Origin of the sequence: Ekhidna sp. (genome assembly GCF_040223195.1) — a bacterium.
Taxonomy (GTDB): Bacteria; Bacteroidota; Bacteroidia; order Cytophagales; family Cyclobacteriaceae; genus Ekhidna.
In genome coordinates this window covers 1-57,671 of the sequence record NZ_JAVKDX010000008.1, presented here as the reverse complement: position 1 = coordinate 57,671, position 57,671 = coordinate 1, and the positions used below count along the sequence as shown (strand labels likewise).

The 57,671-nt window shown below is 44.6% G+C and carries 39 protein-coding genes (1 of these 39 running past the window's edge); 26 read left to right on the top strand and 13 right to left on the bottom strand.

Features of this window, described 5'->3' with window-relative positions; all coding sequences use genetic code 11:
* From RLN88_RS03760 to RLN88_RS03735, 6 genes are all read left to right on the top strand, one after another.
* Positions 1–439 carry the 3' portion of a class I SAM-dependent methyltransferase gene (locus tag RLN88_RS03760; protein WP_350220044.1) on the top strand. Its footprint begins 332 nt before the window's first position, so 439 of the gene's 771 nt are visible here — the last part of the coding sequence; its start codon lies beyond the left edge, outside the window; its stop codon occupies positions 437–439.
* Positions 440–482: 43 nt separating this feature from the next.
* Entirely contained in the window at positions 483–1,415 is a 933-nt protein-coding gene (locus RLN88_RS03755; RefSeq protein ID WP_350220043.1) for a DUF8428 domain-containing protein, read from the top strand.
* 200 nt (positions 1,416–1,615) lie between these two features.
* On the top strand, positions 1,616–1,981 hold the full coding sequence (gene rpsF / locus RLN88_RS03750; RefSeq protein ID WP_350220042.1) for a 30S ribosomal protein S6: 366 nt from the start codon (positions 1,616–1,618) through the stop codon (positions 1,979–1,981).
* On the top strand, positions 1,978–2,229 hold the full coding sequence (rpsR, locus tag RLN88_RS03745) for a 30S ribosomal protein S18 (protein WP_350220041.1): 252 nt from the start codon (positions 1,978–1,980) through the stop codon (positions 2,227–2,229). Before rpsF ends, rpsR begins: the two co-directional genes overlap by 4 nt.
* An 8-nt stretch (positions 2,230–2,237) precedes the next feature.
* Entirely contained in the window at positions 2,238–2,681 is a 444-nt protein-coding gene (rplI, locus tag RLN88_RS03740; RefSeq protein WP_350220040.1) for a 50S ribosomal protein L9, read from the top strand.
* A 92-nt stretch (positions 2,682–2,773) separates the two neighbouring features.
* Complete coding sequence (locus tag RLN88_RS03735) at positions 2,774–4,249, top strand: hypothetical protein (protein ID WP_350220039.1); 1,476 nt, start codon at positions 2,774–2,776, stop codon at positions 4,247–4,249.
* A gap of 56 nt (positions 4,250–4,305) precedes the next feature.
* On the opposite strand, the gene RLN88_RS03730 is transcribed toward RLN88_RS03735, so the two are convergent.
* A complete protein-coding gene (locus RLN88_RS03730) occupies positions 4,306–13,011 on the bottom strand; it encodes a lamin tail domain-containing protein (protein ID WP_350220038.1) in 8,706 nt (2,901 codons plus the stop codon).
* A gap of 370 nt (positions 13,012–13,381) precedes the next feature.
* Here RLN88_RS03730 and RLN88_RS03725 point away from each other — a divergent pair, with 370 nt between their 5' ends.
* The 8 genes from RLN88_RS03725 (at position 13,382) to RLN88_RS03690 (ending at position 23,739) form a co-directional block, all read left to right on the top strand.
* Positions 13,382–14,377 (top strand): endonuclease/exonuclease/phosphatase family protein, encoded by a 996-nt coding sequence (locus RLN88_RS03725; protein ID WP_350220037.1) that lies wholly within the window; start codon positions 13,382–13,384, stop codon positions 14,375–14,377.
* A gap of 4 nt (positions 14,378–14,381) precedes the next feature.
* Positions 14,382–15,659, top strand: a complete 1,278-nt coding sequence (locus RLN88_RS03720; RefSeq protein ID WP_350220036.1) for an endonuclease/exonuclease/phosphatase family protein — start codon at positions 14,382–14,384, stop codon at positions 15,657–15,659.
* A 27-nt stretch (positions 15,660–15,686) separates the two neighbouring features.
* Positions 15,687–16,631 carry a GSCFA domain-containing protein gene (locus tag RLN88_RS03715; protein WP_350220035.1) on the top strand — a complete coding sequence of 315 codons (945 nt, stop codon included), beginning with the start codon at positions 15,687–15,689 and terminating at the stop codon, positions 16,629–16,631.
* Complete coding sequence (locus RLN88_RS03710) at positions 16,628–18,703, top strand: thioredoxin domain-containing protein (protein WP_350220034.1); 2,076 nt, start codon at positions 16,628–16,630, stop codon at positions 18,701–18,703. The genes RLN88_RS03715 and RLN88_RS03710 overlap by 4 nt, the downstream gene beginning before the upstream one ends.
* A gap of 30 nt (positions 18,704–18,733) precedes the next feature.
* Positions 18,734–21,208: a replication restart helicase PriA gene (gene priA, locus RLN88_RS03705; RefSeq protein ID WP_350220033.1), complete on the top strand. Its 2,475-nt coding sequence runs from the start codon at positions 18,734–18,736 to the stop codon at positions 21,206–21,208.
* Positions 21,209–21,219: 11 nt separating this feature from the next.
* On the top strand, positions 21,220–21,921 hold the full coding sequence (locus RLN88_RS03700) for a hypothetical protein (protein WP_350220032.1): 702 nt from the start codon (positions 21,220–21,222) through the stop codon (positions 21,919–21,921).
* Positions 21,890–22,546, top strand: coding sequence for a DUF6048 family protein (locus tag RLN88_RS03695; RefSeq protein ID WP_350220031.1), 657 nt, complete (start codon positions 21,890–21,892; stop codon positions 22,544–22,546). Before RLN88_RS03700 ends, RLN88_RS03695 begins: the two co-directional genes overlap by 32 nt.
* A 182-nt stretch (positions 22,547–22,728) precedes the next feature.
* Positions 22,729–23,739, top strand: a complete 1,011-nt coding sequence (locus tag RLN88_RS03690) for a hypothetical protein (RefSeq protein ID WP_350220030.1) — start codon at positions 22,729–22,731, stop codon at positions 23,737–23,739.
* A gap of 125 nt (positions 23,740–23,864) precedes the next feature.
* Here RLN88_RS03690 and RLN88_RS03685 read toward each other — a convergent pair whose 3' ends face one another.
* Positions 23,865–24,854 (bottom strand): zinc-binding dehydrogenase, encoded by a 990-nt coding sequence (locus RLN88_RS03685; protein ID WP_350220029.1) that lies wholly within the window; start codon positions 24,852–24,854, stop codon positions 23,865–23,867.
* 85 nt (positions 24,855–24,939) lie between these two features.
* Positions 24,940–25,683, bottom strand: coding sequence for a LytR/AlgR family response regulator transcription factor (locus tag RLN88_RS03680; protein ID WP_350220028.1), 744 nt, complete (start codon positions 25,681–25,683; stop codon positions 24,940–24,942).
* 111 nt (positions 25,684–25,794) lie between these two features.
* On the opposite strand from RLN88_RS03680, the gene RLN88_RS03675 reads away from it, so the two are divergent.
* Entirely contained in the window at positions 25,795–27,099 is a 1,305-nt protein-coding gene (locus tag RLN88_RS03675; protein WP_350220027.1) for a serine aminopeptidase domain-containing protein, read from the top strand.
* Positions 27,100–27,128: 29 nt separating this feature from the next.
* Here RLN88_RS03675 and metG read toward each other — a convergent pair whose 3' ends face one another.
* Positions 27,129–29,183 (bottom strand): methionine--tRNA ligase, encoded by a 2,055-nt coding sequence (metG, locus tag RLN88_RS03670; RefSeq protein ID WP_350220026.1) that lies wholly within the window; start codon positions 29,181–29,183, stop codon positions 27,129–27,131.
* A 98-nt stretch (positions 29,184–29,281) separates the two neighbouring features.
* Here metG and typA point away from each other — a divergent pair, with 98 nt between their 5' ends.
* Positions 29,282–31,096, top strand: coding sequence for a translational GTPase TypA (gene typA, locus RLN88_RS03665; RefSeq protein ID WP_350220025.1), 1,815 nt, complete (start codon positions 29,282–29,284; stop codon positions 31,094–31,096).
* Here the strand turns inward: typA and RLN88_RS03660 are convergent.
* Positions 31,086–31,925 carry a formylglycine-generating enzyme family protein gene (locus tag RLN88_RS03660; RefSeq protein WP_350220024.1) on the bottom strand — a complete coding sequence of 280 codons (840 nt, stop codon included), beginning with the start codon at positions 31,923–31,925 and terminating at the stop codon, positions 31,086–31,088. The genes typA and RLN88_RS03660 overlap by 11 nt on opposite strands.
* 122 nt (positions 31,926–32,047) lie before the next feature.
* On the opposite strand from RLN88_RS03660, the gene RLN88_RS03655 reads away from it, so the two are divergent.
* From RLN88_RS03655 to RLN88_RS03640, 4 genes are read left to right on the top strand one after another with little or no spacing between them, the layout of a single operon-like run.
* The gene (locus RLN88_RS03655) at positions 32,048–33,892 is read left to right on the top strand and encodes a M61 family metallopeptidase (protein ID WP_350220023.1); all 1,845 of its coding nucleotides are present in this window, start codon (positions 32,048–32,050) and stop codon (positions 33,890–33,892) included.
* A 41-nt stretch (positions 33,893–33,933) separates the two neighbouring features.
* Positions 33,934–35,277, top strand: a complete 1,344-nt coding sequence (locus RLN88_RS03650; protein ID WP_350220022.1) for an efflux RND transporter periplasmic adaptor subunit — start codon at positions 33,934–33,936, stop codon at positions 35,275–35,277.
* A 2-nt stretch (positions 35,278–35,279) separates the two neighbouring features.
* Positions 35,280–36,650 carry an ABC transporter permease gene (locus tag RLN88_RS03645; protein ID WP_350220021.1) on the top strand — a complete coding sequence of 457 codons (1,371 nt, stop codon included), beginning with the start codon at positions 35,280–35,282 and terminating at the stop codon, positions 36,648–36,650.
* A complete protein-coding gene (locus RLN88_RS03640; protein WP_350220020.1) occupies positions 36,643–38,091 on the top strand; it encodes a TolC family protein in 1,449 nt (482 codons plus the stop codon). The genes RLN88_RS03645 and RLN88_RS03640 overlap by 8 nt, the downstream gene beginning before the upstream one ends.
* Before the next feature lie 2 nt (positions 38,092–38,093).
* Here RLN88_RS03640 and RLN88_RS03635 read toward each other — a convergent pair whose 3' ends face one another.
* Positions 38,094–39,020 (bottom strand): SDR family oxidoreductase, encoded by a 927-nt coding sequence (locus RLN88_RS03635; RefSeq protein ID WP_350220019.1) that lies wholly within the window; start codon positions 39,018–39,020, stop codon positions 38,094–38,096.
* A 166-nt stretch (positions 39,021–39,186) separates the two neighbouring features.
* Complete coding sequence (locus RLN88_RS03630; protein ID WP_350220018.1) at positions 39,187–40,941, bottom strand: sodium:solute symporter family protein; 1,755 nt, start codon at positions 40,939–40,941, stop codon at positions 39,187–39,189.
* A 133-nt stretch (positions 40,942–41,074) separates the two neighbouring features.
* On the opposite strand from RLN88_RS03630, the gene RLN88_RS03625 reads away from it, so the two are divergent.
* Entirely contained in the window at positions 41,075–43,444 is a 2,370-nt protein-coding gene (locus tag RLN88_RS03625; protein WP_350220017.1) for an ABC transporter permease, read from the top strand.
* 94 nt (positions 43,445–43,538) lie between these two features.
* On the opposite strand, the gene RLN88_RS03620 is transcribed toward RLN88_RS03625, so the two are convergent.
* Positions 43,539–44,900 carry an NAD-dependent succinate-semialdehyde dehydrogenase gene (locus RLN88_RS03620; protein ID WP_350220016.1) on the bottom strand — a complete coding sequence of 454 codons (1,362 nt, stop codon included), beginning with the start codon at positions 44,898–44,900 and terminating at the stop codon, positions 43,539–43,541.
* A gap of 141 nt (positions 44,901–45,041) precedes the next feature.
* Here RLN88_RS03620 and hppD point away from each other — a divergent pair, with 141 nt between their 5' ends.
* Entirely contained in the window at positions 45,042–46,169 is a 1,128-nt protein-coding gene (gene hppD / locus RLN88_RS03615) for a 4-hydroxyphenylpyruvate dioxygenase (protein ID WP_350220015.1), read from the top strand.
* 289 nt (positions 46,170–46,458) lie between these two features.
* Complete coding sequence (locus RLN88_RS03610; RefSeq protein ID WP_350220014.1) at positions 46,459–46,755, top strand: cupin domain-containing protein; 297 nt, start codon at positions 46,459–46,461, stop codon at positions 46,753–46,755.
* A gap of 66 nt (positions 46,756–46,821) precedes the next feature.
* Here the strand turns inward: RLN88_RS03610 and RLN88_RS03605 are convergent, their stop codons facing one another.
* A complete protein-coding gene (locus RLN88_RS03605; protein WP_350220013.1) occupies positions 46,822–47,256 on the bottom strand; it encodes a MarR family winged helix-turn-helix transcriptional regulator in 435 nt (144 codons plus the stop codon).
* A gap of 206 nt (positions 47,257–47,462) precedes the next feature.
* On the opposite strand from RLN88_RS03605, the gene RLN88_RS03600 reads away from it, so the two are divergent.
* Positions 47,463–50,153 (top strand): DUF3352 domain-containing protein, encoded by a 2,691-nt coding sequence (locus RLN88_RS03600; protein WP_350220012.1) that lies wholly within the window; start codon positions 47,463–47,465, stop codon positions 50,151–50,153.
* A gap of 7 nt (positions 50,154–50,160) precedes the next feature.
* On the opposite strand, the gene RLN88_RS03595 is transcribed toward RLN88_RS03600, so the two are convergent.
* Positions 50,161–51,567 carry an MATE family efflux transporter gene (locus tag RLN88_RS03595; protein ID WP_350220011.1) on the bottom strand — a complete coding sequence of 469 codons (1,407 nt, stop codon included), beginning with the start codon at positions 51,565–51,567 and terminating at the stop codon, positions 50,161–50,163.
* Positions 51,568–52,005: 438 nt separating this feature from the next.
* Between RLN88_RS03595 and RLN88_RS03590 the strand changes: the two genes are divergently transcribed.
* Positions 52,006–53,010 carry a nucleotidyltransferase-like protein gene (locus RLN88_RS03590; RefSeq protein ID WP_350220010.1) on the top strand — a complete coding sequence of 335 codons (1,005 nt, stop codon included), beginning with the start codon at positions 52,006–52,008 and terminating at the stop codon, positions 53,008–53,010.
* Here the strand turns inward: RLN88_RS03590 and RLN88_RS03585 are convergent.
* Complete coding sequence (locus RLN88_RS03585) at positions 53,007–55,049, bottom strand: M3 family metallopeptidase (RefSeq protein ID WP_350220009.1); 2,043 nt, start codon at positions 55,047–55,049, stop codon at positions 53,007–53,009. The genes RLN88_RS03590 and RLN88_RS03585 overlap by 4 nt on opposite strands.
* Positions 55,050–55,128: 79 nt before the next feature.
* Here RLN88_RS03585 and RLN88_RS03580 point away from each other — a divergent pair, with 79 nt between their 5' ends.
* Complete coding sequence (locus RLN88_RS03580) at positions 55,129–56,724, top strand: mechanosensitive ion channel family protein (protein ID WP_350220008.1); 1,596 nt, start codon at positions 55,129–55,131, stop codon at positions 56,722–56,724.
* Positions 56,725–56,889: 165 nt separating this feature from the next.
* On the opposite strand, the gene RLN88_RS03575 is transcribed toward RLN88_RS03580, so the two are convergent.
* Together RLN88_RS03575 and RLN88_RS03570 are read right to left on the bottom strand one after the other, a co-directional pair.
* Positions 56,890–57,138, bottom strand: coding sequence for a hypothetical protein (locus tag RLN88_RS03575; protein WP_350220007.1), 249 nt, complete (start codon positions 57,136–57,138; stop codon positions 56,890–56,892).
* A 100-nt stretch (positions 57,139–57,238) separates the two neighbouring features.
* Positions 57,239–57,671, bottom strand: a 433-nt coding sequence (locus RLN88_RS03570; protein ID WP_350220006.1) for a hypothetical protein, incomplete at its 5' end; no start/stop codon positions are given.

Sequence of the window (57,671 nt, the reverse complement as noted above, 5' to 3'; positions counted from 1 at the left end):
ATCACTTGGTATCAACTCACTTTATTTGGCAGGGCCGGACAATGTAAGAAAAGTAGCCACTTTGGAAGCCTCATCCGTTATCGCTTCGATTGCAAAAAAACAATTCAACAAACTACTCCAGCACAAGATTGAAATCAAAGTAGGTACTTTGCAGGATGAATTAGAGTCACTTCTTGTCAAAGAACAACCAGACCTATGCTTTATTGATGCTGATCATCGGTCGGAAGCGGTTCTCAAATGTGTGAACCTGATCATGACCCATTGCCCAAACATCGAGTGCATAGTCATTCATGATATCTATTGGTCAGCCGATATGCTCGCTGGATGGGATACAGTAGTTTCAGATGCCCGATTTCCATTAACTATCGACATCTTTGAGGCCGGGATTATTTTTCCACAGAAGAAGATGGAAAAGCAGCATTTCACGTTACGTTTTTAAAGAGAAGTCATTTTTCTACTTTTGCCAACACAATTCAACAAGGATGGAAGAAAACAAATCAGCAGCAGAGCAACCGGATTACATCAAGCCAAAAAAGAATCGAGCCCCGATTTTTATTGTTACCATATTCCTACTCCTGGTGGCTGTAGTCTTTTTCTATTATCAGAATCAGCAGCTAGAGGGCGAAAAGCAAAGACAATTTCAGGAGATTCTGGCAACTCAGGCGAAGCTAGATTCTATCAGCGATGAGCTCGATATTCGGATTCAAACGATAAGAGAGCTGGGCGGTGATATTGATACGCTAGAGGCCATCAAAGCACAGCTGGAAGCAGATAAGAAACAACTCCTGGTAGATGCACAATACCAGCGGGGCAGGATCGCAAAACTCAATAACAGAGTAGATGGATATAAAGAATTGCTCTTACTCAAGGATGAGGAAATCAAGCAACTTCAGATACTCAATGAGCAACTGAGTGAGGAGAATACCACACTAAAAGTAGAGAAGAACCAGCTCAACCAGACGGTGAAGCAGCTCGAAGAAAACAAGAAAGAGCTGGCCAGCAAGGTAGCCTATGCCTCACGCCTACAACTTGAGGGGATGAAAATCATTGCCATCAATGATAAAGGAAAAGAGCGAGAGGATGGCGAGTACAGAAACCGGCACATTGAGCAATTGAAAATTCAGTTCACCGTGGTGGAAAATGAAATCGCACCAATTGAAGGGAAAGAACTGCTCCTACGTGTGATCGCCCCCGATGGAAATGTGCTTTTTGATGTTACCAGAGGCTCAGGATCCTTCACCTTCGAAAATCGCGAAATGTTCTACACCGCAAAGCAGGAGATTCTCTATGACCGAAACAGTCAGCTCGTGTCCTTCCTATATACCAAGGGAAGCGAGTATGCCATTGGTCAGCATAAGGTAGAAGTTTACACGGATGATTACCTCATGGGCAAGGGATCGTTTATGGTGAAATAGGCTAGCAAGCTTGATCTAAATTCGACAGTCACCCTCAATTTATTTCAGGGTTTGCTAGATGCCGAAACAAGTTCAGCATTACCAATCCTTTTTAGGACGTGAGCATTTATATACTTTCCAGAAATGGATTGCCTTTTCTAGATAATTTCTTAATTTTGCACCTCATTTTAAAACAATAGTTCTTAAAACTTTTTACAATTATGAAGAATTACGAGACGGTATTCATTTTGACTCCCGTTTTGTCTGAAGCTCAGATGAAGGATACTGTCGGAAAATTCAAGCAAGTTCTCAAAGATGGTGGCGCAGAAATGGTCAACGAAGAGAACTGGGGGTTGCGCAAGCTTGCCTACCCCATTCAGCATAAAACCACAGGGTTTTACCAGCTGTTTGAATTCCGAGCAGAGCCTACTTTAATTTCTAAGCTAGAGACAGAATACAGGAGAGACGAGGCAGTGATGAGATTTCTTACCACTACCCTGGACAAGCACGCAGTTGTTTACAACGAGCGTAGAAAGAAAGGCGAATTCAATAAGAAGAAAGAAACTAAGAAGGAGGCAGCCCAATGACACTACAGAACGAACCCATAAACAGAGAGCAGAAGAAGGATAAGTACTGCCGATTCAAGAAGAACGGTATCAAGTACATCGATTACAAAGATCCTGACTTCTTGCTAAAGTTTGTAAACGAGCAGGGTAAGATCCTTCCTCGAAGACTGACAGGCACGAGCCTGAAATATCAAAGAAAAGTAGCTCAGGCAATCAAAAGGTCCAGACACCTTGCCTTGATGCCATATGTTGGAGATTCCCTTAAATAAGTACTGACATGGAAGTAATACTAAGAGAAGATATACAAGGACTTGGCTACAAGAACGATACCGTTTCTGTAAAGCCAGGCTATGGCAGAAACTACCTGATCCCAAGAGGAATGGCAATCATCGCTAGTGACTCTAACAAAAAGATGATCAGCGAAAACATTCGTCAGGCTGCACACAAAGCTGAGAAAGCCAAAAAGGATGCAGAGGAGATGGCCAAGAATATAGGAGAAGTGACGCTTGAGATCAAAACAAAGGCTGGAGAAAAAGGAAAGATCTTCGGAGCTATCACTCCTATTCAGGTTGCTGAAGCACTTGCTGCGAAAGGACACGAGGTTGACAGAAAGCGAATTTCCTTTGAGCAAAAGATCAAAGAGGTGGGTGAATACACTGCCCTGCTGGATCTTCACAAGGAAGTACACCATCCAATCACTATCAAGGTGGTGGCTGAATAAGCAACTAGACCAACAGATATTTAAAAACCCCGAATCAAAAGATTCGGGGTTTTTTGTTTTCTTTAGCGTCCGTTAAAGAAATCTGAAGGGAAATGGATCTAATCCGGGAAATGGCACATGTGATTGAGCAGGATCGTCCGAAATCCTTTGGCCTCCTCATTCCCAAAGATTCGAAGCTAAAAAAGCTTTACGACCTGGCCCTGAATCCCCTCCTCTCTGAAAGAGACATTGAATATAAAATTTATAAAAGCAAGACCGGGGACAAGCGATTCCTCATGCTCAAGGGAAACCTTATCAACAAGCTTTCGGAGCTGATCCTGATTGGTGAGCATTCGGACATAAATAAGCACAACTACATCAAAGTGCAGTTTGAATGCGAAAAGCAGCTGACTATTGCCAAAAAACTCCTCTTTGTGAACGTCTATCACAATGCCGAAAAGATCATCAAGAAAGTCATTAAACAGGCGATTCGCCATCACCTGGCAAACGTGGAAGCTGAGAGCTACCAGCTGATGCGTAAAATCAACTACCTCAAGGGATTCCCCGAGCAAACCGAAGAATACAAGGAGCTGGCCGCAAAACGTTTGCAGGTAAGCTCCAAGGTTGATGAAGCGAAAGGAAGCACCGAACTGTTTCTTGCCGAGATCAAATTTCTGAGGTCACAATCGAAAAACATTGCCGAACGGTGCAGCAAGTATATCCTGCCACTGGTGGCATATGATAAAGACTCACCCTTTATCGAACTGGCCATCCTGCGATTGCGACTGATCAAAGCACATCAGGAAAATGACCTGGAAGAGTGGAGCCACACGCTGACAGAGCTGGAAGGTTTTTTGAGGACCTACCCTCACCTCCTTACCGAACATTTAACGCTGGAATTGAACGTTTCCAAAGTGAAATACTATCTGGCTGTAAGAGATCATGCAAAAGCAGACAATACGCTGAGCTCTCTGCTCAAATTTACCACGTTTGAGGCTTTCAACAGGTATGAAGTACTGGCAGAGCAGTTTACCCTCAGGTGCCATCAGGAAAAATTGCCACAAGCAAAAAGGATAATAGAAAAAGCCTATTCAAGTATCCAATTTGAAATGCTCGATGGCATGGATAAAGCTGCCTGGTCTATACGAACTGCTTACTTGCATTTCGCATCCTATGCCCAGGGCTTAAAACTGGATCTGAAATGGTTTCCTGAGAAAAACCTGACGACCTTCTTCAATGCTTCAAGGCCCATTTCAAAAGATAAGACCGGCTATCATTTCCAGTTTGTCATTATTCGGATTCTACTCCTGCATATTAGAAAATCAATTGACTATGCCAGTGAGCACAATAGTCTGAAGGTCTACCAGACCAGGCATCTGAAAAGCAATCTACCTATCCGAAGCACCATATTTTACAGCTTCCTCATCAAGCTGACCAAAGCGCATTTCAGCCAGGCGGAGTATCAATCGCTGACCAGGGGCTTTCTGGAGAAGCTCCATGAGCACCCTGTCCACATCGAACATTGTGAAATCTTCACTTACGAAAACCTATGGAGAATGATTGGCGAGACTACCATAAAAAAAGGGTGACACCTGGTGCCACCCCACGCAAAAGCCTTGGCTCCTGCTTCCTTAGTTAACTTAAATTATTCTTTGATGATCTGCTGACGCAGCTCGTTTTCCCCATCGCGAACCACAATCACATACACACCGCTATTCAGCGATGAGATATCATACAGATTTCCCTTTTTGCTCACCTGCATTTTAGCCCCATCCAGCGCGAAAATTTCTACAGAGAGTTCTGCGTTCTTCGTATTGCTGATTTCGAATACATCAGCTATTGGGTTTGGATAGATCACCACATTTGCATCATTCAGGCCAAGTGCTGGCTCCTCGTCATCCACTCCTACTCCCGAAACGCTCAATGTGATATTATCAAAGCCTGAGGTTGATACAACCACATTTCCATTAAATGTACCCTCGGCTGCCGGAGCAAACCTTACAAAGACCTGCTGATCAATTGATCCATCGGTTACTGTTATGGTCAGCGGAGAACTGCTTGTTCCCTTCGATGCGAAGTTGCTGGTGGTAGAAACTTCAAACTGAGCCGGTGGGGTTACTTCCACATTCTCAGTCAGCCCAAATCCTTCTACGATAAATGAAGTAGATGGAGATGTGGTTCCTACATCCTGCGTCTGAAAGTCATTCTGGAAGCCATCATCATCCACAGAGAAGAATGGTTGTGTTTCATAAATAAGGAAATTATCTATTCTATATTCTACGGCTCCATTTGCATCGTCTTCTGATACATATTTGAAAGCAATGTGAACAGTACCTCCAGCAGTAAGTCTCACATCTCCAGAGCTAATAAACACTCCATCATTTTCGGTTTCTGAATCATACAAATCAAGTGTTGCGTCCAATTCAGTCCATGTTGCAGTAGTTACATCGCCCGAATAATCGGAAGACACTTGAACGGTCAAAGTTCCCGTACCATCAAATGCTACATCAGTATCAAAGGAAAGATCAGCGCCATCGACTGAGCTCAGATCAATGGCTGGAGAAACTATCCAGTCTTCATTGGCTACACCCGAAAAGGATCCAAAATTGAAACCGCTCATAGCTATTCCATCACCTGTTTCTCCATTTGATGTGCATGTCCATGCTTCGGTACCCGCTACAGACTGAGCTGTAAACCCACTCAAGTCATCACAACTTCCAAATCCATTAAAGTAAATCGTGTTTTCATCAATCCCAGCTCCAGAAACATCAATATCAAGACTTGGAGCATTGGTACTCGTATGTAAAATTGCTCCATCAGACGAACCAAATGCACCTGGGGAGAACTTCACCGAAATAGTCGTTTCGGAAACACTTCCTCCACTTTGAGTGAGGGTAAGTGACCCTGAGAAATCAGTTCCATTGCTAGATATCAGGTAGTCTGCTGATGCCGTAATGGAGATGTCTGCCTCAAGATTAGAACCGGAAACTGTATAGGTTCTAACTGCACTTTCAGAGGAAATAAGAATATTTCCAAATGCTGCATCAAACGCATCTGATACAATTGAAATTGATGGTGCATTCGGATCAATTGTAGGAGCTCCAAAACTAGCAAACCCAGCACCTTGAATGCTATTGTGGAGAACAATGTTCAAATCACCAGCAGGTTCTCGAACCAGTGATAGTCCATCTGTATCATTCCCCCAATCTTCAATAATTGAGACTAATGATGCACTGGGGAGATCAGAAGAAAAATCGGCATCTGCATCACCATTGTACTTCATTTGAATATATTCATTTGCGTTAGGGTTATGAAGTGCTATGTTTTCCCCTCCATTAGAAAAGTTTCCAAAAGAAGAACCAAGAGCATCAAATACTAAGTTATTTCCACTAGGTGTTGGCAAAGCACCACCATCCTGAACTGCAGTAATTACACCAACATAAGCCCCAGGCTGAACAATGGTCGAAGCAGGAAAAGTGAAGTAAAGACCGCCCTCTTCCCAAATTTCCCATCCGCTAATATCAACAGCGGACTCGCTCATATTGTATAGTTCAATGAATTCGTCCTCATTATTTGCAGTTCCATTACCATCTGTATCGTAATTGAATTCCCCGCTGCTATTTGCGTCGGTAAGGATTTCATTGAAAACAATGCCACTAAGATTAGGTGCTGTATCAAAAACACCTTCTACTCCTGATACTGAAATCGTCTTGGAGTCTGCTCCGATACTCTCATGACTGATATCTCCACTGTAAGATGCTCCGTCGGAAGCTTCAGGAGTAAATCGAACATATACATCCTGATTAATTGCACCATCAGTTGGGGTAATTGTCCATGGACTTGAATTAGAATACACCGTTCCATCAAAAGCCATAGTTGCCGATACTTCAAATCCTACAGGAGGTGTAATAGTCAAATCAGCGGCAAGGTCTACACCCGTGATGCTATACATACTTGGAGTCGATGAATTACCAAAAGCTATGATACCAAAGTTTCCTTCAAATGCAGATTGATCCAATGTGATAAGCGGTATTGTCTCACCTTCCAACAAGTGATATCCGATATAAGAGAAATCACCCTGACTATAAACAGTCCATTCAGAATCTTCTGAATCAGTTCCAAAAGAACCCAGAGCTACCGTATTGCCTTCAAGGATTGTTCCTTTTCTCACCAAGGTTACATCCTCTGTTAAACCAGATCCTGCAACAGGCCAAGAGCTTCCCGGATCAGATGCCGGATCCCCAAAAAGATCAATCAAATCACCATTATGAAATAGTCCTAAAGCATCATCGCCATTGAACGATATAGTTCTGGTACCAGCATCTGTTCCATTTCCAAAAGGAACTTCTAAATCAGCCACTCCAGAGATAGTTGGATCTGATGTACCATTACTTATGACAAAAACATCTCCTGCTGCGAGTGTTCCCGATAGTACCAAGTCATATGCTTGTGGCTGGCTCGGAGCAGTTCCAAATCCACTTCCGTTATTAGATTGTCTTATGGTGTATTCAGACAAGTCAATTTCTATGCCTGTACCATTATAAATTTCTAAAACCTTAGAACTGCTGGTCTCGATATATTCCGAGAAGAAAACACCACCGGTGATCTCAGCAGCCTCTACCAGCACGCTCTCGGTCAACGCACTTCCATCATCATCTACTGTAAGTGTGTAACTTCCTTCGGTATCCAACTGAAGGTCTGTCCATTCATAAGTTCCGTCGGTCATTGCCTGGGTTGTAAGCCCTGTTCCGGTTAAGTTTCCAGCTCCTGTTCCTGAAAGTGAAATAGTTCTTGCAGCCGCATCCACGTTTCCATTTGCATCCACCGCTGATACTGACAAACTAAAATTCTCTGCAACAGGAACGGTAGCATCTACGTCCACATCAAATGCAGTAGCTACTACATCGATGGTGTGATCGTTACTCAATTCGGGCGGGTTATTAACCTCTACCAAAATTGACCCTGAAGGATCCGAAGAAAATTCATGATTGATTGGAATACCAAATTGAAGTACACCCTGATCGTTCACTGATCCGCTTGTCCAAATTGAAAGCGTGTACGTTAATGCGCCGGAAGAAGGAACAGAGGATGGAGTCGAAGACATATCAAATGTGATATTCAAATCTGAAATGGTTCCTGAATATGTGTTAGTGCCATCATCTAGTATAGCTCCACCTAGAGTGGTAGACCAGCTGGCTGTATTGTTTGGACCAGGTACAATAACAGCAGATGTTACCATCGTAGACTCACTATCTGCCGTGCCGGAATCCACTATTTTGAAGGCGAACACATCAATAGCTTCCTCCATCGTATCTTCTAATCCTGAAAGTGTTGAAGCTCCAATTGGGGAGTCAGCAGGCTGAATATCCGAATCCGCATCAAACACTATCTCAACAGTTGTAATATCTAGCTTTACAGGGGTATCACCACTATTTGTCCCGTCAGAAAGCAATACATACACATCGTAAGCTGTGTTATCAGACAAACCGGAAATGGTCACTGTAGCGGTAGCTCCAACCTCGGTGTATGCTACTTCAGTACCTGCAAGTACCGTAGCGGCATCAGGAGCAGAAGCTTCATCAGCCACTACAAGGTAAAACAATGAGCCCGGCTCATCGGATTGGAATGTAATATCTCCTCCATCAATAGTCTCGTTACCCATTGCAGGAGCAACAGTGAACAAAGGTTCGTAATTATCAACAGCAACATCCGAGATTGTTGTTGAAATAGGATATACCTGACCGGCACTGCTGAATTCTCCAGCTACACCGTAAACGTCCAGTCTCCCGTAAGGAATCGTTCCGCCTTCAATGCGTGCACTCGATAGGTTATCTCTGTAAGTAAGGTTGTTTGCTCCATCGGTAACTGTATAATCATCAGCACCTGTATCGAATGTGCCACCAGCAATTGCGAATGTTACCGCTTCAAATCTTAGATATTGACTTTGATAGTCAGCATAGTTTGCATTGAACTCATCAATTGCAACTGTAGTACTAACAAAACCATTTTCGGTAGAAGTAGCAGCACCTGCATCCCCAGTTGGAATGAGTTGAAGAATGTTGTTGAATACACTAAGTGTTCCTTCGATGTTAGAAATTCCGTCTCCGATAGCATATGTTGTAGAAAGGTTTCCAGGACTATCATCGATCAGGATTCCGTCACCGTTTGAGTCCTGAATATATTTTTGATTTCTTGATGACTGTTGGTAAAGGAGAACAGCTTCTGTTGCGAGTCTGTAAACCGTACCATCGGTAGCACCTGCTCTCAAGCTTGCGATATCTTCTACCATCACGGTTGTAGCATTATTGGTTACCGCCTGATCGGTGAATGAGGCCAGAGGATTAGCTGCCAAATCAGCTACATCCCCCTGCGTATCATCATAATCCATTGTCACTACATCACCAGCAAAAATGAAATCTTCCAGAAGGAAATCGAGTGAATTATCACTTGCTCCAAAGTCTGAGATGGTAGCCGGATTTCCATTGATATTGATGGTAAAGCCTGTCGCATCGGTCACAGTTACGTTCTCAGACAATGTCAGATTTACCTGGTTGGAGACCCCATCTGCTGACGTAGAAGCACTTTGCACTGTTGGTGCTTGGGTATCTGTCCCTGTAGTTGTTTCTGAACCAGTCAGAGGAGCAGTTAGCAAATAGCAATTATCTGTAGTGTTGTATTCATAAACTGCAAAATGATAGGTCGTTGCTACTGTTAATCCTGTTACTGCCACAGAAGTACCTGTGCCAGTGTAAACCACAAAATTTCCGGTACCTAGTTCCGTTCCGCTTCCAAAAGCCGCATCAGCCGTGTAGCTCACCCCATTTTCAGGCTCTGCATCAACTGCTGCACCTGATTTGGCAATTACAATCACTTCATCGCCATCGCCTCTTGTCCAACCGACAGTGGTGGTATTGTCTCCGGTAGAACCAAAACCGATCGAGGAAGCCTGAACTGTTGGAGTGCAATTCACAAATGTTCCTACAGCCTCAGCCCAGGTTAAGGCAACCCTAACCCTGTCTGCTGAACCTCCTACATTTCCTTGTCGGAATGCCACCTGATTCAGGTCACTGGCATCAGATGATCCATCATTACTGGTAGCAACTGGTGTAGTCTCTGTTGCGGAGTAAGCATCCATTACAAACAGCTCTGCCACATCATCCGTACCAGAACCAGCATTGAAAGTATATTTTAGGACAACCAGATAAGTCTTACCAAATTCAAAATCATCGGTAGACATAGTTGAAGAGCTGCCCTTTGCAACACCGAATCTCAAAGTCCCGGCATCATCCTGAGCATACACTCTGCCATTGAAACTACCAGAGGCCTGTCTCATGTGGAAGAAATAATCCGGTGAAGCTGGTGCAGATGACACATTTATTAATGCGGATAAGTACACAGTACCTGAAGAAAGCGTATTGAACACCTGATTGACATCCTCACCTCCACCACCAAACGTGGCAGACCCGCCTACTGCACTTGGTGTATAGCCAAATAGGTCAAGACTTGTCGTGGCATAGCCAATCGCGCCAGATCCGGAATGGTTGTTCCAGTTACCACCTGACACGGCTGTTAAATCACCTGCACTAGTGCCATAGTCAAATTCATCAACCAAAATCAGGTCAGGAAGAGCATCAGTCGTTGCATTATCACTTGGAATAGTGCCATCAGTTTTATAATCAATTGCCAATCCAGGATTTGTAAACGGATAGATTTTAAAGAAATACTGGGTACCAGCATCAAGGCCAGTCCAGGAATACGATCCTACTCCTGAAGCTACATTAACGGTAGTTGCACCATCAGATTCCTCACTTAAATCAGTTGGGTCAACGATATCATCGGCCGTGCTCATTTTGATCAAGAATCCTTCGGCAATGTCCTCCGGGCTGTATCGGATTGGGATTCGATCGGCATACTGTAACCTTCCACCTATGTAAGCACTTCGAATCCCTCTGTAGTGAAAACCTAACCCTGCTGTGGTCTGTGCAGAGGTACCCACAGGCAGGCCTTCCATCACAGAAAGGTCATCCACCAAAACGGAGCTACCATCATCGAGAAATAGCTCCTGGGCCGGGACATCCTTCCACACCCAGTCTCCCAGGCTTAAAAACCCGTTTAATTCCAGGGAGGAAATCACATTATAGGTGAAGTCAAACTCCAAACCTTTGTGCTCAGAAACCAGTCCGTTTAAGACCACTGGCAAAAAGTTTGGTGTGCCTTCTTCTCCCTGATTTTGCTGGTTAAACTGGGTAGTTCTATCAGTCCAAAGCAGGTAGTAAGCATTAAAGTTTACTTTCAGGAAGGAGGTCTTGAATCCATACCCCACTTCACCTGATGTTACTTTCTCTTCCGTCAACCCATTTCTGTATTCATTGGAATATCGTGAATCATTGAAGGCTGTTTGCAAAAAAGGCGGACGAGTGAAGTATCCTGCATTGGCATACACATTATGTCTTCCTGTGATCCGGTAATTTGCACCGGTTTTGAACGTATAGGTAGTGAATGTCCTTTTCTCTGACTCGCCTAGTGAATTGAGGTCAAAATCATTGAATTCGCTACCGTTCCAGAAATAACCTACCCGCTGCATGTCTGAGAAGGTGAGTGTAGCTGAGGCAAACAAATCCAGCTTATTCACGGTGTATTCTGCCTGGCTAAATGCGGAGTACCAGTTAACAATTCCATCATAGTGATAGTTGGTTTTGTCCCCTTCTCTTCCTATGGCATTTTCTGTATCAAGCTTGTTGAAAGCATCTCCAAATCTATTTTCCTGAATGATGAAGTCACCACCCATCACATCGTACACCTGGGCATAATGCTCTCCTTTATAGAATCTTAGATCTACACCGGCTCTCAACCTTAGTCTGTTGAGTTGCTTTGTGAAGTTACTTACTACCCCTATCCAATCGTGATTGTTGTGCCTGGACTCCAGATAATATTGCGAAGCATATCCTGTCACACTTGGGGTGTTGGGATCACCATTTGGATAAGGTACGGTCACCTCTCTGGAAGCGTCCCTGTTTTGTTCCGACAAATAATCCCAATCGATAAGGTTATCCGGTGTGATTTCATTTCCAATTAAGTTAGGATTTGACCTGTCCTGAAAAAATACAGACGCCTCTGCATCCTGAGGCTGCACAGAATACACTTTTGCTCGGGAATAGTAAACAGAAGTAGTAAGGTTTGTATTTGCATCAAAGTCCCAATAGTGAGTAAGTGCAGTCAGTGGTTTGTTCACTTTATTCTGGCGAGCGTTGAACAACTCACCTCTGTAGATACCAAGTGCATTGTTTGCCATTGGTTCATCGATATTAAAAATCTCTCTTGTTTGATCATCTACCACGAAAGCTGTACCCCTGTTGACTGGAGCACCAAATGCCCAGAACATTAACTGATGGTTGTCATTGATCTTTTTGGATGCAGAAATGTAATAGCTCCATGCATCTGTATAAGCACCTGGAACTATAGATCCCTGCTCACTGGATGACAGACCGCCTAACGGAGCACTGGTGGTGGTTCGGGTACCCTGCAGAGAGAAAGCCCATCCATTGGCAGACTCTCCGGTATTGTATGTAAATCTCAGTCTGTTGTTCCATGAGCCGGTACCAGTCTGGTATTCTATTCGACCACCCTCACTTCTATCCGATGGCTTGGTAATCATATTTACCGTGCCACCGATGGAACTCACAGCCAGCTTGGAGGCACCTAGACCTCTTTGCACCTGTGTGGTGCGAGTCACCTGGCTGAGGCCTGCAAAATTGGACCAGAACATCCGGCCATTCTCCATGTCATTGACGGGAATACCATTTACCAGAAATGCCACATTGGACTGATCAAATCCCCGGATGTACACTTCCTGATCTCCGTATCCGCCTGCACCCTGAATGGTGTAGACACCTGGCACGTTTTGGATGGCTTCCGCAAGAGACACATTGCTGAAACGTTCATCTATCTGCTGGGCATTGATTGTGGATATAGCCACAGGTGACTTTCGCTCCTCTACCACCGAGGCAAAGACCTGGACTTCATCCAGACCAATCGCTTCTTCTTCCAGAACGACCTCACCCACATTCACGTCACCGGATGAGACTGTAACAGGCTGCTCAATGGTGCTAAATCCAATATAAGAAATTTTAAGGGTGTAAGTGCCGGAAGGGACATTTTCAATTTTGAAGCCTCCTTCCATTCCTGTCATGGTACCGTAGTTGGTTCCCTTCAAAACGGCTGTTGCTCCAAACAGTCCCTCATTAAGTGTTTTGTCTTTTACTACCCCACTCACGGAACCGGTGGACTGAGCAGTAGCAAGGTGTATTACCAACCCCATGATCAGGGCAAGTAACAAAGGCTTCTTAGGCATATTAGGCTGAACTTATGGTTTATATAATTCATTGCAAATTTCTCGAAAGCAAGCTGCATGGGGAATTACAGTAAAAACCAAAAAGTAAAATCAAAACCGGGCAAATGGACGTGATCCTATACTTAAAAGAGCCATTTACACCATTTTCAACAACATTTTCAGGTTAAATCATGTTCTTAAATACTCCTGTGGGAAAAGCCCGAAAAAGCCAAAAAGAAGCGTCAGGACATAAAAAAATAACCTTGTCTTGACATGGTAAATTCCAATGTTATCTAAATGTTACCTGATGTGGATTATAGTTATCAAATCATTAATAGAATCCAGCCAGATGCAAACTCATCGTGAAATTAAAATGACTCAACTTTGCAGCATGATGGCAAATCAAATCAGAATCATTTCGTTCGTTTTACTGTTTGGGCTTTCTTCCATTGCTGAGGCCCAAAAGCAGGTGGTCGGGGCAATTGGGTTTTACAATGTGGAAAACCTCTTCGATACTATGGACGACCCAGAAATCAATGACGAAGAGTTTCTTCCCGATGGTGCAAAACAATGGACACCTGAAAGATATCAGGACAAACTAAGCCAGCTCTCCAAAGTGCTGGCTACCATGGCCAATGGTGCTGACATCATCGGACTATCAGAAGTAGAAAACAGGGGCGTGATTGAGGATTTGATTAAAATGCCCCAGCTGAGGGGACATCAGTATGACATTGTACACAAGGATTCACCTGACCGAAGAGGCGTGGATGTTGGCCTGATTTATAAGAAAAATCGCTTCACTGTATTGAATACCACCTGGCTTGAGTATCCGGAAGAGGGCTACTTCACCCGGGACATCCTTTTTTGCACCGGTATTTACTTTGGCGATACAATCACCATTGGCGTAAACCACTGGCCATCCAGGAGAAGCGGCCCGGAAAAACGAAATCAGGCGGGTGCCCTGCTGAGGCAGGCCGTAGACTCCATGCTCTCATTATCAGCCAACGCAAAAATCCTCCTGATGGGAGACTTTAATGATGACCCGAGAAATGCTTCTATCAAAGGTGAGCTTCGGGCTGCTGACAAAGAAAAGAAAATGGAGCCGGGCGACCTCTTTAACACCTCGGCTGATACCTACAAACTTGGGTATGGGTCACTTTCATACCGGGGCGCCTGGAACATGTTTGATCAGATTATCATCAGCGAAGGAATGCTTCAGGGAGACGGCATCTCCTATAAACCCAATACCTTCAGCGTATTCGGGCCAGACTGGATGCGCCAAACGAGTGGACAATATGCAGGTTCACCCTATCGCTCTTTTTCGTATGATAACTACATCGGAGGCTACAGCGACCACTTCCCCGTATATATATTGATTGAAAGATAATTGAATGAGGAAAGGAATAATCATATTTCTATTAACGGCCTTTTTGGGTTGTGCTTCCGGCGATGAGCCCTCAGGAACTGAACTTACGGTAAGTTTCAGAAAAACTGAGCAGACCATTCCCGAATCTCGAACGGCAGATGCCCTCATCATAGAGTTTTCGTCTGAGGCAGACTTTGATGGATTTATTGAAGTTGAGCTTATAGCAAATACCAATGAATATGGGGTCGATTTCATCACCCAACCTGCCGCTTCAAATGGTTTTATTAATGTTCCAGTAAATAATGGGGCTACTCAAAGCACGATTATCGTAGCTCCCACGCCCGATGCAGATGCATTAGCAGACACCATCTTGCTTTCCCTCATTGGCGGTAGCGATCTTGTTTCCATTGGTAATAATTCCACAATGAAAGTCTTTCTTACTGAGTCTACCAATGGAGGAGGTTCCGGAGGAAACAATACCGGATCAGGGTCGTGCAACGGAACTAACTACAGCACCGGGACTGTACAATGCAGCCCGGGCCTATCTACCGATGAGCTGGATATTGTGACCTGGAATATTGAAAATTTTCCTATGCAGTCTGCTACGGTGGCAAAAGTGGTTGATATCATTAGAAACCTTGATGCGGATATTATTGCCATACAGGAGATCGACGAAATTTCATCATTCAATTCAGTAGTTAGTTCGCTCAATGGCTATGAAGGCGTAGCAGTGGATGTCAATGGTGGAATTGAGCTTGGATATATCTATAAAACTGCTGAGATCATCAGCTTTGGAACCCCTAAAAAGCTTTTTAATGGTCAGACAAGCCCGTTTCCCAGAGAGCCAGTTGAGGTTGACATTACCCACGCCAATGGACTTTCGGCAAAACTCATTAACATTCACCTAAAGTGCTGCGATGGATCAGAGGATCGGAGAACCGACGCAAGCAATAAGCTCAAGTCTTACATTGATACCAATTTCCCGAATGATGAAGTGATTATCCTGGGAGACTGGAATGAGGATTTTGATTCGGGATCCTCGTTTACCAATTTCCTGAATGATACAGATAACTACATCTTTGCCGATCTACCCATATACAATGGATCGGGTGCTGATTTTAGCTATCCATGTACAGGCGCTTCGTATTGCCCCAGCCACATCGATCACATCTTAGTTACCGATGAATTGTGCGACAACCTGTCCACCACATATACAGTACGGCTTGACGATTGTGTTGCAGGGTATTTATCCCAGGTATCTGATCACCGTCCGGTGATGATCAGCCTCAAAGCTGACGATTAATGCGGTAACTTTGGTGATCAAATCGCCATGTTCAAGCTAAACTTCGAAATACCTGCTTCGAGCGCTAAGATTAATCTGAGCGATCCGGTTTTACTGATCGGTTCGTGCTTTTCAGACGAAATCGGTGAAAAGCTGAAAAGTCATAAGTTCAATGCGTTTTCCAATCCATTCGGGACGATTTACAATCCCCACTCCATTTTCAAGGTGCTGGAGGGAGGTTTGAATCCAAAGGACACCATCGAAAGTCAGGGTGTCTATTACCATTGGGATGCCCATGGATCGGTATCCGGACTGAGTGAGACGGATGTGTCCGCTTTACTAGTGCAGAAAAATCAGGAAATGAATACTTTTCTGGGCAATGCAAAGTGGCTTATCATCGCGCTAGGAACGGCCATTGTCTATGAATATGAAAACGTTGGGATAGTTGCCAATTGCCACAAAATCCCACAATCCAAATTCACAAAGAGGTTTCTTTCTCAAAAGGAAATTATTGGCCAGTTCGCCCGGCTTCATGCAAAATTCAATCCCAACCTCAAAATCATTTTCACTGTGAGTCCGGTCAGGCATATCAGGGATGGGCTGGTTGAAAATAATCGAAGTAAAGCCATCCTTTTGGATTCCATTCATCAGTTGGTTGAGGAGTATAAAAACGTTCACTACTTCCCTGCCTACGAAATCCTGATTGACGAACTCAGGGATTACCGATTCTATGCCGAGGATATGATCCACCCCAGCTCGCAGGCCATCAACTATATTTGGGATACATTCTCGCAAACCTATTTTGATAGTAACACACGTTCATTTCTATCTGAATGGGTCAAAGTGAAGGCCGCACTAAATCATCGCTCGTTTCAGCCTCAATCGGTATCGCACCAAAAATTTCTGTACAACACACTTGAAAAACTGACCGCATTGAATGAAAAAGTTGATCTCCGTGTTGAAATTGAGCAGGTAAAGAACCAATTGAAATGAGGATTTGGCTCCTCACACTGGTATTAATTTTGGCCTGTCATCACAAAAGAGACCAACCTATGCACGAATACACCAACGACCTGATCCATTCCACAAGTCCCTATCTGCTTCAACATGCTCACAACCCGGTGAACTGGCAGGAATGGGGTGATGAAGCTTTGGAACGTGCAAAAAAGGAAGACAAGCCCATCCTTGTGAGTATTGGATACTCGAGCTGTCACTGGTGCCATGTGATGGAGAAGGAGTCTTTTGAAGACACGGCGGTAGCCAAAATCATGAATGAGTACTTCATCAATATCAAAGTGGATCGGGAAGAGCGACCGGATGTGGATCAGGTATACATGGATGCCGTTCATGCGATGGGTTTACAAGGAGGCTGGCCTTTGAATGTTTTTCTTACTCCGGACCAAAAACCCTTCTACGGAGGTACTTACTTTCCGAAACAAGGTTGGGTAAATCTTTTAATTAGCATCAATGAGGCTTTTGAAAAAAATCGAGAGAAGATCAATGAATCTGCAGAAGCCTTCACGCAAAACCTCCAGGCAAAAGAATCTGAGAAATACAAACTGGAAGGTACCTCTCATCAACTTAGTGAAGACGAAATAGATCAGGCTTACAAAAAGCTGGTAGTCAAGTTTGACAAAGTAGACGGAGGGATTAAAAAATCGCCAAAGTTTCCCATGCCCTCTGTGTGGCAGTTTCTTGCCAGCTACTATCATCAAAGCAAGAATCAGGAAGCTCTTAAGCACCTTGTATTCACACTTGAGAAAATCACCGATGGAGGCATCTATGATCATGTGGGTGGAGGTTTTGCCCGATATAGTGTGGATGAAGAGTGGCATGTCCCCCACTTCGAAAAAATGCTCTATGACAATGGCCAACTGCTGAGCCTGTATGCTGCCGGGTACAAGCTCACCCAAAACGCAAAGTTCAAACGCACGATTCTGGAAACGGTGGCTTGGCTGAAGCGGGAGATGTTGGACGAATCCGGTGGATTTTACTCAGCCCTGGATGCAGACAGTGAAGGTGTGGAAGGGAAGTTTTACGTCTGGAGCTATGATGAAATTGTCTCGCTGGCTGATGATGATGCTTCCTTGATCTCAGCTTACTATGATGTGCAGGAAGTCGGAAACTGGGAAGGAAAAAATGTGTTGAGAGTTGTGAAATCTGAACAAGAGCTTGCCGAAAAATACCAGCTAAGCATTGAATCATTTTATCAAAAGATCGATGCTTTTAAAGGGAAAGCACTGACCGAACGCAGCAAGCGAATACGGCCGGGGCTGGATCATAAAATCATTGCCGGATGGAACGGGCTTACTTTGGCGGGACTGGTAGAATCCTATCAGGCACTTCAAGATTCAACAATACTTAAGCTGGCAACAAATAATGCTGCATTTATCAAAGATCGCCTGATAAAAGATGGTCAACTCAATCGCTTCCCTGATAAGGACATGGAAGGATTTTTGGAAGACTATGCGGCCGTTATCCAGGCGTTTATCAAATACTACGAAACCACGTTTGATCGAGAGTACCTCGAGTTGGCAGGGGCTTTGACCAAGAGGGTTGAAGAGGTCTTCTACGATGAAAGCGAGAACCTCTTTTTCTTCACAAGTGATCAAAGTGCCAACCTGATAGCCAGAAAAAAAGAACTCTTTGACAATGTGATCCCCTCTTCCAACTCCATGATAGCATGGAACCTGGTTCACCTCGGCACGCACCTGTACGACGATGAGATGATCCAAAAAGGAAAGTCCATGTTGGCCCAGGTCAAAAACCTGATCCCTCAGGAACCTGAATACCTCAGCAACTGGGCAGCTCTGTCCATGGAACTAGCGGACTCATTTCCTGAAATCGTGATAGTTGGCCCGGATGCTTATGAGGTAGCCAACATGCTGAATGAAATATTCATTCCAAACAAGATCATATCAGCCTCAAAAGAGCCATCAGGCCAATCCCCTTTTGAGCACAAAACCCTGATGAACGGAAAAACCACAATCTATGTCTGCTTCAATAAATCGTGTAAGCAACCCGTAACAACCCTAGAGGAAGCTTTGATTCAAATTCAGGAGTAATTTGTTAGAAAATTGTAGCTTAGAAGCACTTTGAGTAAAGAATTTCAATACTGTGAGGTTATTCTGCCCCTCCCGCTCCGAGGAACATTCACCTATGCGATTCAAAATGAATTTCGCTTACAAATTCAGCCAGGTTCCAGGGTTATTGTATCCTTCGGAAAGAAGAAAATCTACACGGGCATAGTACTTTCTACACACTCGAATAGTCCCACCGAATACCAGCCAAAGGAATTGCTGGACGTGCTGGATGATCAGCCCATTGTCAATGATCAGCAGCTTAAATTTTTCCAATGGATGGCCCGGTACTATATGTGTTCACTTGGAGAAGTGAGCAATGCCGCCCTTCCTGCAGCGCTTAAATTGTCAAGTGAAACCTTTGTGGGGCTGAATCCTGAAATAGATCCTGATGAAGCTTCCGCATCTGATCGCGAATGGGAATTGTTGCGATCGCTGAAAACCAACGACCTGACGATGAAGGATGTGGGCGAGGTTCTGGGTTTGAAGCAACCGCAGCGTGTCCTTAAACAGCTTTCAGAAAAAGGATTCATTGACTTGTTCGAAAAGGTGAAGGACAAGTATCAACCCAAGAAAGTAAAACGGGTAAGGATTTCCCCCGCATTTATGGAAGAAGGTATGCTTGAAGGATTGCTCAACGAACTGGAGAATACTCCGAAGCAACAAGATGTACTCCTCGCCTATCTTCGGGATGTGCCGGTACTGGATGACCCGGTGGCTAACGAAAAAGGCATATTGAAATCTCAGTTGGTAGCCCAAGATATCAGCCCATCTTCCCTCAAAACCCTCATCAAAAATGAAATCTTCGAAGAATGGGAAGAAACCGTTTCCAGACTCGGTAATATTCACCCATCCATTCCCGGAAGTGTAGCACTCAGTCAGGAGCAGCAGTTGGCAAAGAAGGAAATCCTTGCATCTTTTGAATCTCACCACACCACCCTGCTTCACGGGATCACCGGAAGTGGGAAAACGGAGATTTTCATTGAGCTAATCAAAGAGCAAATTGAGGCTGGTAAGCAGGTACTCTACCTTCTTCCGGAGATAGCCCTTACCACTCAGATCATTGCACGCCTGCATAAGATTTTTGGTGACAGCTTCGGCGTGTATCACTCCAGATATTCGGACAATGAACGTGTGGAAGTGTGGCAAAAAGTATTGAAAAAGGAGTATCAATTTGTGGTAGGCGTTCGCAGTGCCGTTTTCCTTCCTTTTTCAGAATTGGGGCTGATCATTGTGGACGAGGAGCACGAGCCCTCCTACAAGCAATTTGAGCCTGCCCCACGTTATCATGCCCGAGATTCCGCAATCTATCTGGCCACCATTCATAAGGCCAATGTCCTGCTGGGGACGGCCACCCCGGCCCTGGAGACGTATCAAAACGCGCTGGATGAAAAATATGGATTGGTGGAACTAACCTCCCGATACGGAGAAGCCTACCATCCCAAAATGGAATTTGCCAATGTGGCCCGGGAAAGAAAACAAAGGAAACTCAAAGGAAACTTTACCTCCGTGTTGGTGGATGCCATTCAGGAATCATTGGATAAGAAGGAGCAGGTGATCCTGTTCCAAAATCGAAGGGGGTATGCTTCCTATATCACGTGCGACAACTGCGGCACCATTCCCAAGTGCCCCAACTGTGCGGTGAGCCTCACCTACCATCAGTATAACAACAAGCTCGTCTGCCACTACTGCGGATATAATCAGAGCATGTACGCTGATTGTTTGCATTGCGGTAGTCAGGAGCTGAGAAATGTTGGATATGGTACCGAAGAGCTGGAAGAAGAAATCAAATTGCTCTTTCCTCAGGCCATCGTTCAGCGCATGGATTTGGATACTACCCGAAGCAAGTACGGCTATCAGCGCATCATTGAAGAATTTGAAGAGGGGAACATCGACATTCTGGTGGGCACACAGATGGTGAGCAAAGGACTGGATTTTGACCGGGTAAATCTTGTGGGCATTTTCGATACCGATCGGATGATCCACTTTCCAGACTTCCGCTCTCACGAGCGTGCCTATCACCTCATCACTCAGGTGAGCGGCCGGGCAGGCAGGAAATCCAAAAACGGAAAAGTGATTGTGCAAACCAACGACCCTGATCAGGAGCTACTGCAAAGGGCGCGAAATGATAACTATAGGGCCTTTTATCAATGGGAAATCAATGAACGGGAGCGGTTCCATTACCCTCCTTTCACCCGGATCATCAACATCACTTTCAAGCACAGGGAAAAGCATATCTCATTCCAGGCGGCCAATTTCTTCGCTGCTGACATCCGCAAAAACCTGGGCGATCAGCGTATGGTGGGGCCCGTGGAGCCGCTCATTGGCAAGATCAGAAATATGTACCTGCACGAAATCACATTGAAAATTGAAAAGCAAGGCATTAACTTGCCGCGTGTAAAAGAATACCTCCTGTCTGTGGAGCAAATGATGAAGCAGATGCCGGCATTCAAAAGTGCTAGCGTGGTATTTGACGTAGACCCGATATAGTGCAGAACCAAGTGAAACAACTACTGAGTATTTTCATTCTTTTTCTTTTGGTCGTATCCTGCGATCCCTGTGACGATTGTGAGACGGTAAGCTTCGAACCAACCGTTTCTCTGATTTTCATCAATCAGGATAGTATCCAGCATATCAATGACAGTCTTTCGGTGATTGCCTTTAATGACTCTGTGATTAATGCAAATATTGACTCACTTGATATCCTCAGAGATAGCTTAGAAATCGTGCTAGACTCCATTGAAAACGGCGGAAGCCTCAATAGCCAAAGAATGGACCTGGAGCAATGGATCATGGATCGTCAAGCTGACTCCCTACTCTATGCCGAAAAGAATCTGGGAACGGATACGATTGTCCCCATCCTTACACAAACCCGCTCAACGATTAACTCCGGCCTGCTGCGTGTGGACCAAATTGAAATCCTGGGCACCTCCTATGTGAACCTATTTGAGGATATAGACAGTGCCACCACCTGGAGCATACCTCTATCCTATGAAGGTGAATTCACACAATATGAGGTGACCATTGCGGGAGTATCTGAGATCATTGAGTTTGCTTATGACAACTATCAGGAGGTAGACCAGCAACGAAATGTGCTGATACGGGCCCGGAATATCCGGGTGATCAATGAACCATACGATTCATTAATTAATTGCGAAGAAAACTGCGTAGATGGTGAAGCAACGTTTACTTTTTATTTCTAGCCTGCTGCTGTTTTCAGGCATTTGCTTTGGTCAAACCGAGGCAGATTCTGTGGGGCAGTCCCGACGGTTGCTTACCCCATCGATCTACCTAGATTATGGCAAGCTTTTCACCATCCCCACCAACTTTGAGACCAAGTACGAAGGAGGGCTTGAATTGCTCTTTCTGGAAAAATTTCCGCTCTACCTTGAGGCTGGTCAGGCCACTCTGGCTCCCGAGGGGGCTTACTCCAACGGTACCTACGAGAGCGAAGGCTTCTATTACCGGATTGGTGCCGGATATGTGGGCCAGTTTCTGCCAAAGAATAAAATTGGGGTTTCTTTCCGGTATGCTGCCTCTACTTTTACTGAGGACGGGAGAATATTCATCGAAAGTCCCTCCGGAGCGCAGGAAACATTTGTGCAAAACATCCAGCGGGATGATCTAAAAGCTACCTGGTACGAGGTGGTGATCTACTCAGACCGAAAACTATCCGACCTGTTTAGCATTGGCGTGAACCTCCGGCTCAGAATACTTGGCAGCTATGATGAGCAAGCCCCGGTAGATGCATATGCCATCCCCGGCTATGGACGAGCCTTTGACAAGACCATCCCTGCAGCCAATTTCTTTTTTAAGGTGAGTTTTTAGCACTTTTACCGATTCGTTGAGAGCCATTATATTTGGAGTGCGTATTATACCCGTGTACAAACGACTACAAGTATTTAATTGTCGTTTTTATTACTGAATATCAACACGTTGGTATTAAAAGGAATAAGAAATATATAAGGAAAATAACGCGCACTGTGCGCGTTACATTATAGTTATAGAGCATGGCTGAACGCATGGAGAATATTTACGTCATTGAAATACCTCTTTCCACTTGGATTCCAATAGAATCAGGAAGTACTCTAGTTAGCAACTATGATATGACTGATTACAAAGTGAGTTTTGCTGTGACATTTCACGTTCCAGAATCTGAGAAAAATGATCAAACGGTCATCACGACAAAGTTTTTACTAACAGATTCGAAGTTTCATGATTTACCATTTTCTGTAAGAACGAACTTGGCTGTCATTTGGACAATTAGACATATAAATCGACTGTTTGATGTTATTAGAAATTCAACGGACTTCCATCAGATATCAAGATTTTCAATACTTGATCTACCAGCGTTTATTAAGGTGTGGTACAACAATGATCTGTATGATTATCTGACAAACCCTAAAAAAGAGGAAGGGAAATTGGAGATAAAAAAGGAGTACTTCCAAGGTTATCTACAAACATTGGATGTATGGGAAAACCATCCGGAAATTGAAGTCATTGACAAGTATCATGGCTATGCTAAATATCATTTAGATAGAGAAGAAATGACTGAAGCAGTAATAGATCTTCAAACTTCATTTGAGGTATTTCTAAGACACTCATATAAAGTCATATTAACTGTTGAAGGAAAGAAAATACCTGAAACCATTTACGAAATTCCATTGCGAAACTTATTAACTCAACACCTATCAAAGTATTTAAAAGTTGACTTGAGTTATGATAAGAACCCAACGATGGAGTCTTGGCGCACGAACCTTTATAACCTGAGAAATAAAATTATACATGAAGGCTTCTGGGATGTAGATGGCAATCAAGCTTATCAAGCCTATGATGCCTATTTTAATACACGGAACTATTTAGCCGATCTAATGAGAAAAAGAGGATATCTAAATGAGAAAATGGATATTGATTTAACCATGTTCAGAAAGAATATTCCTTCGGAGATTGATCATGACCAAATTCTGAGAGAATTGAAAAGGAAAAATATGCTTCCCGACAATGTTAAACTACCTGAATAAAGCTCTATAACAGACACTATCATCCATAAGCTAACTGAGCTATTTGCAAAGGCTAGTGCTATGAAATACTTTAGTAGTAATTTGAAAAGTCCAGCTTACGGATGATAGTTGGCCGTTAGTACCAACTAACGCAGCTGTAGAAGTGCTCTACCTTTTTTTCGACTTTCTATATGCAAGTGAGCTTTTGCGATATCATCCAAGCCATAAACTTCACCGATTGGCAATCCTGCCCAACCTTCCGATAGAGCGGTCGCTAAATCTTGAGCTGCAGCCTGCTTTGCTTCAGAGCTGAAATCGTCGCTCCCAAGAAAAAAAACGGAGATATTGGAGAAGACCAGTGGCCAAAATGGAATACTTGTTGGATTTTCATTCGTTGCGTAAGTAGCAATTGAACCTCCTTGCTTCAGTATACTAACATTGGCATCAATATTTGCAGCAAAGGCCACCTCTACAATATGATCGACTCCATTAGAATAGTCTCTTAGCACCGACGCTTTTAACTGATGATTAGCAGTATAGACTTTATCAGCTCCGGCTGCTTTTGCTACCGCTATATCCTCATTCTTTGTCACAGAGCCTAAAACTATAGCACCCGATCTTTTCGCCATTGCAATCGCACACTGACCAACTGCTCCACCTCCCCCTTGAACCAAAATAACCTGGTTGGAGCGATTAAACCTGACCTCACTCCCACCAATATGTATGGACCGATGACCAGTAATCCCGGGTATTCCCATTTGAGCTGCTTGCATTAGATCAACATTTTCCGCCAACTCAACTATGTTACTTAATGGAACACAACATAACTCTGCAGCTGTACCATATGGACGATATGATTGTGCCCCATAGCAAAGAACTTTCTTGCCAACCCAAGCATCATCAACCCCTTCACCAACTTTGCTTATATAGCCTGAGCCATCACTATGCGGAATAATCTTGTCGTAAGGCATGCCAACCCCAAATGTGTCCGCACGCTTCTTAACCTCACCCGCATTTACTCCGGAAAAATGAATTTCAATCTGAACTTCACCTTCTTTAGGAAGAACATCTTCGACTTCCTGAACTTTTAATACTTCTTGTGCTTTGCCTTGCCGTGTATAAAATGCTGCTTTCATTAATTCTTTTATGAGAGGTATAAGTTCTGTAGAAAGTAAATAAAAATGCTAACAAACACTATCCGCCATTAAACTACGAGCCACTTCAAAGACTCTTTAGATCCCAATCAAACTCATACGAATTCCCAATCGGCAGAAACTTATCCTTCCTTATTTCCACAGAGGTTTTGTCATAGGAAATCACAGCCTGCCCATTCACCACAAAGGACTTATGGATGCGGACAAAATAATCCGGCAATTCACTTTTCGCATTCTTCAGGCTATTGTAGCCAATGATCTTACTTCCGTCTTTCAGGTAATACGTCACATAATTTCCCAGTCCCTCCAGGTACAGGATATCCATTGGGTGAAGCCGGTAGAACCGCTTATCTGATTTCACCTCAATGGCCGCATCATGGATCGGTTGATTGATGGCGCGCTCCGCAAAATAGAGTTTCAAAATCTTTAGAGCCAGTAGAAAAAGAGCCGTGGAATTGATCAGGATAACCGCCCGGAGCACCTCACTGAGGCCTAGGATTTTTCCAAGTACAAACGTGCTGTTTTGTTCGTAGAAAAAATGGATAAAGAAGCGTTGCATGATTGCACCCACAAGCAAAAGCCCCAGGAAATACACCACAAAACGGAGAAACTGTTTTTCCAAAAGAACCTTTGGCAGCAGCCAGTACATCGCAGCATAGGATACTCCTATTCGGATCGGCAGCAGCACAAACTCCAGAAAATAGGAAGCCGCATAGCCATCCCCCTTCTCCCAGATATAGCCAAATAGCAGAAAGTAGCCAAGCCAGAAGAGGATATGCGTAAGTATACGTGATCCGAATAGGTAGTTCATGAGAATGTGACGTCCTGAAACAACCGCAGTTTACATAAAAAAGCCGAGCGGTGGTATAACAAATCCATTCAAAAGCAAATCAGTCTGTAGCATTGGGCAAAACAAAACATCATGCAAAAAGGAATACTATTTTTCGCGTTACTTATTGGTTCATTTTTAGGTCACTCTCAGGAGCTTGGGAGACGAGCTTCGTGGCAGGCGCAGGTTAGCTGGCCCGATAATCAAACTCCGGGTGCTGAAATCCAATCCATCGAGCCGGGATCTCCACTATCCAAATCAGGATTAAAAACCGGAGACCGGATCATTCAGGTAAATGACCGAAAGATTCTGAATGGGGAAGATTGGAGCCACGCGACATACAGCATCCGAGAAGGAGAGTCTACCAGTATTCATATCAAACGAGGTGCTGACTGGCTACTGAAAGAAGTAAAACTGAACCCCCTCGAAAAAGAATCACACGAAGGGCTTTCTACTTACTATGAGAGCATCGTCAGCGACTATGGTATCCGCCAACGGACAATAATCACCACACCAAATCCTAATCAAAAGCTACCTGCCATTTTCTTAATTCAAGGCCTGAGTTGTTCCACCATCGAGAAGTATTCCGGTCGGTCAAATAATTGGGTGAAGATGATTGAGACCCTGGTAGAACAATCGGGGATGGTGGTGATGCGGGTGGACAAGCCGGGGGTTGGAGATAGTGAAGGCGACTGTGGATGTACGGATTTCAAGACTGAACTAAATGGCTATGAAACTGCCTTGAAAAACCTCAAAACCAAGGAATATGTAGACACAACAAAAATCGTGGTTTATGGGGCCAGCATGGGTAGTGCGCTTGCCCCATGGATTGCAAACAGACATAATCTTGCAGGTGTGATCTCTGACGGAACTTTCTTCAAAACGTGGTTTGAGCATATGCTGGAGATTGAGCGAAGAATCAGGCAGATGAGTGGAGACGATGAAAGCACCATTGTGAAAAAGATGAATGAAGCCTACATCCCGCTTTACTATGGCATGATGATTCAGAAAAAAAGCTATGAAGTGGTCATTGAAGCATATCCGGCTATCAAGGATTACAACTACCATGGGCCTGAACACATGTATGGCAGACCTATGAGCTACTATCAGCAACTGCAGGATTTTGACCTGGCCGGAGAGTGGGAAAAGGTAAAAGTTCCGGTTCGAATCCTCTATGGCTCCAACGATTGGATCATGTCAGAATTCGACAATCACATGATCATGAAAGTATTGGATCGGGCAGGTCACGAAGATCACGAGCTACACATCTATCCCGGTCTCGATCACTGGAATACCATTCACGAAACTCCGGATGATTCTTTCAATGGAAAGCCAGGCAAATGGGATCCTGAATTGCCCAAACTGGTAATTAATTGGATACAAGAAATGGTGGAATAGAATAAAGCCTGCTAAATGCAGGCTTTTTTTTACGCGATAGTCGCCCCATTCTGCGCATCGGCTCCCGGGCTCACGGCTACCAATTTGCCATCGGGATTCTCCGCAAATAAGAGCATACCCTGAGACTCCACTCCCATGATCTTGCGGGGTGCCAGATTGGACATCACCGTCACTTTCTTCCCGATCATCTCCTCCGGAGTAAAATGCTTTGCCACGCCACTCAAAATCGTTCGGGTCTCAATTCCCATATCCACTGTAAACTTTAACAGCTTACTGGACTTCTCTACTTTCTCGGCTGTCTTGATCTCTCCCACCCTCAGATCCATTTTCATGAAATCATCGAACACAATTTCATCTTTGAGAGCTGGTAAACCTGGTCCACTATTTTCTTGTTCGTTCATTTTCTTTGTTTCCAAAAGTTTATTCACTTGTGATTCTATCTCCTTGTCTTCTACCTTTTCAAAAAGCAGAGTGGCACCATTCAGCTGATGTCCGGCAGAAAGGAAATCCACTCCTCCTGCTTCTGCCCACTGCTTTTGCTCCAGGCTTAAAATATCCAGTAGCTTCCTTGCTGTAAATGGAAGGAACGGCTCACACACAATTGTAAGATTCGCACTGATCTGAAGTGCAATATTCAGAATGGTCTCCACTCTGTTTTGGTCTTCTTTAATGAGTTTCCATGGCTCGGTATCCGCCAGGTATTTATTACCAATTCTGGCTAGCTCCATCATCTGACTAAGTGCCTCACGGAATTTGAATTGATCGAGAGCTGCTTCGATCTTGGCTGGTGCTTCACCTACAGCTTTGATCACTTCCTCATCAATAGGGAGGAGATCATGTCTTGCTGGCACTTTGCCTTCAAAAAACTTGTGCGTAAGTACCACCGCTCGGTTTATAAAGTTTCCAAAAATCGCAACGAGCTCACTATTATTCCTGGTTTGGAAATCCTTCCAGGTAAAATCATTGTCTTTTGTTTCCGGTGCATTAGCAGTGAGTGTATATCTCAGCACATCCTGCTTTTCCGGAAACTCTTCAAGATATTCGTGAAGCCACACCGCCCAGTTTCTTGATGTAGAAATCTTGTTGCTCTCCAGGTTCAGAAACTCATTAGCTGGCACATTGTCCGGCAAGATGTAGCTCCCCTCGGCTTTCAGGATAGTTGGGAAAATGATGCAGTGAAATACAATATTATCCTTGCCGATGAAATGTAACAGTCTGGTATCCTCAGATTTCCAGTAATCCTCCCAATTTTTTCCATTATCCATCGCCCACTGCTTGGTCGCTGAGATGTATCCAATCGGCGCATCAAACCACACATAAAGCACTTTTCCTTCACCTCCATCTACCGGCACGGGTATCCCCCATTTCAGGTCACGGGTCATCGGTCGTGGGCGCAGACCATTGTCAATCCAGCTTTTGCATTGACCATATACATTGGACTTCCACTCTTTGTGCCCATCGAGCAACCATTCCTTTAGCCATGGCTCATATTGATCTAATGGCAGGTACCAGTGTTTTGTTTCCTTCATCACAGGAACCTCTCCGCTCAGCATGGATTTCGGATTTTTTAATTCTGCAGGACTAAGCGTGGAGCCGCAGTTTTCACATTGATCTCCATATGCTTCCCCGAAACCACAGGTTGGGCAGGTGCCCTTAATGTATCGATCAGCTAAGAATTGTTGCTCCTTCTCATCAAAAAACTGTTCGGAGGTCTCTTCCGTAAATTTCCCTTCCGCATACATTTTTTTGAAAAATTCAGAAGCGGTTTCATGGTGTAGTTTTGAAGAGGTGCGATGGTAAATATCAAAGCTGATCCCAAATTTCTCAAAAGAGTCTTTGATTTGATTGTGGTAGAAGTCAACTACTTGCTGAGGAGTCTTCCCTTCCTTGCGTGCCCGAAGCTCTATCGCTACTCCATGCTCATCAGAGCCACACACGAAAGCCACATCTTCCCCTTTGCTCCTCAAGTACCGAGCATAGATATCAGCAGGCACATAAACACCAGCAAGGTGTCCAATATGAACAGGTCCATTTGCATAGGGAAGTGCTGCCGTAATCGTATGTCGTTTGTATTCTTTAGCCATAATTTCGATAAGAGACCGCAAATATACCTTTTGTGTTTGCCCTATATAGTGCAATCCATGATAGTTCTATCTAATTTTGCGGTCGAATTCAAAATTGCATGCAAGAAATCAGAAATATTGCCATCATCGCACACGTAGACCATGGCAAAACCACGCTCGTAGACAAGATCATTTACGCCACTCAGGAGTTTCGCGAGAACCAGGAGAAAGGCGAGCTCATCCTTGACAGTAATGACCTGGAGCGCGAAAGAGGGATTACTATTCTTTCAAAAAACGTTTCAGTCGAATACAAAGGAGTAAAAATCAACATCATTGATACCCCCGGTCACGCCGATTTTGGTGGTGAGGTAGAAAGGGTATTGAAAATGGCCGATGGTGTTATCCTACTTGTGGATGCGTTTGAAGGCCCAATGCCACAGACCCGATTTGTGCTTGGCAAAGCCCTTGGATTGGGGCTTTCCCCTATCGTGGTGGTAAATAAAGTGGATAAAGAAAACTGCCGTCCGGACGAAGTGCACGAGCAGGTGTTTGATCTCATGTTTTCATTGGATGCTACTGAAGAACAGCTTGATTTTCAAACACTTTATGGTTCCAGTAAGCAAGGATGGTTCGGGGAAGATTGGCAAAAGCCAACTGACAACATTCTGCCTTTGCTTGACAAGATCATCGAAGTAATCCCTCCCGCACCATTCAATGAAGGTGTTCCGGCCATGCAGATTACCTCCTTGGATTTCTCATCTTTTACCGGACGAATTGCTATCGGTCGGGTATGGCAAGGGACTTTAAAAGAAGGAGCCCAACTGGGAATCAGTAAACGGGACGGATCACTCAAAAAAGTGAGGATCAAAGAACTTCAGGTTTTTGAGGGACTTGGAAAGAGAAAAGTAACCGAGGTACGTGCAGGTGATATTTGTGCCATTACAGGAATCGAGGATTTCGAAATTGGTGACACGATCACTGATTTTGAAAACCCACATGTGATGCCGCGAATTGCCATAGACGAGCCCACGATGAGTATGCTTTTTGCCATCAACGACTCTCCTTTCTTTGGCAAGGAAGGAAAGTTTGTGACATCCAGGCACCTGAGAGATCGATTACTTAAAGAGCTTGAAAAGAACCTTGCCCTTCGTGTAGAGGAGACAGGTTCAGAAGATAAATTCCTGGTTTATGGTCGTGGTGTGCTTCACTTGTCTGTATTGATCGAGACGATGCGAAGAGAAGGTTACGAGCTGCAGGTTGGTCAGCCACAGGTACTTTTCAAAGAAGATGAAAACGGACAGAAGACTGAGCCAATTGAGCAATTGGTAATCGATGTGCCGGAAAACTTCTCCGGAAAAGTGATCGAGATGGTGACTCAACGCAAAGGAGAACTGAAGGTGATGGAGCCAAAAGGTAACGTGCAGCACCTGGAATTTGAGATTCCTTCCCGAGGGTTGATAGGTCTAAGAAATAACATGCTGACAGCAACTGCGGGAGAAGCCGTGATGACGCACCGACTAAAGGAGTATCAGCCATATAAAGGAAATATTGCCGGCAGGATCAATGGATCATTGATCTCGATGGAAAATGGACCTGGCACTCCTTATTCAATTGATAAGCTTCAGGATAGAGGCGTTTTCTTCATTGATCCGGGAGTGGATGTGTATACCGGCCAGGTTATTGGTGAGCATAGTCGTGATAGCGATCTGGTGGTGAACATCCAGAAAGGAAAGAAGCTAACCAACATGCGAGCTTCCGGTTCGGACAACAACGTGAAGATTACGCCGGCCAAGAAATTCAGTCTGGAGGAAGCTTTGGAATACATCCAGAAAGACGAGTACGTGGAAGTAACTCCTCAGTCTATCCGGATGCGAAAAATCTATCTGGATGAGAACCAGAGGAAGAGGATGGCAAACGCAGAAGCTAAAGTATAATTGGAACAATTTCAGCAATACACCTAAAGCCTACCCAATCGTAGGCTTTTTTTGGGTCCGTCTGAATACGTTTAGAGGGGAAGGAAACCGAAAGTTTATGTCGCCAACTCCCTCCTTTTACAATACCTGGCTCAGCAACCATTTCAGCAACATTACCAATAAGATGAGTATATCCTAAATCAAACGAATATGATGGGTCGTTAATCCCCTGAGGTAACTGTTCTTCAAGTGTAATAAACCAAGGGTATTCTTTTGACAAAACAAAAGGAATATGTTCACCTTGTGCATACTCCTTGATCTCCTTCTTAAGCTGTTTCAATTTTATGTCTCTATCAGGATACATACTGTAAACCTTCCTTTTATCTCCCGCTTGAATCATTTCCCAAACCAAAGGTTTAATATTTATAGAAGTATCTAATGAATCAAGTTTTCTAGCAGCGATCTCCCATTCATGCTCACTTGGCAATCGATATTTTACCCGATATGAAGCATTTTCTTTGCTAAGTTTTGTATTAACCATCTTTGTTCTCCACTTACAATATTCCCTAGCCTGAGCATATGTAATACCTACAACAGGGTGATATCTGTATGCAGGGTGCCTGAAATAGTCAGGCCTATAATTCTCTGTTACTACCTGCGCTGGTAAGATAGAATTATAAAACGTCTCAGAAGAATCACTTTTTACATAATATTCATACTCAAGCCAATGAATGTTCGCCACTTCCGTCTTATCTAAGAAAAGTGAGTCTGTAAGTTTTAAACCGCCGGGAGGGTTTATTTGTGCAAGAATTGAACTTGAAAGAAATAATAGAAGATATCCCAATTTCATTTCCCAATGATAACTTCAAACCAAAAAACATCCAACGTTACCACTTATATAAATTAACCACTATTGACAAACAATAGGGGTTTTTTACGTTTAGACTTGCAACACATTTTATTTGGATATACATGAAAAAAATCTTCTTTCTCATACTTACTGCAATATCTTTCATTGCATTTTCTCAGGAAAAGTATCAGGTTTCAATTGATTTAAGAAAAGCTGAAAATGACAGACTTCCGATTGAAATCCTGGTTCCCAAAATAGCGGAGGAATCTGTTGAATATCACATGCCAAAGGTGGTTCCCGGCACTTATAGCATTTCAGATTTCGGTCGCTTCGTTGACCAATTCAAAGCTTTTGATTCAGAAGGAAACCTTTTGGAAGTTGGAAACATCTCAACCAATAGATGGGCAATAAAAGACGCGAAAAAATTGAGCAAGATTACTTACTGGGTTGAGGATTCATTTGATGATTTCGAAGGATACGGAAGCAACAGGATTTTTGAGCCGGGAGGTATGAGTATTGAAGCTGACAAAGGTGTATTTGTGATTAACACGTTTGGTTTCATCGGCTATGTAGACGGATACAAGTTCAGCCCTTTCGAGCTCACCATTCTTCACGATCAGAAGATTCAGGGAGCTACTTCATTAAAAAAAGAGGCTTCTAATGATACGACGGATACTTACATCGCCGAGAATTACAATTTCCTGGCAGACGCGCCAATTATGTATAGCGAGCCAGATATCGTGAGCAAGGAAATAGCTGGAGCCAATGTTCTTGTTTCCGTCTACTCCCCCAACAAAGTACTGAGTGCTGAAGACGTGATGGACAATATAGATGAGCTGATGGAAGCACAAGCCAAATATCTCGGCGGTAAGCTCCCCGTAGATCGTTACGCCTACTTGATTTACCTTTTTGACGGACCGACTATTTCGGGATCATACGGTGCTCTGGAACACTCCTACTCTTCACTGTATTCACTCCCTGAAATGGATCCAAAGCGCATAAGCCAGACTGTGAAAGATGTAGCAGCTCACGAGTTTTTCCATATCGTAACTCCACTAAATATTCATTCTGAAGAGATTCACAACTTCAACTACATAGAGCCTGAAATGAGCCAGCACCTTTGGCTATACGAAGGTGTTACGGAGTATTCTTCCCACCATGTCCAGGTGAAGTATGGACTTTATGAGCTTAAAGATTTCTTGGATCAGATGAGACAAAAGATGTTTGAGCAGGAGCAATATGGTGTTGACATTCCTTACACTGAATTCAGCGAAAACATCCTGGAGCCAAAGAATGAACGACGATATGGAGATGTCTATTCCGGGGGTGCACTCATCGGTTGGTGCCTGGATTTGACTATTATTAAATCTACTAATGGCCAGAAGGATTTGCCCTCAGTGATCAGAGAGCTCGCAAAGCAATACGGACCTATGAAAGCCTTCAAAGACGATGAGCTATTTGATGAGATTGAAAAAATCACAACCCCCGAAGTTGGGGAATTCTTAAGAAAACACGTTGGTGGAAATAAGCCTCTACCCTATACTGAAATTCTTGGTTGGGCAGGGATACGGTACGAAAATGAAACCATTGAATTGAAAGTAACAACCGGAAAATTTAGTCCTTCACTAAATGATAATCAGGAAATTTACATAGCCAGCATTGACCAAATGAATGAGTTTGGGAAGGAACTTGGATTAAAAATTGGTGATGTTTTATTGGAATGGAATGGTGCTGCGGTAACCCTTCAATCCTTCAACGATGTGATAAGTAACTATTATGAAGAAGTGAAAAATGGAGATAAAGTGACCGTAGTGGTAAGAAGGGAAGTGAATGGAAAAATGAAAGAAATCAAACTAAAAGCGAAGGCAAGAGAAGTAAAAACCTCACAAAAACATACGCTGGAAGCCATCGAAAACCCATCGCCTGAACAACAAAAAATTAAATCCGTGTGGCTGGGTAAAGAGTAACCTAATTGCCCGAGTAAAGTATTGTCTAAAGACCTAACGTCATGAAGAAAAACAACAAAATTCTCCTAATCGGCGGAGCAGCCGTAATCATAATCCTCCTATTGGTTTTCACTGGTAGCAGCACCGAATCCACGGTGGAAGTCATTACTGAGGTTGAGCAGGGTGAATTCGTGGTGGACATTATGACATCAGGAGCACTGGATGCAAAAAATTCTGTCCCCATCAAAGGCCCACTAGATCTGAGAAATTACCGAATCTGGAATGTTACCATTCAGCACATTATAGACGAAGGAACGGAAGTAAAGAAAGGACAATATGTGGCCCGGCTCGATCCTTCAGAACTCACCGGAAAAATCAAGGATGCCCAATTGGAAGTAGACGCTTCTACCTCTCAGCACACCCAAACCCGACTCGACACGGCACTCACCATGCGTCAGGCACGGGATGAGCTAATCAATTTAGAGTATGCCGTAAGGGAAAAGCAGCTAACTCTTGATCAATCCCAATTCGAGCCACCTGCCACCATCCAAAAAGCTGAAATAGAGTTGGAAAAAGCGAAGCGTTCACTGCAACAGGCTAAGGAAAACTACGAAATCAAAAGACAACAGAATGTTGCCAAGATGCAGGAAGCTACTGCTGAGCTTCAGGGCGACCGAAATGAACTGGAAGGTCTGATGTCCCTTCAGAAAGATTTCACCATCATCGCCCCGCAGGATGGGATGCTCATCTATGAAAGAAGCTGGGATGGCAAGCCCGTAAAGGCCGGATCGCAAATCAGCGCATGGGACCCTACAGTGGCCACTCTGCCTGATTTATCCCAAATGATTACCAAAACCTACGTCAATGAGGTGGATATCCGTAAGGTGAAAAAAGGGCAATCTGTAGAGATTGGGTTTGATGCATTTCCGGATAAAAACCTGAAAGGGAAAGTGACCAAAGTAGCAAACGTGGGAGAACAACGACCAAACTCTGATGCAAAAGTGTTTGAGGTAGAAATCGAAGTTTTCGGAACGGACCCTCTTCTTAAACCAGGAATGACTACCAGCAATAAGATTGTAACCAAAACGGTAGAAAATGCCCTTTTTGTTCCGCTGGAAAGCCTTCACTCCCAGTTTGACTCCATTACCTATGTCTTCAAAAAGTCCGGCGGGTCTACCATAAAACAAGAAGTGATGATTGGAGATGCTAATGCAGAGTATGTACACATACTGGCTGGTCTGGAAGCTGGCGACAAGGTTCATCTTTCTTCTGTTCAGGGGATGGAATCAAGAGAAGTGAGCTTACTCCCCGAGATGGATGGGAAACGAAACAAAAAAGAACAAGAAGTGGCTGAACAGCCTGCTTCCGAGAATCAGGAATTTCAAGGCCGCCGAAGAAGAGATTAAAAATGGATAAGCAACGAATCTTAGCCAATCTTCTGATCGCCATTGAAGCAGTTTTAGCCAACCGGGTACGCTCAATTTTGACAGCTTTAGGGATCATTTTTGGCGTTGCAGCTGTGATTGCTATGCTTGCCATAGGGAATGGCGCACAGCAGGAAATCCTGGAGCAAATCAAGCTCGTGGGTGTCAACAACATAATCATTGAGCCGGTGGTAGAGCAAACCGAAGAAGACCTCACGGAAGAAGATCAGGCAAAAGAGAAAAAGAAGTTTTCGCCCGGACTTACACTTGCAGACAAGCAGTCGATTATGGAAACGATCCCCGGCATTGAAACAATTAGTCCGGAAATCCTGCTCGAAACCTACATAATAAAAAATGGTATTCGGAGGTCTGCAAAGTTAGTCGGCGTAGAACCAGCCTACTTCGAAATCTTCAACTTCACCCTCTCCGACGGAAAAATGTTCAATGAAACCCAGCTTGAAAAAGGTGAAGCAGTATGTATCATCGGGAAATCCATTGCAGCTAAGTTTTTCCCTTCCGAAAACCCGATCGGAAAAATGATCAAATGTGGCCCAAATTGGCTGAAAGTGATCGGAATACTAGACGAACGATACATCAGCGAAAGCAGCATCAGCAAACTGGGCATCCGGGATTACAACATGGATGTGTACACCCCGCTCCAAACCGTGCTGGTACGATACAAAAATCGCGCTATGCTGACCCAGGAAATGATCCAGGGTGCAAACAAAGGCTCATCCGGAATGGTATTTTTTGGTGGAAACGGTGGAAATGACGATGACAGCAGTCCTTCTGGCCCTGTAAACTATCATCAGCTTGATCGCTTGGTAGTTCAGGTGGCAGAGACCGAGAAACTAAATCCTACAGCAGATGTCATAGTTCGAATGCTGGAAAGAAAGCATAACCAGGTGGTAGATTATGAGATTGAAATCCCGGAACTATTACTCAAGCAGCAGCAGCGAACCAATGATATTTTCAGCTATGTCCTTGGAGCCATCGCCGGCATATCATTGATTGTTGGTGGAATCGGCATTATGAACATTATGCTTGCCTCTGTTTTGGAGCGCATTAAAGAAATCGGTCTGAGGCTTTCCATTGGAGCGAAAAAAAATGACATCATCAACCAATTTATGTTTGAGTCTATGATGATCAGCATCAGTGGCGGATTCATAGGAATCGTGCTCGGTGTGATAATGGCTTTTGCCGTGAGTCGCTTCGCAGAGATTCCAACAGTCATTTCGTTTGGATCCATTCTTATTTCTTTCGGTGTAGCCACGGCTATCGGTCTAATCTTTGGAATAGCGCCAGCAAGAAAAGCAGCACTTCAAGACCCAATTACTTCTCTCAGATATGAATAAGGTATTTACATTAATAGCTTTCATCACACTTTCTTTTTCAGGATATGCTCAAACAGTATACACGCTAGATGGGATCATTGGCCTGGCCAAAGGACAATCTCCGCTGGCCAAGCAAGCGGAGACCCGAAAGGAAAACAGGTTTTGGCAGTATAGATTGTTTCGCTCAAATTATAACCCTCAGTTGGCTTTGAGTGGAAATCTGCCAGCTTACAGCAACCAGTTCATTCCTGTAACCCAGGAAGACGGTTCAACCCAATTTCGGCCAGTGGAGCAAACAAACTCATCACTGAACCTTGGCCTTTTTCAACCAATCTCCCCTACCGGTGGAAGTATTTCAGTGAATACAAGGGCGAGCCAATTTCAGGATCTGGTGATAGACGACACGCGATGGAGAAGTACTATTGTAGATCTTACATTAAATCAGCCGATTTTCGCTTTCAACCAACTCAAGTGGGACAAACGTACCGAGCCCATCCGATACGAAGAATCCAAACGAAGCTATGTGGAAGAAATGGAATTTGTGTCCAGGACGGCTGTGCAGCGCTTTTTTGATTACCTGGACGCACAGGTAAACTACCAGATCGCTGAATTTAACCTTTCCAATAACGATACCATTTATAACATTGAAAAAGGGAGGTACAATATTGGAACCACATCTGAAGACAAGCTTTTGCAGGTAGAATTGCAACTACTGAGGTCTCAACAAGACCTGGCTCAGGCACAGCTCGATCTGCAAACATCCCGCCTGGCATTGCGTACATTTATCGGATTAAACGAAGGGCAGAATTTTGATTTGGCGCTACCTGAGGAGATTCCCATTTTTCCTGTAGATGAAGAAATAGCCCTGCAATATGCCAAAGACAACCGATCAGATTTCATCGCATTTGAACGCAGGCGGATTGAGGCGGATGCTCAGGTGGCACAGGCCAAAGGTCAGCGATTTCAAATGAACCTTAATGCCTCCTTCGGGCTAAACAGTGCCGGGACCTCCTTTGATCAATCCTATCAGGATGCACAAAACCAGCAGTTTGCCAACCTCACCCTGAATATCCCCATTGTAAACTGGGGAAGAAATGAGGCTCGGATGAAAACGGCACTGGCCAACAAGCAATTGACGGATTACGTGATTGCACAGGAGGAACAAAATTTTGAACAGGAGATCATTACCCAGGTACGTCAGTTGGAAGTGCTGCAGCAGCAAATTGAAATTTCCAAGAAGTCAGATGAGGTGGCACAAAAGAGATATGAAGTCGCTCAAAACCGCTACCTCATTGGGAAGATTGACATCACCAACCTGAACATTGCGCTGACAGAAAAAGACAATGCGAGAAGAAGCTACATTAATGCACTCCGCACCTACTGGATTGCCTATTATGATTTAAGAAGGTTGACGCTGTATGACTTTGCAAATAATGCGTTGCTGTATGCGATCGATGAGTAAAATCAAATTTTCAACTTCCTCATTCCTTTAAAGTACAACCACATCATCTTTAGTTTGGAGCTGCCCTTTTTGCGCCCCATTTCCATGGCATCCCAGAGCTCTTCCGGGATGGCTTCAAGCATATTGAACTCCCCAGCTCCTTTCAGCCACTCTCCCCCATCAATGGTGATCACTTCCCCGTTGATATACGCGGAGTAGTCTGACACCAGGTAGGCAGCCAGGTTGGCCAGCTCCTGATGATCCCCCACTCTGCCAAGGGGTACTTTCTTCGCCGGATCATACTTCTTTTTCAGGTCACCGGGCAGCAATCGATCCCATGCACCTTCTGTTGGGAATGGTCCCGGAGCGATAGCATTACTTCGGATGCCGTATTTAGCCCACTCCACGGCCAGTGATCGGGTCATCGCCAGCACCCCACTTTTGGCGCAAGCAGACGGCACCACATAGCCTGAACCCGTCCAGGCATAGGTGGTCACAATACTTAGAATATTTCCCGGTTGTTTGTTTTCAATCCAGTCTTTTCCCGTAGCAAGGGTGAAGTTGTAGCTTCCTTTTAGCACAATGTCCACCACCGTATCAAACGCTCGATGGGAAAGGCGTTCAGTTGGACTGATGAAGTTTCCTGCTGCATTGTTGAGCAACACATCTACTTTCCCAAACTTTTCCTTGGTCTCACTGATCACACGCTCCACCTGCTCATACTCCCGCACATCACACGCTACACAGTGTACGGGGTAGCCAGACTTAGCTGTAATTTCTTTGGCTGTTTCCTCCAACACATCCATCTTGCGGCTGGTAATCACCAGGTTGGCTCCCAGCTCCGAAAAATAGGCTCCCATGGATTTTCCCAATCCTGTTCCTCCTCCTGTTACGATGATTGTTTTGCCCTTTAAAGATTCCGGGCTAAGCATGCCTTGTGTGTGACTCATAAAGAATTTTGTTTGAAAGGCAATATAGCCAAAGCACATAAAAAAAGAGGCCCTTGAATAAAGGCCTCTACATTTGGCAGTGAATAGAGCGGTGAGTCTCAGGCATCAAAGTACCCACATTATCATTTGATAATCAATACCCTAAAATGGGTATTTTTCGCTCCACTCACGAATGCTTCCACCATCGGATTATAAGGAATGTCGATCCACCAAAGATGGCTAGCAAAACAGCTGCTAATACAAGGTGGCCATAGATTACATTTCCAATGGCAAACAAGGCTGCATAAACCCCGATTGTGCCTACAAACACACTCAACACCTGATATCTCAGGCCTGAAACTTCTGGTTTTTCAAATCCAGCCCATCCGATAGAAGGTTGTGTTAGTGCTACGAATGATTTGAGCTTCTCTTCTGATTCCGGGCTCGTCACCAGCGCCGTGATCACCCAGGCCATGGTCGTTATGCCTGTTGCAATCAGCAATTTCATAGTGAATTCATCAATAAACTCTGTCCCAAGTGATCCTTCCGGTACTTCTAGTACCAAGACAAAAGCATTGATTGTGGCAACTACCATACCCACGATTTCAGTGATCGCATTGATCCTCCACCAAAACCATCGTAGCAAAAAGATCGCCCCTGTTCCCGCTCCGGATAGTAGTAAAATATTGAAAGCTTGTGTGGCATTTTCCAGAATAGTCAAAGACATCACACCAGCAATCACCATCAGCAAGACAGTCGAGATTCTTCCAATAGTTACCAATTCCTTCTCACCAGCATCCGGCTTTACAAACCGCTGATAGAAATCATTGACAATATAGGATGACCCCCAGTTCAGATGCGTGCTGATCGTAGACATATAGGCTGCAATCAAGGAAGCGACAACCAAGCCAAGCCATCCGGGAGAAAGCAGGGTGAGCATAACCGGATAGGCAATATCATCTCCAAGGTATTGATCATTGATGTTTGGAAATGCGGCTTTAATGGATTCCAGATCAGGGAATAAAACGAGTGAAGCCAAAGCCACAAGTATCCATGGCCATGGACGAAGGGCATAATGAGCGAAGTTGAAAAAGAGCGTGGCGCCCACGGCATGCTTCTCGTCTTTGGCCGCAAGCATTCGCTGAGCTATGTAGCCTCCTCCGCCCGGCTCTGCACCGGGGTACCAGACCGACCACCACTGTACTGCCAAAGGGATGATGAACATGGTGATGACTAAAGAAGAATTGTTGAAATCTGGAATGATGTCAAGCTTCCCTTCTACTGAAGCATGCCTCAGTAAACCGCTGATCCCTCCTACCTCCGGTTGTGAGACGGCCACATATGCAGCATAAAGTGCTCCAAGCAACGCAATTCCAAATTGGAAGAAATCTGTCCAGATTACACCCTTGATTCCCCCGAGAGCTGAGTAAGCCGCCACCACAGCCGAGGCGATTACCACGGTATAGATTGGTTCCAATCCAAACAGAATAGACGAAATCTTGATTGCAGCTAGTGTTACCGATCCCATGATCAGACAATTGAAGAAAATGCCCAGGTAGAGTGCCCTGAAACCTCGCAGGAATGAAGCAGCCTTTCCTCCATATCTCAGCTCGTAGAATTCCAGGTCTGTCAAAACCCCTGATCTTCTCCAAAGCCTTGCATAGATAAACACGGTTACCATCCCAGTCACAAGGAATGACCACCATGCCCAATTTTTGGCTACTCCGCCTTCCCGCACAAATCCGGTGACCAAATTAGGTGTGTCAGCAGAGAATGTAGTAGCTACCATGGAAACTCCTAAAAGCCACCAGGGCATAGATTTACCTGCCAAAAAGTACTCAACCGAACTCTTTCCGGCCGTTCTGCTAGCAGCAAAACCAATCAGTAATACAATGAGAAAGAAAGCTCCGATTACGAGCCAGTCTAAAAGGGATAGTGCCATATCTGAATTTTCAAATCCTGCTAAGGTAGGAAAATAGCACACATGTAACCATTTGAAAAAACCAGAGTACCTCCACTTAAATGCAACTATTTGATCATCACAAAACTCCTTTACTTAACTAACTCACAAAAGCATGCTCAAAAACTTCTTCCTCATCTCCTTTAGGAACCTTAAGAAAAACGGACTTTACTCCATCATCAACATTTCAGGGCTTTCCATCGGGATCGTCTGCAGCGTCCTGATCTTGCTCTGGGTGGCCGACGAGGTTTCGTATGACAAATTTCTTCCAAAATATGACCGGCTCTATCAGGTATGGATCAGTTCTGACTTTGATAATCGGGTAAATAACTGGCGATCGGTTCCATTGCCTACCTATGAGGAGATGAAAGTAATCGATAGCAATATCAAAAATTCGGTGGTGACCGGCTGGGGCGGAACCCGCCTCCTGACTGTCGGGGATACCCGTATTCTGAAAGACGGCTATTATGTGAGTGAGGAGTTTCTGGAAATGTTTGAGTTTGAGTTGATCTCAGGCAGCCACGCCGAGGCACTCAAAGACCCCATGTCGATCGTGCTGTCCGAGTCTACCGCAAAAATCCTTTTCGGAGATGAAGACCCTATCGGGAAACAGGTGAGGCTGGAAGACGAAGGAACACTGCAGGTCACTGCCATAGTGAAAGATGTCCCAAAAAATTCTTCTTTTGAATTTGACTACCTGGCCACCTGGAAATACAGGGAATCCGTAAACCAGTGGGTCAAAGACAACCGAACCAATTGGGGAAATTACTCCTTTCAGGTGTTTGTGGAGCTCAATGATGCCAGCCGTGAGCTGGACGTAGAAGAAAACATTGCTGACCTGATCATGGAAAAAGATAGCCATGATAATATGAAAAAGCACTTCTTTCTTCACCCAATGAAAAAATGGCGGTTGTATTCCAACTGGAATGATCAGGGAGAAGAAGCTGGAGGTCGCAGCGATTATGTCCAGCTTTTCACCGTCATTGCCATTGTCATCCTGATCATAGCCTGTATCAACTTTATGAACCTTGCCACCGCCCGCTCCGAGAAACGAGCCAAAGAAGTGGGCATTCGAAAAAGCCTGGGATCCAGCCGGGGAAAACTCATTTCCCAGTTTATGGGGGAATCCATTTTCATCACCGCTCTTGCTTTTATACTGGCAGTTCTCCTAACAGAGCTATCGCTTCCCGCTTATAACAACCTGGTGGAGAAGAACCTCTTCATAGACTACTCCTCTCCCATCTTCTGGTTAGCGTCTGTGGGCATTATCGTAGTGGTAGGGGTGATTGCAGGGAGCTATCCTGCCTTCTACCTCTCCTCGTTCCGGCCAGTGCAAACGCTCAAAGGAACCGTAAAAGCAGGAAAAGGCGCCACCACACCACGGAAAGTCCTGGTTGTTTTGCAGTTTGGTTTTTCCATTGTTTTGATGATCAGCACCATCGTGATCTTCCAGCAGATTGATCTTGTGAAAAACAGGGACCTGGGGTATGAGCAGGAGAATTTGATCTCGGTCGAATTGACCAATGATCTTACCGAAAATTATGATGTAGTAAAACAGCAATTATTGCAATCAGGCCTGGTGGAATCCGTGACCCGATCTAACAGCCAGATCACCTCCATCAACTCCAACAACTTCCTCGGATGGCCGGGCAAACCGGAAGATCAGCGCGTGATCTTCACCACCATTACTTCGGAGTACGATTATGCAAAAACGATGGGCATAGATGTGCTGATGGGACGGGATTTCTCCAAAGAGTTTGCGAGCGACTCGGATGCCATTGTCATCAATAAAGCTGCCCTGGATCTGATGGGACTGGAAAACCCAATTGGGACTAATCTTGATTTATGGAGTGAAAAAAGAAAACTGATTGGTGTAGTGGATGACGTATTGATGGGCTCTCCTTACGAGCCGGTAAAACCCATGTTCGTGATCCTGGCCAACTGGGGTGGCTACATCTCAGTCCGATTGAAGAAGACGGACGATCTCCAGGCAACACTCAAGGGGATTCAGCCGATTTTCGAAGAGCACAATCCGGCATACCCATTTGAATACAAGTTTGCCGATGTGGAGTTTCAGCGCAAGTTTACCACCATTAACCTGACTCGAAAGCTGGCCACCATCTTTGCCGCACTGGCGATGGTCATCACAGGACTTGGGCTCTTTGGGCTCGCCAGCTACATGGCAGAGCAGCGCATCAAAGAAATTGGTATCCGAAAGGTGCTCGGCGCTACGATCGCCAACCTCATGGGGCTGATGTCCAAAGATTTTGCGAAGTTGGTTCTTGTCTCTTTCTTCATTGCCGCACCGCTTTCGTGGTACTTGCTGGACAAATACCTGGATCGATACACCATACGAGTAGATATCGCCTGGTGGGTATTTCCGATGGTCGGCACCATTGTACTGGGATTTGCTATTGCCATTGTCTCTGATCAGGCCAGAAGAGCAGCTAAGGCAAACCCTGTGAAGTCATTGAGAAATGAATAACCTCCCCCTAACCCCCTCTGGAGGGGGTTAGGGGGAGGATAATTAGCGAAACAATGTGAAGATTTCTCCTTTCGTCGAAATGACAAAAAAGGGATTACTTAACATAAACCGTCTTCGCATTCACAAACTCTTTGATGCCATGATGCGAGAGTTCACGACCAAATCCGCTCTCATTGATGCCTCCAAATGGCAGCCTTGGATCGGATTGAACCATCGCATTCACGAAGCATGAGCCCGCTTCGAGCCGGGTAGCTGCAAGCTGCTCGGCCCGGGCTTCATCTTTGGAGAAGATCGCCCCTCCCAGTCCATAGCTTGTATCATTGGCCACCGCCAGAGCTTCTGCTTCATCTTTCACGGTGATCACGGAAGCCACAGGTCCGAAAAGCTCTTCTTCGTATGCTGGCATGCCTTTCTTTACATTGGTTAGAATGGTGGGTGGATAATAATATCCGGTCATATCCGGCACTTCCCCACCCAAGATGCACTTCGCTCCTGCATCTATGCTTCGCTTCACCTGATCAGCCAGCTGCTCCCGATACTTCTTCCCTACCAATGGTCCCAGGTCTGTTTCTTCAGCCAACGGGTCACCCATCGTGTAGGACTTCATCTCGACGATCAGCTTTTGCTCGAAATCCTCTTTGATGGACTCAGGGACAATAAACCGCTTTGCACTGATGCAGCTCTGCCCATTGTTTTTCAGGCGGCTGGCTACTGTGGTTCGTACTGCCAGATCTAAATCCGCATCCTCCAGCACGATATATGGATCGCTTCCACCAAGTTCCAGTACACATTTCTTGAGCAGTGCACCGGCCTGGGCTGCTACTGACTTTCCTGCCCGGGTACTTCCGGTGAGTGTCACTGCCTTTACATGCCTATGCTCAATCACCTTAGATGTCTGTTCGTTGGTAATGAACAGATTGGTAAACAAATACTTTGGAAAACCTGCTTTCTTAAATACCGACTCGATAGCCTCCGCACAACCGGGCACATTGGGTGCATGCTTCAGGATGGCCGCATTCCCGGCCATCAGTCCCGGTGCGGCAAAGCGAAACACTTGCCAGAAGGGATAGTTCCACGGCATGATTGCAAGCACAATCCCAAGAGGCCTGTAGCTCACATAGCTCTTCGCTGCATCCGTAGGTATGATTTCGTCTTTCAAAAACTCCGCTGCATGCTCTGCGTAGTATTCACACACCCAGGCGCACTTCTCCACTTCTGCTTCACTGTCTTTGAGTGGCTTGCCCATCTCCTCCGTCATGATCTTTGCAAAGGCATCCTTCTCCGCCCTCAATACCTCAGCAGCTCGCTTCATGTGCTTTGCTCGTTCGTCAAAAGACACATATTTCCAATCCTGATAAGCCTGATGTGCTTGCACAATTGCTTCCAAAAGCTGAGCGTCAGAATGATCAGGATAGTTTTTTAGGGGGAGTTCAGTAGCAGGATTAATTGCTTGCATTCGGGTGAATTTTTAGCGTGATACTTGATTAACTTTATAAAAGGAGTTTTATCGGAATTCGTTCCATCTGCCCCTTTTTTGAATTGGAAAACTAACCCTTTAATTTTGTTGTTATAACAACCATTAAAACAAAAACTTGTCATGGAAACCACAGCAACAGCCGAAAAAACACAGGAAGCACAGGACTTCATGCCGATCAATGGCACGGACTACCTGGAACTATATGTGAGCAACGCCAAGCAGGCCGCTCATTTTTACCGATCGGCTTTCGGATTTAAGGCGCTGGCCTATGCCGGGCTGGAGACCGGACTCAAAGACCGTGAGTCGTATGTGGTGGTTCAGGACAAGATCAGACTGGTGCTGACCTCTCCCCTGCACAGCGGCACGGAAATCGGCCGACACATCGATAAGCATGGAGATGGCGTGAAAGTAACGGCGCTTTGGGTGGATGATGCCACTCATGCCTATAATGAAGCCGTAAAGCGAGGAGCAAAATCATTCATGGAGCCAAACATCATCGAAGATAAGCATGGAAAGGTGGTGCAATCCGGCATTCACACGTATGGTGAAGTGGTGCATATTTTCATTGAGCGGAATGAGTACAGTGGAGTGTTCCTCCCTGGCTATCGTGAATGGAAGACCGAATATAATCCGGCTCCCGTGGGACTGAAATATGTGGATCACATGGTGGGCAATGTGGAGCTTGGGCAGATGAACGAGTGGGTGAAGTTTTACCAGGATGTGATGGGCTTCAAACAGATCATGTCATTCGATGATAAGGACATTTCCACCAAGTACACCGCGCTGATGAGCAAGGTGATGAGCAATGGCAATGGACGAATCAAGTTTCCGATCAATGAGCCGGCCGCAGGACTGAAAAAATCGCAGGTGGACGAATACCTGGAGTTTTATGAAGGTGCGGGCGTGCAGCACATTGCGGTGGCTACCGACAACATCATCCAGACGGTAACTGATCTGAAGAATAGAGGAATTGAGTTTTTGCAGGTACCGGAAACGTACTACGATGTATTGACCGAGCGTGTGGGCGAGATCGACGAAGACATAGATGCGCTGAGACCTTTGGGTATCTTGGTAGATAGAGACGATGAAGGCTACCTGCTGCAGATCTTCACCAAGACGGTACAGGCACGACCTACGATGTTCTTCGAGATCATCCAGCGAAAAGGTGCTACCTCCTTTGGAAAAGGGAACTTCAAAGCGCTATTTGAAGCACTGGAGCGCGAGCAGGAACTGAGAGGGACGCTTTAAGCAAGACATAAACGCAAAATAGAAAAGGAATCCGGGAGGGTTCCTTTTACCGTTACATGTTTGCAGTTCTGCCCCCTGTTGGTGCTGTCACCATCAGGTCTGTAATAGTGGCTAAAAGGTAATCCAGAACTACAATTTATTTGGTATTAGCAACAAGATCACCGGGTATCTTCGAGCTCCTGTTTGTTGGTGAAAACACCAACAAAGGTCTCTCATTAAAACACATACTTCCATTCCTCTCACCTCACTTCCATTTACTTCCTACCTTCGAGCTTAATTCAACGAACTCATGAAACTAGTCATCACTTCCATCTGCTTCCTTCTCCTCTCCTGTACTCCCAAGCCATCCCTCCCCGATCCGTTGGAAGCAGGCTGGGACAATCAACCCGTGTGTGAAGTGCTGGAAGAAAATGAAAACGTACGGGCACTGCGGTGCACGTTCCCGCCGGGAGTGGGCCATGAGCGGCACTACCATGCGGAGCATTTCGGATATACTATACAGGGCAGCAAGTTTCGTATCACGGATACAACAGGCACCAGGGAAGTGGAGGTACCTACTCAGCAGCTTCTACAACGAACAGATTGAGTGGCATGAAGTGCTCAACATCGGGGACAGCACGGCGGTGTTTCTGATTTTGGAACCGAAGTAGTCTTACCCTCTCTCCTCGCTGTAGTTCGTGAAGATCTTATCAAGGGTATTAATCAAGGTTTCGTATTCCTGCTCAGACAGATTGGTCCAACCCAACTTTCGGGATTCCTCCACGGCGGGTCTGGCTTTCCGGATCACATTGTTTCCTTTTGGAGTGATGCGCACGTGGTACTTTCTGCCGTCCATCTTGTCACGCACTCGCTCTACCAGCTTGTTTTTCACGAGCAGGTCCACGATTCGGGAGACGGTTGGTTTGTCGCGAAAGCTCATGTTGGCCAGGTCAGTTTGGTACATGTCCCCCTCACCCAGCTTGGAGAGGATCACCCACTGCTCGGGAGTAAGCTTTACTCCTGCTTGCTTGAAGCGATTGATCAGGTCCTGACGTACCACCTTGTACGTCCGGTCGATGTATGAGCCGAGCTCTTTGTATTGCGACATGGCACTAAGATAATGCCTGTTGGTATTACAAAACCCTTGCTATTCAATTGAAATGTAATCCAGGAATTTGAGAGCTTACCAATCTGAATAAACATTGGTTCAGATCACCTTAAATGCCCTCTATGGAAAAAAATAAATACAAACCAGCCATAGGGTACTAATTGCCTAATATCTAGGTTATTTTTGGAGGAAATCAACCAATCGATTTGAAGAAGCTTCTGATCTCCATAGCCATACTCCTCCTGATCGGGGCGGGATATTTTACTTATGAAAAATGGGTGAAGCACGCCAACCTGACCAACTGGAGTTTTGTTCCTGCCGATGCGGCTATGGTTTTTGAGGCGGAAGTGATTCAGGATCTTTCTACGCTACAGCAATATTCGATTTGGAGTACGATAGAGCAATCTTCCGGTTTTGACAACCTGAGAAACGGGCTCAGCTTCCTCGACTCTATAAATGGCGAAGGTGGCTTCTCCGCCATCTTTGAGAAGGCACCCACACTGGCTTCCCTTCATAAAGTCTCCAATAGCAATGTAGACTTTTTGTTCATTGTGGAATTGCAGAATATCTCACAAAATACGTTTGCAAATGCTACCATTGGAAAGCTGCAAAAGGCAGGATATCGCTTCCGTACCAGAAACTATAATGACTTTAAAATCAGTGAGATAAGCAATAATGGGAAAACGCTCACTTTCATCTTCTACAAAAACTTCTTCCTGGCGAGCTTCACCCCATATCTGGTAGAAGATGCCATCCGTGCCATCAGCGATACAGAGCTTGCTTCCTTCAGAGAAAAATTCACAAGACTCAGTGAAACAGGAGTGCAGGGAATGGCCTCCATCTATGTGAACTATGCAAAAGCAAGCGAAGCAATTGGCGCATTTACTTCGGGAAATGTAAAAATCCCGATGCTGTCCGGAAACTATGAAGTGATGCTTGATTCCACTTTCATTCAGCTCTCAGGCTTCTCATACACTAAAGATGGGTGGCTTGGCACACATACTACTCAGCCGGCTACATTTGACATGGCAGAAGTAGTACCTGAGAATACCGCATACTTTTTCCATATCACCTCCACAGAGATCTCCAAATGGAAAGAGCAACAGATTCAATATTTGAGATCTACCGATCCCAAAATCAGAAACTATCAGGACTCCCTCAAAGCACTTTATGACTTCAACGCCGATCAGGTGTTTGACTTGATTGACAATGAAATAGGCGTGGCAAATCTGGAATCCCCACGATCTCGCGATGAGCAAAAGCTGATGATCCTGGAGGTGAAGGATATTCAGGAGTCGCTCGATTTTTTTAGTCAGCTCACGCAGCGCATTTCCATCGCACGGGGAGATTCAGTTTACACAGAATCCTACAGTGACAATGAGATTCGCTTCCTTCCCATCGCCAACTTCCCTTCCACCATTCTTGGCAATCTGGCAGATGGATTTGATCAGTGCTTTTATATCAGCTATCGCAATTACCTGATCTTTTCCAACGATCTGCAGGAACTTAAAAACCTCATTTCATCCGTTCAGAATGAAGACACCTGGGGCAAATCCATCCAGATGAACAACTTCCTGGAGCGTGCCAATAATGCGGCGAATGTGAGCCTTTTCGTAAACATCCCACGCGCATGGACCAACATTCTCAACACGCTGAAACCGGAATGGGAAGAGCATTTCAGGAAAAACACAAATGCTTACAAATCCTTTGAGTTGGCTGCCTTCCAGTTTAGCTACCTGGATGGTAGGTTCTTTACCAATTACACCTTTACCCAACCAGTAAAACGTGCGAAGAGCATCCCTAAAACCAGTGCTGAAAATGGAGTCAGGTTCGTGAGTAAACTCACCAGCAAGCCCTACCTCCTTCGCACACATGCTCACAGGGATTTTGATATTTTGCTACAAGACAGCTCCAATACCGTCTACTACCTTGATCCAAATCAAAACGCGCTTTGGTCTGAGCCGGTAGAAGAAGCAATTGTGGGGGATGTCTACCCGATCGATTATTACAAGAACGGCAAGCTTCAATACGTTTTTGCCACGGCATCTAAAGTGCACATCATTGACCGAACAGGTGAGTACATTCCGGGCTATCCCAAAACACTACCCGGATCAGCGCAGATTGAGCACCTGAACCTCATCGACTATGATTTGAGCAGGAATTATCGGATGGCAATCACCAGCACAGAAGGTAATATTTACCTAACTGATAAGGACATGAAAATACTGGACGGCTGGAACCCCCGTAAACTGAACCGAAAAGCATTGACGCCCCTAAACCACGCACGCCTGGGAAGAAAAGATGCTATGATCTCCATCCAGGAAAACGGGATAATTAACCTGATGAGTCGTAGAGGGGATTTCATGAAAGGATTCCCGTTTGATACGCGGCAAACACTTAGCAAACAATACTTCCTGAGACAATCAAACGGGCTGGGAAATTCCTCAATTACGGTGATCTCCAATGGAGGAGAAATTACAGAGCTCAACCTGGAAGGTGATGTGGTGAAGCGGGATCAACTGATCAAAACAAGTGCGGATGCCCGGTTCAGACTTGTGCCAGATACCGGCGAAGATTCATTCATTATCATCCGAAATGAAGGCAATACCTATGAAGTATTGGATGATACCGGAAACCTGCTTTTCAAAAAGGATTACCTTTCTGAAGGGCCAATCTTGATCCAATATTATCAATTTGGTGCCGGTAAGGACCTGGTCATCTTCACAGATAAAGCAAACAAGAGCCTCTACATCTACGACAAATCCGGAAATCTACTAACCGGGAACCCGCTCAACTCCGAGCATGAAGTGAGCCTGATTTACTCCGCTGCAAAAAGGGAGTTCCAGGTTTTTAGCACGTGGGGGTCAAACCTGGAACTGTATACTTTTAGTTATTGATTACCAATTAAACTTCAACCGTCTTCCACTTGCCTCTCTTGAAGAGTACAATAGCAATCACCGCGTATAAGCTGTGACAAAACGCGATACAGAAGAATACTCCATCGGCACCCCAGTCATTCATCACTGATAGGAAGTATGCTAATGGAATCTGAATAGCCCAGAAAACCACGATATTGATCAAAAGTGGAGTGATTGTATCTCCGGCACCATTAAAAGATTGGCCGATAACCATGCCATACGCAAAAAAGATATACCCAAAGCAGATGATCCTGAGTGCACTTTTGGCTGTTTCCAGAACGACACCAGACTGATCAAAGATGCCCAACACCTGATCTGCAAAGATTGAAAAGACAATCGCGACCGTAACGAGGAAAATGGTATTCCATTTGGCTGTACGCCATACGGAAGTCTCCGCCCGGTCAGGTTTCTTTGCCCCAAGGTTTTGTCCAACAAGCGTAGCAGCCGCATTGGCCATGCCAAAAGATGGAAGCAGCGTAAACACAATCACGCGAAATGCCAGCTGGTAACCGGCAACAGCCTCAGTTCCAAACTCCGCAACAATACGCACAAGAAACAGCCAACTGAGTGTCTCCACCAAAAACTGACCGATACCTGCTGAACCAATTTTTATAATTTCTACTACAGTCTTAATGCGGAGCACAAAGTTTTTTACTGTAAGCCTGATCAGGGAGCTGCCATTGAAAATGTGAACCAACTGGTACACAACACCAATACTTCGGCCTGTGGTGGTGGCTATTGCGGCACCTTCCACACCCATCGCCGGGATAGGCCCCAGCCCAAAGATGAAGATCGGATCCAGCACGATGTTCAGAAGATTCGCCAATAAAAGCGATTTCATTGCTATAGAAGCATTTCCTGCACCTCGGAAAATTCCGTTGATCAGGAATATCAAAATAATGCTGAGGTTACCGGCATACATGATTTTGGTATAGCCAACACCCTCCGCTATCAGGTCGCTCTCCCCTCCCATCAGCTCCAGGATTTTTTCGGCAAAGACAAAACCCAGGACACCAAAAGTGACCCCTACAGCTATGGAAATTAATATAGCCTGAAAGGCAGCATCAGCAGCACGAACAAGCTTTTTCTCACCCACACGTCTGGCCACAATGGCCGTAGCTGCCATACTCAGACCCACAGCAAGCGAGTAGATGATCATCAGCGGTGTTTCGGTCAATGCCACTGTGGCAATTGCATTTACACTGATTCTGGATACAAATACCATATCTACGATTGCGAACAATGATTCACCAATCATTTCAGCAATCATCGGGATGGACAGCAAAATAATCGCCTTATTGATGCTACCAGTGGTAAATTCGGTTTCATCGCCTCTAAGGGCGGAAATAAAGAGTTTGAAAACTCTGGATATAGAGAATGATTCTTTCGTCATTTCTAAATGAAATTAAATGGTTAGGCTGCCAAAAAATGAATAGCAGCTTTTAGAAAATTGTTAAGAAATAAAAACGGATAGTTTGAGATACCCAGCCTTGGGGTTACCCTCTGATGCGAGAGGGTGTGGTTTTAACAATCTCAGCGAATAGAATCATAAGACTACAATTCTAGTTTATTTTTTCAAATAAATCATTTCTATCAAACAGTTTTTAGTGTAATAGTTGTGAAATTCTTTGTTTCCTTCAAAATTCAAGCGTTATTCAGCTACCCGTAATAAGTTAAGTAAGTATCTGAACATCGATACTAAAAAGGGAGATTGAAGAACATTTAAAGCCAAAAATCAGGGGATCCTAATTTATCTTGTCATTGGGGTTTCCTAACGATAATCTTCTAAAAATACAATTTATATCTGGAGAATTGCTTATTTTGGCGTTCGATGGAACACGACTACAGCCTGCTAGTAGAAAACCTGAAAGGAAGGAGGTACGACGAAGCACTACGTGAACCGGTGCTTTCGGACGCTTTTCATCAATCCGGCTATTCAGACTGTCTGCGCTATGCGCTGGAGTCCATGGTCGAAATTGATGCCTCTTATGCTTATAAAGTCTATGCGAATTCCAGACGGATTCATGAGATGATTAGTGCCGCACTGAAGAAACGAGGCTATGATGTAGACTACCGCTATCAGGGAGCACTCAAGACCTATTCCAATATTTTGCTTTACGGCGATGTGGAAATCATCGTGATTAAGAAAAACATCTCTGAGAAGCCACATCAGGACATGCAGACACTTGCCCTTGATCTGATGAACATTCTTTCCGGCAATCCTTCATTCAAGCGTGTGGATTACAGTGATAAGACAAGGATTCGGATTACGGCTCTCAAACCCACCTGTGAGATTGATATACTTCCATCCATATGGATCAATAGTGCCGAATACAACAAGACAAAAAATGAAATTTATCGTGGCATTGCTGAGTTTGATTTCGCTAATAAGAAGGTGAAGAAATACCTTCCTTTCCTGAATATTGCCAGGATAAACTCGAGGGATCAACACACCAACGGAAATCTGAAAGCCATAGCCCGATTATTGAAATCGCTTCGTGCCGATTCTCAAGACCAAATAAATCTGAGAGACTCAGAAATCAATGCTCTTGTTTACAACATGCCTGAGGTGGAGATGGCCGCTTCTCCCAAAAAGGTATTGTCGTTGCTTCCAAAGGTTTCTTCACTGCTTAGCAAACTTGCGACCGATACGGAATCTTTCAACCGATTGCTTTCTCCTTCGGAAAAGGATCGTGTTTTTAGTGGTAGACCAGAAAAACAAAAGGAGGTGAAGAAATTGAACGCTTCCCTACTCCGCCTCATCGATGACCTGAAGAGCGATCTGGAAAGCAGAAACCTGACCCTTAACTCTGAAATTGAATACCTCGAAAATTAGACGAGCCCGGCTCGTTTCAATAAGGCATCTGGCGTTGGTTCCTGTCCTCTAAATTTCTTGTATAGCTCCATCGGGTGTGCTGTACCTCCTTTGCTAAGTATATGCTCTTTAAACGATGTAGCGGTTGACTTATCGAAGACCCCATGTTGCTGAAATACTGAGAATGCGTCCGCATCCAATACTTCAGCCCATTTGTAACTATAGTATCCTGCGGCATATCCACCAGCAAATATGTGGCTGAACTGCACACTCATGTTGGTACCCTCTACTTTTGGAAACAACTCTGTGGGGGCAAAAGCAGCATCCTCAAAAACACCAACATCAGTAATGGCATTCGCTTCATCGACTGACAGGCTATGCCAGGCCATGTCCAGCAGTCCAAAACTTAGCTGGCGAACCGTCATATAGGCTTCATGGTATGTGGATGAGGCCTTGATCCTGTCCACCAAACTTTCCGGAATCAACTCTCCTGTTTGATAATGCTTCGCAAACAGGTCCAGGCATTCCTTTTCATAGCACCAGTTTTCCATGATCTGGGATGGCAGCTCCACGAAATCCCAGTAAACGCTGGTGCCAGACAGGCTTTGATACTGCGTATCCGCAAGCATTCCATGCAGTGCGTGACCAAACTCATGGAAGAGTGTTTTTACTTCGTCAAATTTTAGCAAGGAAGGGTGATTGCTGAAAGAAGGCGTGAAGTTGCAGACAATGCTGACCTGAGGAATCACACGCTTTCCTTCATCATACCTTTGACTTCTAAAGGAAGTCATCCAGGCACCTCCGCGTTTGCCTTCACGAGGAAAAAAATCCGCCAGGAAAACGGAGACGACCTCCCCTTTTTCATTGAGCACCTCATACGCTTTCACGTCTTCATGATACACTTCCAATTCACTATTAGGCTTGAAGGAAATGCCATAAAGCCTTTCAGCCGTTTCAAAAACCCCGTTGATCACATTTTCCAGTTTGAAGAATGGTTTGACCAACTCGTCATCCAGCTCGTACTTTTCCTTTCTGAGTTTTTCAGAATAATAAGACCAGTCCCATCGCTGCAGCTCAATATCCGTTCCTTTTGATTTGATGAATGACCTGATTTCTTCAACCTCCTCTTTGGCTTTCGGTAGGCTTTTCTCCAGTAGGTCGTTCAGAAAGACAATCACCTTATCAGGAGACTCGGCCATGCGCTGCTCCAGCACATAATGGGCAAAGGTTGGATAGCCCAGCAAAGAGGCCAATTCTGCCTTTAGTCGAATGGTCCTCAAGATTAGATCCTGATTGTCACGCTCGTCCCCTTTGAAGCATTTTTCCATAAATGCACGATAGAGCTTTTCACGCAATTCCCGGTTATCCGCATACTCCATGAAAGGAATGTAGCTGGGAGCCTGAAGCGTAAACACCCATTTACCATCATAGCCCTTTTTATTCGCCAACTCAGCAGCTCGGGCTTTTACATCCTTGGGAAGGCCAGCCAAATCGCTTTCGCTATCAAGAATCAACTCATACGCATTGGTTTCCGCCAGCACATTTTCCGAAAAAGTCAAGGACAGCTTGGATAATTCAATGCTGATTTCCTTGAAACGCTCCTTCTTTTCACCTTCAAGCTCCACCCCTCTCCTCACAAAATCAAAGTAGGTTTCATGCAGTAATTTCTGCTGTTCTCCATTTAGACTGAGTGAATCCATTTTATCATACACGGCCTTTACTTTTTGAAACAGCTCATCATTCTGCTTTACTTCACTATTGAAAGCTGAGAGCTTAGGAGATATCTCCTGAGCGATCTTTTGCAGCTCGTCTGAAGTTTCCGCTGAGTTCAGGTTGAAAAGAATGGAAGTATTGCGCTGTAATCGTTCCCCGCTGTTTTCAAGTGCCTCAATGACATTTTCAAACGATGGCTCTTCGGAATTGCTAATAATGCTCTCAATGTCCTGTTTTGCTTCAGCCAGCGCATCTTCGATCCCCTCAATGTAATGACCGGAATCGATGTTGGAAAATGGCGGCAATTCATACCTGGTGGTGAATGGGGAAAGAAGTGGATTAGACATTCGAAGTTTTTTAATTAACTAAATGGGCGACAAAGGTAATAGCTGATGAAGTTTACTTTTGCACCCAAACAATGATCATATGAGGTTTTTAATAACACTTGCTTTTATAATCAGTTCACTTTGGCTTCAGGCGCAGGAACCATTCATTGACCTGACCACTCCGCAAGCTGCTGCGAAGACTTTTCTAACCAACCTAGAGGGTGAGGATCCCAATGATTCACTGGCCGCACTTCCTTTTGACCCTCAAAAAAGAACATTTCAGACTGCACGAAGATCGGCCATTAAGCTTAAGCGGGTGCTGGATGGACGTGGGATCATCCTTTATCTGGATGAGATTCCTAAATCTGCCAATTACCTGGACTCGGCCAGTAATAAAAACAAGTATATCCTGCTGGAAGAGCATCCTAAAATTTTCCTTTTGAAAGCTGAAAACGGCAAGTGGTATTTCTCAGATTCCAGTATCGATACGATTGATGAACTGTATGATGAAACCTTTCGGTTTGGAACCGGCCAGCTATTGAATCTCCTACCCAGGTTAGGAACCAGAAAAACTTTTGGACTATATACCTACCAGTATATCACCATCTTCTTACTGGCACTAATAAGCGCCCTGGTGTACAAGGTATTCTCATTTTTCACCGAGCGAATCTTCAGTCGGATTGTGAAAAAATTTGGGTACGAAGGAGAAGCTTCTGAGAAGTATCTGTGGCAGATTGCCCGGCCTACCAGTGTTTTCATCATTGTTTTACTATTGCTGCTGTTTACTCCAGCATTGCAACTTCCGGTCACCTATTCCAAATATGTAAATCTCATTCTCAGGGTGATGCTTCCGCTCTTCGGAACTGTGATCATGTACCGCATGGTGTCCATTGCCAGTGTCTTTCTGATGCGAATGGCGCAGCGAACAGAGAGCACACTGGATGATCAACTTGTGCCTCTGCTGCGGAAGACGCTCAAGACGTTTGTGATCATCATTGGTACGCTTCTGATCCTGGACAATCTGGATGTGCCTATTTTACCCCTTTTGACAGGTCTCTCCATTGGAGGTCTGGCATTTGCATTGGCGGCTCAGGACACGATCAAAAACTTCTTTGGCTCGGTGATGATCTTCATTGACAAGCCCTTTCAGGTGGGCGACTGGATTACTGCCAATGATGTGGATGGCACGGTAGAAGAAGTTGGATTCAGGTCTTCAAGAATCCGGACATTCAGGAATTCGGTCATCTATGTGCCCAATAGCAAACTAGCCGATAACACCATTGATAATCATGGACTAAGAAAGTACAGAAGATTCTATACTCAGATATCAATCACTTACGATACTCCACCGGAGATGATTGAAGTTTTTGTGGAAGGCTTAAGACAAATTGTAGAAGACCACCCACACACGTGGAAGGAAAATTACCATGTCTATTTCAATGAGATGGCTTCCAGTTCACTCAATATCATGTTTTATGTATTCTTCAATGTACCTACCTGGGGCGAAGAATTGCAGGCTAGGCATGAAATCCTGATGAGCATCATGAGGCTTGGCCGGGAAATTGGCGTTCACTTTGCGTTCCCCACGCAAACACTTCACATCGAAAATTTACCCGGACAACCGTCATTATCCCCTTCGTTCCTTTCAGGCCAGGAGGCAGAAATGAAGCTGCAGACGTTCTTTAAGAAGGGGTAAAGTCCTATCGAATTGTGCTAGGCCTCACACATGGTTGTCCTTGGAAATTTCACATCGTTCATCTACCATATCCTAGGAACAGCCGGATGGCCTTAAAGGCAATGTATTCGTAAATTTCATCGAGTCGTTTTAAAGCTGGTGGTGTCCAGTTTTACCTCTATTTCCTTATCCTGCATGTTTTTGCTTGAAGTAAGCTCTTGCTTCTGTTTGGCTTATTAGTTGGTTGTCCTTAATGGCTTTTTGGGAATCTTCATTTCGCTTGTAAAACACTTCTTCGCTCATTGGGTTTAAGCTTTCCTCATATCGTTTTGCCATTCCAAAGGCTAGCATGTTTTTAATTGCTTCCACTAAATGAATGTCTTCTACTTTGTCCAACTCTGATTTTATCAACTCTTTTTCTGCGTGTATGTCCATCTCTCTGATAATGTGTTTCGGTTTGTTAAAGGTAACAATCATTCTACTATAACTGTGTATTCAAAGGGTATTTGAACTAATGAAATTCAGACATTTTGTACTAAAAACTCACCTGATACCCAATCCGTGGAGTGAGTGGTCTTTGATTGAGTGTATTGTTTTTGTAGTTGAAATCATAGAGTAGGGAAACACTCAAACTTACTTTTGCTGAGATATTAAACCGACGGCCAACACCTGCCAAAGCAGCATATTGCCAATAAGCCGGCACACTTGACTCCTGAAACAGGGATTTGTTTTTTACTAATTGATATTCAGCATACAGGAAAAAGCCCTTCAAAATATCATAGTTTGCAAAGAGGCTTAATCCATGAGCATCGCCTGCCAATGAGGATGAATCACGATCATTCAATTGCTCTCTAAGTAGAAGACCCATACCTGTTGAAAATGATTTGTTCCATCGGTAGCCAAGTTGAATATTTGAATCTAAAATCACTGGATCAGTGGACTGGATGGTGACATTGCCATTGAGAAAC

Bases quoted from the DNA above. Each gene is read 5' to 3' on its own strand.
- RLN88_RS03755 (WP_350220043.1), top strand. From the start codon at position 483: ATGGAAGAAAACAAATCAGCAGCAGAGCAACCGGATTACATCAAGCCA.
- rpsF (WP_350220042.1), top strand. From the start codon at position 1,616: ATGAAGAATTACGAGACGGTATTCATTTTGACTCCCGTTTTGTCTGAA.
- rpsR (WP_350220041.1), top strand. From the start codon at position 1,978: ATGACACTACAGAACGAACCCATAAACAGAGAGCAGAAGAAGGATAAG.
- rplI (WP_350220040.1), top strand. From the start codon at position 2,238: ATGGAAGTAATACTAAGAGAAGATATACAAGGACTTGGCTACAAGAAC.
- RLN88_RS03735 (WP_350220039.1), top strand. From the start codon at position 2,774: ATGGATCTAATCCGGGAAATGGCACATGTGATTGAGCAGGATCGTCCG.
- RLN88_RS03730 (WP_350220038.1), bottom strand. From the start codon at position 13,011: ATGCCTAAGAAGCCTTTGTTACTTGCCCTGATCATGGGGTTGGTAATA.
- RLN88_RS03725 (WP_350220037.1), top strand. From the start codon at position 13,382: ATGATGGCAAATCAAATCAGAATCATTTCGTTCGTTTTACTGTTTGGG.
- RLN88_RS03720 (WP_350220036.1), top strand. From the start codon at position 14,382: ATGAGGAAAGGAATAATCATATTTCTATTAACGGCCTTTTTGGGTTGT.
- RLN88_RS03715 (WP_350220035.1), top strand. From the start codon at position 15,687: ATGTTCAAGCTAAACTTCGAAATACCTGCTTCGAGCGCTAAGATTAAT.
- RLN88_RS03710 (WP_350220034.1), top strand. From the start codon at position 16,628: ATGAGGATTTGGCTCCTCACACTGGTATTAATTTTGGCCTGTCATCAC.
- RLN88_RS03695 (WP_350220031.1), top strand. From the start codon at position 21,890: ATGGTGAAGCAACGTTTACTTTTTATTTCTAGCCTGCTGCTGTTTTCA.
- RLN88_RS03690 (WP_350220030.1), top strand. From the start codon at position 22,729: ATGGCTGAACGCATGGAGAATATTTACGTCATTGAAATACCTCTTTCC.
- RLN88_RS03685 (WP_350220029.1), bottom strand. From the start codon at position 24,854: ATGAAAGCAGCATTTTATACACGGCAAGGCAAAGCACAAGAAGTATTA.
- RLN88_RS03680 (WP_350220028.1), bottom strand. From the start codon at position 25,683: ATGAACTACCTATTCGGATCACGTATACTTACGCATATCCTCTTCTGG.
- RLN88_RS03675 (WP_350220027.1), top strand. From the start codon at position 25,795: ATGCAAAAAGGAATACTATTTTTCGCGTTACTTATTGGTTCATTTTTA.
- metG (WP_350220026.1), bottom strand. From the start codon at position 29,183: ATGGCTAAAGAATACAAACGACATACGATTACGGCAGCACTTCCCTAT.
- typA (WP_350220025.1), top strand. From the start codon at position 29,282: ATGCAAGAAATCAGAAATATTGCCATCATCGCACACGTAGACCATGGC.
- RLN88_RS03660 (WP_350220024.1), bottom strand. From the start codon at position 31,925: ATGAAATTGGGATATCTTCTATTATTTCTTTCAAGTTCAATTCTTGCA.
- RLN88_RS03655 (WP_350220023.1), top strand. From the start codon at position 32,048: ATGAAAAAAATCTTCTTTCTCATACTTACTGCAATATCTTTCATTGCA.
- RLN88_RS03650 (WP_350220022.1), top strand. From the start codon at position 33,934: ATGAAGAAAAACAACAAAATTCTCCTAATCGGCGGAGCAGCCGTAATC.
- RLN88_RS03645 (WP_350220021.1), top strand. From the start codon at position 35,280: ATGGATAAGCAACGAATCTTAGCCAATCTTCTGATCGCCATTGAAGCA.
- RLN88_RS03640 (WP_350220020.1), top strand. From the start codon at position 36,643: ATGAATAAGGTATTTACATTAATAGCTTTCATCACACTTTCTTTTTCA.
- RLN88_RS03635 (WP_350220019.1), bottom strand. From the start codon at position 39,020: ATGAGTCACACACAAGGCATGCTTAGCCCGGAATCTTTAAAGGGCAAA.
- RLN88_RS03630 (WP_350220018.1), bottom strand. From the start codon at position 40,941: ATGGCACTATCCCTTTTAGACTGGCTCGTAATCGGAGCTTTCTTTCTC.
- RLN88_RS03625 (WP_350220017.1), top strand. From the start codon at position 41,075: ATGCTCAAAAACTTCTTCCTCATCTCCTTTAGGAACCTTAAGAAAAAC.
- RLN88_RS03620 (WP_350220016.1), bottom strand. From the start codon at position 44,900: ATGCAAGCAATTAATCCTGCTACTGAACTCCCCCTAAAAAACTATCCT.
- hppD (WP_350220015.1), top strand. From the start codon at position 45,042: ATGGAAACCACAGCAACAGCCGAAAAAACACAGGAAGCACAGGACTTC.
- RLN88_RS03610 (WP_350220014.1), top strand. From the start codon at position 46,459: ATGAAACTAGTCATCACTTCCATCTGCTTCCTTCTCCTCTCCTGTACT.
- RLN88_RS03605 (WP_350220013.1), bottom strand. From the start codon at position 47,256: ATGTCGCAATACAAAGAGCTCGGCTCATACATCGACCGGACGTACAAG.
- RLN88_RS03595 (WP_350220011.1), bottom strand. From the start codon at position 51,567: ATGACGAAAGAATCATTCTCTATATCCAGAGTTTTCAAACTCTTTATT.
- RLN88_RS03590 (WP_350220010.1), top strand. From the start codon at position 52,006: ATGGAACACGACTACAGCCTGCTAGTAGAAAACCTGAAAGGAAGGAGG.
- RLN88_RS03585 (WP_350220009.1), bottom strand. From the start codon at position 55,049: ATGTCTAATCCACTTCTTTCCCCATTCACCACCAGGTATGAATTGCCG.
- RLN88_RS03580 (WP_350220008.1), top strand. From the start codon at position 55,129: ATGAGGTTTTTAATAACACTTGCTTTTATAATCAGTTCACTTTGGCTT.
- RLN88_RS03575 (WP_350220007.1), bottom strand. From the start codon at position 57,138: ATGGACATACACGCAGAAAAAGAGTTGATAAAATCAGAGTTGGACAAA.